At 53.8% G+C, this 57,671-nt stretch carries 41 protein-coding genes and 9 pseudogenes (2 of these 50 cut by a window edge); 20 read left to right on the top strand and 30 right to left on the bottom strand.

The window, feature by feature from the left end:
• Positions 1 to 24, top strand: the 3' end of a protein-coding gene (locus tag NDI89_RS20630) for a hypothetical protein (protein ID WP_277524462.1). It extends 147 nt beyond the left edge of the window; 24 of the gene's 171 nt are visible here — the last part of the coding sequence; the start codon falls outside the window, past its left edge; the stop codon is at positions 22 to 24.
• A gap of 539 nt (positions 25 to 563) precedes the next feature.
• Here the strand turns inward: NDI89_RS20630 and NDI89_RS20625 are convergent.
• The 4 genes from NDI89_RS20625 to NDI89_RS20610 form a co-directional block, all read right to left on the bottom strand.
• Entirely contained in the window at positions 564 to 893 is a 330-nt protein-coding gene (locus NDI89_RS20625) for a DUF7970 domain-containing protein (protein WP_277524461.1), read from the bottom strand.
• 341 nt (positions 894 to 1,234) lie between these two features.
• Entirely contained in the window at positions 1,235 to 1,471 is a 237-nt protein-coding gene (locus NDI89_RS20620; RefSeq protein ID WP_277524460.1) for a hypothetical protein, read from the bottom strand.
• A 234-nt stretch (positions 1,472 to 1,705) separates the two neighbouring features.
• Positions 1,706 to 2,158, bottom strand: a complete 453-nt coding sequence (locus NDI89_RS20615; protein WP_277524459.1) for a DUF7970 domain-containing protein — start codon at positions 2,156 to 2,158, stop codon at positions 1,706 to 1,708.
• A complete protein-coding gene (locus NDI89_RS20610; RefSeq protein WP_277524458.1) occupies positions 2,155 to 3,150 on the bottom strand; it encodes a ParA family protein in 996 nt (331 codons plus the stop codon). The genes NDI89_RS20615 and NDI89_RS20610 overlap by 4 nt, the downstream gene beginning before the upstream one ends.
• 424 nt (positions 3,151 to 3,574) lie before the next feature.
• Here NDI89_RS20610 and NDI89_RS20605 point away from each other — a divergent pair, with 424 nt between their 5' ends.
• Together NDI89_RS20605 and NDI89_RS20600 are read left to right on the top strand one after the other, a co-directional pair.
• Positions 3,575 to 5,302 (top strand): hypothetical protein, encoded by a 1,728-nt coding sequence (locus NDI89_RS20605; RefSeq protein ID WP_277524457.1) that lies wholly within the window; start codon positions 3,575 to 3,577, stop codon positions 5,300 to 5,302.
• Positions 5,299 to 8,283, top strand: a complete 2,985-nt coding sequence (locus NDI89_RS20600) for a hypothetical protein (RefSeq protein WP_277524456.1) — start codon at positions 5,299 to 5,301, stop codon at positions 8,281 to 8,283. The genes NDI89_RS20605 and NDI89_RS20600 overlap by 4 nt, the downstream gene beginning before the upstream one ends.
• Here NDI89_RS20600 and NDI89_RS20595 read toward each other — a convergent pair.
• Positions 8,180 to 8,457, bottom strand: a pseudogene (locus tag NDI89_RS20595) (hypothetical protein); the annotation flags it as partial. The gene NDI89_RS20600 and the pseudogene NDI89_RS20595 overlap by 104 nt on opposite strands.
• Positions 8,458 to 9,566: 1,109 nt before the next feature.
• Between NDI89_RS20595 and NDI89_RS23985 the strand changes: the two are divergent.
• Together NDI89_RS23985 and NDI89_RS20590 are read left to right on the top strand one after the other, a co-directional pair.
• A pseudogene (locus tag NDI89_RS23985) lies at positions 9,567 to 10,024 on the top strand (type B DNA-directed DNA polymerase); the annotation flags it as partial.
• 768 nt (positions 10,025 to 10,792) lie between these two features.
• Positions 10,793 to 12,139, top strand: a complete 1,347-nt coding sequence (locus NDI89_RS20590; RefSeq protein ID WP_277524453.1) for an orc1/cdc6 family replication initiation protein — start codon at positions 10,793 to 10,795, stop codon at positions 12,137 to 12,139.
• A gap of 286 nt (positions 12,140 to 12,425) precedes the next feature.
• Here NDI89_RS20590 and NDI89_RS20585 read toward each other — a convergent pair whose 3' ends face one another.
• A complete protein-coding gene (locus tag NDI89_RS20585) occupies positions 12,426 to 12,749 on the bottom strand; it encodes a DUF6788 family protein (RefSeq protein WP_277524451.1) in 324 nt (107 codons plus the stop codon).
• Between the two features lie 110 nt (positions 12,750 to 12,859).
• Here NDI89_RS20585 and NDI89_RS23955 point away from each other — a divergent pair.
• From NDI89_RS23955 to NDI89_RS20565, 5 genes and pseudogenes are all read left to right on the top strand, one after another.
• Positions 12,860 to 12,997 (top strand): annotated as a pseudogene (locus NDI89_RS23955) (transcriptional regulator TrmB); the annotation flags it as partial.
• Between the two features lie 83 nt (positions 12,998 to 13,080).
• The gene (locus tag NDI89_RS20575; protein ID WP_277524449.1) at positions 13,081 to 13,344 is read left to right on the top strand and encodes a hypothetical protein; all 264 of its coding nucleotides are present in this window, start codon (positions 13,081 to 13,083) and stop codon (positions 13,342 to 13,344) included.
• Between the two features lie 56 nt (positions 13,345 to 13,400).
• Complete coding sequence (locus NDI89_RS24100; RefSeq protein WP_425607771.1) at positions 13,401 to 13,619, top strand: DUF7386 family protein; 219 nt, start codon at positions 13,401 to 13,403, stop codon at positions 13,617 to 13,619.
• Between the two features lie 815 nt (positions 13,620 to 14,434).
• On the top strand, positions 14,435 to 16,198 hold the full coding sequence (locus NDI89_RS20570; protein ID WP_277524446.1) for a DUF262 domain-containing protein: 1,764 nt from the start codon (positions 14,435 to 14,437) through the stop codon (positions 16,196 to 16,198).
• A gap of 184 nt (positions 16,199 to 16,382) precedes the next feature.
• Complete coding sequence (locus tag NDI89_RS20565) at positions 16,383 to 16,562, top strand: hypothetical protein (RefSeq protein ID WP_277524468.1); 180 nt, start codon at positions 16,383 to 16,385, stop codon at positions 16,560 to 16,562.
• A 151-nt stretch (positions 16,563 to 16,713) separates the two neighbouring features.
• Here NDI89_RS20565 and NDI89_RS20560 read toward each other — a convergent pair whose 3' ends face one another.
• Positions 16,714 to 17,025: a hypothetical protein gene (locus NDI89_RS20560; RefSeq protein ID WP_277524444.1), complete on the bottom strand. Its 312-nt coding sequence runs from the start codon at positions 17,023 to 17,025 to the stop codon at positions 16,714 to 16,716.
• 206 nt (positions 17,026 to 17,231) lie between these two features.
• Here NDI89_RS20560 and NDI89_RS20555 point away from each other — a divergent pair, with 206 nt between their 5' ends.
• The 4 genes from NDI89_RS20555 to NDI89_RS20540 all read left to right on the top strand — a co-directional run bounded on the left by NDI89_RS20555 (position 17,232) and on the right by NDI89_RS20540 (position 26,018).
• Positions 17,232 to 19,241 carry a DUF5591 domain-containing protein gene (locus tag NDI89_RS20555; RefSeq protein WP_277524442.1) on the top strand — a complete coding sequence of 670 codons (2,010 nt, stop codon included), beginning with the start codon at positions 17,232 to 17,234 and terminating at the stop codon, positions 19,239 to 19,241.
• Positions 19,242 to 19,574: 333 nt separating this feature from the next.
• Positions 19,575 to 24,230 (top strand): DEAD/DEAH box helicase, encoded by a 4,656-nt coding sequence (locus NDI89_RS20550; protein ID WP_277524440.1) that lies wholly within the window; start codon positions 19,575 to 19,577, stop codon positions 24,228 to 24,230.
• Positions 24,231 to 24,258: 28 nt separating this feature from the next.
• Complete coding sequence (locus tag NDI89_RS20545; RefSeq protein WP_277524438.1) at positions 24,259 to 25,167, top strand: hypothetical protein; 909 nt, start codon at positions 24,259 to 24,261, stop codon at positions 25,165 to 25,167.
• A gap of 263 nt (positions 25,168 to 25,430) precedes the next feature.
• The gene (locus NDI89_RS20540) at positions 25,431 to 26,018 is read left to right on the top strand and encodes a hypothetical protein (protein WP_277524437.1); all 588 of its coding nucleotides are present in this window, start codon (positions 25,431 to 25,433) and stop codon (positions 26,016 to 26,018) included.
• Between the two features lie 83 nt (positions 26,019 to 26,101).
• Here the strand turns inward: NDI89_RS20540 and NDI89_RS20535 are convergent, their stop codons facing one another.
• Positions 26,102 to 26,482: a hypothetical protein gene (locus NDI89_RS20535; RefSeq protein WP_277524435.1), complete on the bottom strand. Its 381-nt coding sequence runs from the start codon at positions 26,480 to 26,482 to the stop codon at positions 26,102 to 26,104.
• Positions 26,483 to 26,689: 207 nt separating this feature from the next.
• Positions 26,690 to 27,010: a hypothetical protein gene (locus tag NDI89_RS20530; RefSeq protein WP_277524434.1), complete on the bottom strand. Its 321-nt coding sequence runs from the start codon at positions 27,008 to 27,010 to the stop codon at positions 26,690 to 26,692.
• Positions 27,011 to 27,295: 285 nt separating this feature from the next.
• On the opposite strand from NDI89_RS20530, the gene NDI89_RS20525 reads away from it, so the two are divergent.
• From NDI89_RS20525 to NDI89_RS20510, 4 genes and pseudogenes are all read left to right on the top strand, one after another.
• A complete protein-coding gene (locus tag NDI89_RS20525; RefSeq protein ID WP_277524432.1) occupies positions 27,296 to 28,936 on the top strand; it encodes a hypothetical protein in 1,641 nt (546 codons plus the stop codon).
• Positions 28,926 to 29,609 carry a hypothetical protein gene (locus tag NDI89_RS20520; RefSeq protein ID WP_277524430.1) on the top strand — a complete coding sequence of 228 codons (684 nt, stop codon included), beginning with the start codon at positions 28,926 to 28,928 and terminating at the stop codon, positions 29,607 to 29,609. The genes NDI89_RS20525 and NDI89_RS20520 overlap by 11 nt, the downstream gene beginning before the upstream one ends.
• A 13-nt stretch (positions 29,610 to 29,622) precedes the next feature.
• Positions 29,623 to 30,573, top strand: a pseudogene (locus NDI89_RS24160) (DUF7845 domain-containing protein).
• A 1,385-nt stretch (positions 30,574 to 31,958) separates the two neighbouring features.
• Positions 31,959 to 32,224, top strand: a pseudogene (locus NDI89_RS20510) (DUF7692 domain-containing protein).
• Positions 32,225 to 32,390: 166 nt separating this feature from the next.
• On the opposite strand, the gene NDI89_RS20505 reads toward NDI89_RS20510, so the two are convergent.
• The 6 genes and pseudogenes from NDI89_RS20505 to NDI89_RS20480 all read right to left on the bottom strand — a co-directional run bounded on the left by NDI89_RS20505 (position 32,391) and on the right by NDI89_RS20480 (position 37,856).
• Entirely contained in the window at positions 32,391 to 34,250 is a 1,860-nt protein-coding gene (locus tag NDI89_RS20505) for an ATP-dependent nuclease (RefSeq protein ID WP_277524426.1), read from the bottom strand.
• 360 nt (positions 34,251 to 34,610) lie between these two features.
• A complete protein-coding gene (locus NDI89_RS20500) occupies positions 34,611 to 34,799 on the bottom strand; it encodes a hypothetical protein (RefSeq protein WP_277524424.1) in 189 nt (62 codons plus the stop codon).
• A 281-nt stretch (positions 34,800 to 35,080) separates the two neighbouring features.
• Entirely contained in the window at positions 35,081 to 35,260 is a 180-nt protein-coding gene (locus NDI89_RS20495; protein ID WP_277524422.1) for a hypothetical protein, read from the bottom strand.
• A gap of 454 nt (positions 35,261 to 35,714) precedes the next feature.
• Positions 35,715 to 36,728, bottom strand: a complete 1,014-nt coding sequence (locus NDI89_RS20490; protein WP_277524466.1) for a homing endonuclease associated repeat-containing protein — start codon at positions 36,726 to 36,728, stop codon at positions 35,715 to 35,717.
• Between the two features lie 123 nt (positions 36,729 to 36,851).
• Positions 36,852 to 37,022, bottom strand: a pseudogene (locus NDI89_RS20485) (DUF5797 family protein); the annotation flags it as partial.
• Between the two features lie 357 nt (positions 37,023 to 37,379).
• Positions 37,380 to 37,856 (bottom strand): hypothetical protein, encoded by a 477-nt coding sequence (locus tag NDI89_RS20480; RefSeq protein WP_277524419.1) that lies wholly within the window; start codon positions 37,854 to 37,856, stop codon positions 37,380 to 37,382.
• A 135-nt stretch (positions 37,857 to 37,991) separates the two neighbouring features.
• Between NDI89_RS20480 and NDI89_RS20475 the strand changes: the two genes are divergently transcribed.
• Together NDI89_RS20475 and NDI89_RS20470 are read left to right on the top strand one after the other, a co-directional pair.
• Positions 37,992 to 42,080 carry a DEAD/DEAH box helicase gene (locus NDI89_RS20475; protein WP_277524417.1) on the top strand — a complete coding sequence of 1,363 codons (4,089 nt, stop codon included), beginning with the start codon at positions 37,992 to 37,994 and terminating at the stop codon, positions 42,078 to 42,080.
• Positions 42,052 to 42,504 (top strand): phospholipase D-like domain-containing protein, encoded by a 453-nt coding sequence (locus NDI89_RS20470; protein WP_277524415.1) that lies wholly within the window; start codon positions 42,052 to 42,054, stop codon positions 42,502 to 42,504. The genes NDI89_RS20475 and NDI89_RS20470 overlap by 29 nt, the downstream gene beginning before the upstream one ends.
• Positions 42,505 to 42,794: 290 nt before the next feature.
• Here NDI89_RS20470 and NDI89_RS20465 read toward each other — a convergent pair whose 3' ends face one another.
• From NDI89_RS20465 to NDI89_RS20400, 15 genes and pseudogenes are all read right to left on the bottom strand, one after another.
• Positions 42,795 to 44,360 (bottom strand): ATP-binding protein, encoded by a 1,566-nt coding sequence (locus tag NDI89_RS20465; protein WP_277524413.1) that lies wholly within the window; start codon positions 44,358 to 44,360, stop codon positions 42,795 to 42,797.
• The gene (locus tag NDI89_RS20460) at positions 44,360 to 45,598 is read right to left on the bottom strand and encodes a tRNA-guanine transglycosylase (RefSeq protein ID WP_277524411.1); all 1,239 of its coding nucleotides are present in this window, start codon (positions 45,596 to 45,598) and stop codon (positions 44,360 to 44,362) included. Before NDI89_RS20460 ends, NDI89_RS20465 begins: the two co-directional genes overlap by 1 nt.
• Positions 45,598 to 46,059 (bottom strand): DUF6884 domain-containing protein, encoded by a 462-nt coding sequence (locus NDI89_RS20455; RefSeq protein ID WP_345781983.1) that lies wholly within the window; start codon positions 46,057 to 46,059, stop codon positions 45,598 to 45,600. The genes NDI89_RS20460 and NDI89_RS20455 overlap by 1 nt, the downstream gene beginning before the upstream one ends.
• A gap of 489 nt (positions 46,060 to 46,548) precedes the next feature.
• On the bottom strand, positions 46,549 to 46,767 hold the full coding sequence (locus NDI89_RS20450; protein WP_277524407.1) for a HalOD1 output domain-containing protein: 219 nt from the start codon (positions 46,765 to 46,767) through the stop codon (positions 46,549 to 46,551).
• Entirely contained in the window at positions 46,760 to 47,698 is a 939-nt protein-coding gene (locus NDI89_RS20445) for an ImmA/IrrE family metallo-endopeptidase (protein ID WP_277524465.1), read from the bottom strand. Before NDI89_RS20445 ends, NDI89_RS20450 begins: the two co-directional genes overlap by 8 nt.
• Positions 47,699 to 47,815: 117 nt before the next feature.
• Entirely contained in the window at positions 47,816 to 48,742 is a 927-nt protein-coding gene (locus tag NDI89_RS20440) for a transcription initiation factor IIB (RefSeq protein WP_277524405.1), read from the bottom strand.
• Between the two features lie 510 nt (positions 48,743 to 49,252).
• Positions 49,253 to 49,519: pseudogene (locus NDI89_RS20435) on the bottom strand (DUF8160 family protein); the annotation flags it as partial.
• Positions 49,520 to 49,624: 105 nt separating this feature from the next.
• A complete protein-coding gene (locus tag NDI89_RS20430) occupies positions 49,625 to 51,946 on the bottom strand; it encodes a DUF262 domain-containing protein (protein ID WP_277524401.1) in 2,322 nt (773 codons plus the stop codon).
• A 183-nt stretch (positions 51,947 to 52,129) separates the two neighbouring features.
• Positions 52,130 to 52,381: a hypothetical protein gene (locus tag NDI89_RS20425; RefSeq protein ID WP_277524399.1), complete on the bottom strand. Its 252-nt coding sequence runs from the start codon at positions 52,379 to 52,381 to the stop codon at positions 52,130 to 52,132.
• Positions 52,382 to 52,681: 300 nt separating this feature from the next.
• Positions 52,682 to 52,786 (bottom strand): hypothetical protein, encoded by a 105-nt coding sequence (locus NDI89_RS24095; RefSeq protein ID WP_425607772.1) that lies wholly within the window; start codon positions 52,784 to 52,786, stop codon positions 52,682 to 52,684.
• Positions 52,749 to 53,048: pseudogene (locus NDI89_RS20420) on the bottom strand (DUF7567 family protein); the annotation flags it as partial. The gene NDI89_RS24095 and the pseudogene NDI89_RS20420, both read right to left, overlap by 38 nt.
• Positions 53,049 to 53,194: 146 nt before the next feature.
• Positions 53,195 to 53,429 (bottom strand): annotated as a pseudogene (locus NDI89_RS20415) (IS6 family transposase); the annotation flags it as partial.
• A gap of 84 nt (positions 53,430 to 53,513) precedes the next feature.
• On the bottom strand, positions 53,514 to 55,949 hold the full coding sequence (locus NDI89_RS20410; protein ID WP_277524397.1) for a DEAD/DEAH box helicase: 2,436 nt from the start codon (positions 55,947 to 55,949) through the stop codon (positions 53,514 to 53,516).
• Between the two features lie 3 nt (positions 55,950 to 55,952).
• Positions 55,953 to 57,392 carry a ribonuclease H-like domain-containing protein gene (locus NDI89_RS20405; protein WP_277524395.1) on the bottom strand — a complete coding sequence of 480 codons (1,440 nt, stop codon included), beginning with the start codon at positions 57,390 to 57,392 and terminating at the stop codon, positions 55,953 to 55,955.
• A gap of 98 nt (positions 57,393 to 57,490) precedes the next feature.
• A protein-coding gene (locus NDI89_RS20400) for a hypothetical protein (RefSeq protein ID WP_277524393.1) crosses the window boundary here: on the bottom strand, positions 57,491 to 57,671 show its 3' portion. 662 nt of this gene lie beyond the right edge of the window; 181 of the gene's 843 nt are visible here — the last part of the coding sequence; its start codon lies off the right edge, out of view; it ends in the stop codon at positions 57,491 to 57,493.

Genomic DNA, 57,671 nt, shown 5'->3' with positions numbered 1-57,671 from the left:
AATCTAGCCGGCGAGTACGAATAATCAGATAGTCGATTACGCGTATCGCATTCCTTCCTGAACTTGGCCGTTAATGTGGGTGAAAAGTCCTAACGCGAGTAGCATCGAAATTGCGACGAGATGGAGAGAAACGTTTGTCACACTAAATGTGCTGCCAAGAAGATGGGCAGACGCAATTGAAGCACCCGCGGCAGCAGGGATCGTGATAAGTTGGAATAGCGTGGTGAAGCTGATCGTAATGGCTGCAACGACCATTGCATGGAGAACACGGTCAATCCGAGTCGCCGAATTAGGAGTAGCGATTTTCCTACTTACAGGGGCCGTTATTTTGTCCATGAATTTTTGACCAATTTCTCTTAACAATCCCAAATCGAAGGGTTCAATCCCGAACGGCCTACAGAGCGCATTTATAACGACCATTATTGCGTAAAAAACATTGTAGTATAGAAGCACCCTTCCAGTAGGCTCCAAAACATCATCACTACCTGTCGATACATATCAATTTGTACCATACATTTACGTCAACGGGACAAACTAAAAAGCTGTTCTAGGGATCGTCGCGATTAGTCCGTGAGTCCGTAGCCTTCCTCGCGCATCAACTCGGCGACGCCCCCGGGATTCTCGAAGGCGTACTTCAGCGCAAACTCTCGAGCATCCGTTTTCGATACTTCGCCAGCCTCCAGCTCGTCCGCCAGATCGCTCCGCAACGCCGACTCCTGGTCACTGACTTCGGTTGGGAGTACGTGCTCACCATGACCCATACTGGCGAGTGGCGCTATCACGAGGCCGACCGGGCGGATTGCTTCTGGGATACCGGCTTGTATAACGATGAGCATCCGAAAGGCGTCATGGACGAGCGGATTCGAGCGGTCTGGGAGCGTGTTCGTGGCCAATAGTAGTCGATGTACACGACCAAATTTTGCAGTCCACTACAAAACGCGGAGTTGGTGCGTTCTCAGTCCCTCAGCATCGATAGTCGCGTTCCCTCGATGACCACTAAGTTTGACTAAGCGATTTCGGCTGTTCTCGGCCCGCCTCAGGCGGTGCGAAAGGCGTTCGAGCGACTGTCTACGGGCCGCCGCCACCCTTAAGATCGGTAGGGATCGGTTCGGCAGTATGGAAGGATTGATACACGGATTTAGTATTGGCTTCGGGAGCGTCGTTGCACAATTGTTGATTTGGAAGCTATGGCAGTGGCACTCCCGTAAAAACGGGTGAGAGTGCGGCTGTCCTTCTACGAGAGGAACTGCGAGCTCTGGAACAGCCACACCAGCACGCCGAGTGCGATCGTGTACGACGCGTATCTGTACGTTTCCTTGACGCGAGTCGTTCGGTACTTGTCGAAGTTGCCACCATCACGGGGTTGCCCGTACACAGTGTCCTTGGCCTTCGCGTAGACCAGGATCGAAGCGAGTACAGCAACCATCGCGAGGGCGGGATACGTCGACGCGAATTCGATGAGTTCGTACATTGTTTTGAATCTGATATGATGTCGTTTTTCCCGATCGTCCGGGCAAACGACACAGTCTACAGGTCTGGAAGGTCCATAATTATTGTCCCCGGTTGACCCCCCGGGGGTGTGCTGCTAATTATCCACGCGCGCCCGTACGTAGAGTCCGGCCCAGACCGATCGGCCCCGGTTTCCGAGAACCGTTATCTAATTCTGATAGGTTGGCGTGATCCGGCTAAAAGAGAACGGCGGTCGTTACTCGAGTTCGCCAAAACCTTCCTCCCGCATCAACTCCGCGACGCCCTCCGGGTTCTCGAACGCATACAGGAGCGCGAACTCGCGTGCGTCCGATTTCGAAATGTCACCGTTCGTCTCAAGTTCATCTGCGAGCTCACTCCGGAAGTCCGACTCCTGGTCCGTGACCACTTCCCGAAGATGGGCTTCGATCCGTTCATCTCGCTCGTCGAGGACCTTGCTCCGACGGACGAAATACGGGTACTTGTGCTCGTCCTGCTCTGACTCGTTAGTCGACGTCGACGATGTGCCGGGCTGGTCGGATATCGGTTCCGACCGAGTTGACGACGATCTCGATCGGCCACGATCCGGCTGGCTGTCATCGGGGGTCCCGACTGGCGGTTCGGACTTGGTTGACTCCTCCTCACTGCTATCACTGTCACCGAAATCGAGATTCCCAGATCCGTCTTTCATTGGGTCGCCACCTCGGTTTCAACGACGTCTCGGAAATCGAAGCGTTCCTCTCCGCGGCCCTGAATATCGAGGACGAGTTCGGGATCAATTTGAGCGTCGAACGTATCCGTTGCGACGAACACGCCGAGTTCGTGTATATCTCGGAGTGTCTCGAGTTCACGGTCACGGACGCTTCGTTCACCGGGACTGCTGACCATTTCGCCGTCTTCTTCGAAGGTTTTCCAGCGCTCTTCGAGGACCTTGTACGCCGAACCCCGCGCTTCCCACATCGTATCCATCAAACTCTCCCGATCGGGGATTGCAATCGGCGTCGCGAACTCGTCGGTGTTCTTGAACTGCTTGGAATACTGCTGGTGGGCGTTCGTTTGGCCGACACCGGAGGGAACGACACAGGAGAGACCGACCTCGATGTCCAGCTTGCGCTCCATGTTACCGACGAGTTCGTCGAGGCCGTCGAGACTCAGATTCCCTTTGCCGGCTGGTTTGACCGGCGCAACCAGCGTCCGCATGGCGTAGATCGAGTTGTACAGCAGGTCCTCCGCTCGAGCGTTCGGGTCGATGAGGACGGCATCGTAGTCCTCATGCAGTTCCTGCTCGTTCCAGAGGAGATCATAGAGGAGTTCAAACCGCGGGAACTCCTCTTTGCTCATGTTCTTCATGCCCGTTTCGTAGGCGATCTTCTGCTCGAGATTCGATGTGAAGTCACCGAGCATGTCGTGGCTCGGGATCACGTCGACGCCTTCGTCCGACGTTTCGACGAGGTCCTCGAAATCACCGTCCGGCATCTCGAGAATATGCTTGACGAGGTTATCAGCCTCCGGATCACTGCGGTGTTCCCCGACATCGAACAGGCTCGTCAGGTTGCCCTCCTGTGGGTCGAGATCGATAACGCAGACGTCTAGCCCCATCCGGACGAGACTGACTGCGAGATTCGCAGTTGTGGTGGTTTTGAAGGTGCCGCCCGATTCGGAGTACACGACTACAGTTATCATATACAGACCGTACAGTCATCTATTACATAAATCTGTTTCAGACACTCGTTACAGGAGTCTGTAACAATGATCTGTAACAGACGTCTGTAACAGACATCTGTAACGCTACAGTACTGCGTTTTATCTCAATCAGCAGTCTGAGAGAAGTACCAATAACACAGTTCTGTAACAACAATCTGTATCATATGTCTGTAACGATAATCTGTAACAGACGTCTGTCATAGAATACTGTTCCAGAGACGACACCGATTCGTGAAAACTATCTCTTAGACAAGACGATCCGGGACTGCATGGCGGTAATCGCGGCGGCGTGAGGTGAGAGGCAGCGCTCGGAAGCCGTCGTCGATAGGTACTGGCAGGAGACGACAATCGGGCAACCGTTGTTAGGACAGTTTAAGTACGCCTATTCTAAATCCTTCATCAGATGCCGGACGGCGAGAATATTCGCTCGGTCAACATGATTGCCGGGGGATTTGAGAGAAGTGCCTACTCTATTTTCGAGGACAGCCGCGAGAAAGACATCGTGCTGTGGCAGCCTGGGACAGTTATCGAAGACATTCAGTCGCTGCCCAGACCGAGAAAGGCGAGACAGAGGGCGGAGTCGTTCCTGAGTCTGGCGGGCGATTCCGACCTCGCGGTTGCCCCCGAGTGGAGCTACAAGGTCGAGTGGGTGTGCGATCACGACGAACTGTTCGCCGACGAGAGCCCGTTGTTCGTCCTCAGCTGTCGCCCGATGGAAATCGAGACGATGCGAGAGACCGTTGCGAACCTCCGCGAAGACTTCCGCGTGATCGGGGAGGACGTGCCTGACGAGCAAAACAAGGAGTTCGTTACCCCGACAATCGTCCCGCTGCGAGCGGACGCACTTGACAACATCGACAAGCCAACAGTTGTAATCCAGTACAAGACCCACCCGATGAGCGAGGGGGCGAACCCGAACGAGGCCGACAACCTCGCAATGGGCGACCGGATACACCACTTCGGGCCGTTAAGCGGAACCGGAATCGTCGTCTGGACTTGTTCAGACCTACTGAATGAAGACCTTCGAGATCAAGTAGCCACCTACGCGCAGAGAGGGAACGTCATCGTTCACCCACAGTGTAACCCGAAGCCGTTCCACTCGGAGTGGACCGACTTTCGCTCACGTATCTTCAATAACAGGAACGACGTAACGTACGTCTGTGCCAACTGGGGCACCGTCCCAGGCGCAGCCGGCGACGACGCACAGTGGGGGTACTCAGGCGTGTACACGAAGGCGCGAGAGTGGTCGTCACTCGAGAACTACAACACGACATACAACAACAGGGGTCTACAGGGCGTGAGCCCGTCCAACCGCGCCGAGTACGTCTGGACACTGGTCGACGACGGGGTGAGTAGACTGCGTGTGCGACGCGAGGGGAACGGCTCCGCTCCGGCACAGGGACTCCGGCCGGAGCCCCATATCCTGAATACACGGACCTGGAACGGATCGGCATACGACGAACAGCCGGAGGAGATTAATGAGTGTGGGTGTGAGGTTTGTGACGACTGTGACTGCCAGACGTGTTCTGACTGCAAACAGGCAGAACGGCAGAGACGACTGCCCGATCTGCCACGCGACGCAGAACTCATCGCGGCGGCCACACTCTGGCGACTCGAGATAGACGAAGTAGACAGTCTCGAGGATAGGTGGGACGTACCGCTGGCGGCACTCAAGAACCTCCGAGCGAACGGGCATGAGGAAGTGGGCCACTCGTTCGCGGTCCACGGACATCGGCGCGGCAACGGAGTGGCAAGGAACACGAGACGACTCCTTGGGACTTTCGACGCGGCCACCAGGAGGTACGGTCGTTCCATTGATCCCGCAGACCGATGTGGACCGCTGGATATTCCGATCAACGCGACGGACGGCGGTGAGAACGGCGTTGATATTTCGCTTTCGCGACTTGACGATCCAACGCCGGGAACACGTCGGAAACGTCTTGCCGAGATCGCCAAGTTGTGGGACTGCCAGGATGACAGGAGCTTCAAACCGCTTGTCTTGATGGTATCGCCCGACAACACAGGACTGAGGCGGATCGATGGACTGGAGGACGTGACGAACGGTAAATTTCAGCCTGAAGACGTAACTGCGAGCAGTTCGCCGGTCGAACTCGTCGAGGTGGACCGATGACCGATATCCCCGCGCTGCTGGAAGCGATCGGTGAGGTGACCGAGATTAACCCGTCGGAGAGCGCCGACTCGCTGTACCGGATCGAACGGAGTCGAGAACAGGGCTTCGATGACGAGGTACTGTTCGTCCGACTGCTGGCGGGTGGCGACCATGACTGGGAGGCGCTACTGGAGACGGACACCCGACAGCTCGAATTGGAGTTCTACGACGACGACACGCCGAACCAGTGGAACATCCAGCTGTTCTGGGCCTACGAGAGCGGCGAGAAGCCAGACGATGAGATTTGCCGCAAGCTTGAGAGCGAAACAAAGTTTGCCATCCGACGGTGTGTACCCCGTGAGTCGCTGGAGGAATTCCTCCGCCCGCTGAAGCACAGCCTTGAGTCGCTGTCGGAGGTGAACGCCGAGTTCGGGCGCGATGCGCTCGTCCAGCGGGTAACCGACAACGGTCTGGGGTTCCTGTTTGATCAGGGAACCAACCGTAATCGGAAGTTCGAACAACTGCTGGAGATTGACGTGGATGATGGCGGTGGCGCTCACCCCCAGTCGTCGTCACCGACGACCGACGACCGCCCGCCGACTGTCGACACTGTCGAACTGGGAGACTTCAGAGAGGACGCGTCCAGACGGCGACTGGACGCAGCGCAGTTCACCCTCCTGTACGGCCGTAACGGGAGCGGAAAGACGAGTCTCCTCGACGGAATCACGATGGGTCTGGTCGGCCAGACCCGGCGTGACGACGACCGTGTCGACACCTACGACGAGTTGAGTGTCACGATGGAGGGTGACGACGAACCGCTGCCTACGGACTCGGGTTCGGTCAACGACAGGATCGCTGACTGGTTCGGGTTCCGACCACAGGGGCCGGCGAGGCGATGTGTCGAGTTCTACCGCGTCAATTATCACGAGGCCGGCGAGACGACGCGACTGCTCGAGCCGTCGACCGACTTGGAGACCGAGCGAGTATTCAGGAACTTCCTCTACGGCGAAGACCTCGCATACGCTACGAAAGAGAAGGACGAACTTCTGAACCTACTCGATGGGAAAATCGACGATACAGAAGAGGAGATTGAGGAGATTGAATTGGAACGAGAGAAGCTCCAAGACAGACGAGACGAGGTGAAAGAGGCTCTCTCAACGCTAGGGAGTGCCCGACGTGACCTTTCGCCGGCAGCGTCTGCGCTCATCGAGAACGACGATTCAGGAGGCGGAGAAAAACGGACAGACGGGGGACAACGGAAAGACGAAGAGACGCCACGTGAACAAATATCACGATGGCGAGACTGGATGGGACGGTTCGAACGGCTTGAGACGGCACTCGACGCCACGATGTCCGACTTGACCTGGGAGACCGCCCGCGACCTGCGGTCGGAACTTGACGACGAAGTGGACCTTCTCAAGCAGAGAAGGAAGGACCTCAAGGATGTTCGGGAGCTGAAAGACGAGCGCCGCCGGGTCGTCGAGGTTGCGAAACACGTCAAGTCCGAGACGATTACAGATCTACCGTTCTCAACGTTCTTCACTGGACTCCTCTTCGTCGCCAACGGGACCGGCCGCGAGGACGCACGTCGACTCGTCCGGGGAATCGAGGAGGCGGATTTCAAAGTCGACGAGATTGTGTCGGGACAGTCCGCCGAGTCGTGGTATACGACCGTCGAGACGGCACTGCGCGAACGGCGCGAGGACTTGGAGGAGACCCGCAACCGACTGGCGGAACTCGGTGATCTGGAGGAACGTCGGCAAGAACTCCGTGAACAGATCCGTGCCGACACGGAGGAGTACCTCGAGATCACCGATGACGACGACGTTCAACACTGCCCAGCCTGTTACGTCGAACAGTCTGCCGAGGACATCCGGACACGCAAGGAGCCCGAGCACACACACAACGCGGGCGGTGTTCCAGAGAGTCTCACCGAGTCGCTGGAGAATGTCGAGCAGGCGCTGGAGATCGTCGAGGGTGCCGACCTAGCGGCTATCGATGACGACATCCGTCGGTACAGCGATCACCTGTGTAGCCTCGACGATGTTCCACACCTGTTCGGTCTCGTCGTGGACGGCAGGGAGGAGGTTCTGTCCCCCGAGGCGACTCCCGAGACGGTGGAGGCGGTCGCCAGGCTCGCACAGAACCAGACTGTCCACAAACGTTCGACCGATGCAGTGCTGTCAACGATGATAGAAAAGATCGAGGCTGACATCGCAGAGCAGACCTCGGAGATACGCGACTTCGATCCCAACACAGAGGTACGGCGACAGATCGACAACTGCGAGGACCGACTGTCGGCCGTTCGGCGGGGACTCGATGTACTCGAAGATCAGTGGCCGGAAGAACTGCTCGATGCCAGCCCCGCGGTCGAGTCCGACCGTCGGATGCTCGAGTTCACAGTCGAAGAGGCAGCGGACGCGGCCGTGTCGAAGCCAGCCACGGAGTTGTCGGATGAAATCGACACAAGGACGGACGAGATCGACCATCTGAAAGATAGTATTGAACGACTGGAAGAGACGCGCGATCATCTCAGGGAGACGTTCGCGGGTGTCGAAGAGAGTCTTGACGAGGTGCTTGAGGAGTATACCGATATCGTCACGACACTATTCAAAGCATTCCAGCGGCCCTACGAGTTCAAGCGTGTCGAACTCACCGGCGACAACGAGGAACTACAGGTCATCCGACGGAAAAACGGGGAAGTGGCGGGGATCGATGAGATGAGTTCCGGCCAGCGGACGGCGCTCGTGCTGGCGATTTTCGTCACGAACAACCTGGCACACGACTCCGCGCCGCCACTGATGCTGCTAGACGAGCCGTTCGCGCACCTGGACGAGCTCAATACGCTGTCGTTCTTTAATCTCGTGATCGAACTCGCGGTCCGGGGCGACCGACAGATCATGTTCGCCACCGCGAATGACAACCTCGCCTCGCTGCTGGAGCGCAAGGTGGGCGAGACCGAGGCATTCGAGCGGGCCAATCTGGATCTACCGTTGGATTGATTCGGTCGAGACGGTCGCGAGCGACTGCCGGATCGTCCGACTCCCACATGAACAGGTAGGGGATGCCGACCCACTGGTGTCGAGCCCGCAGTACCGGCCGATGACGTACGCGACGGCTTCGGCCTCAACTTCATGTTTCAACCGCCCAGTGTCGTCGTCGACATCGAAGGGAAGACAATGAAAAGGGTAATCGGAGAAACGGACCATGAAACAGCCAGAATTTGTGATTTTACGGTTTCTTCTCAGAGCATATATTGACGCCGTCGATGCTACTGATCTTGAAGATAATCTCAAAGATAAGAACCACCAACGAACATCTTCAGACATTGGCGTTCCGACGCGGTCCACCATTTCTGAGAACAATTCTTTTTAAAGTACCTATCCGAACAGGACATTGCCGGGCGTTAGTCACCGTCGCTAGGAACGATCGTGATGACGCGCTCGGCGGAGTCGAAAATGGAAAAGCCACGGAATCGAGCCGAGCGTGAAGCAGACCGGTTGGAGGTCGTCGAACGACGTCTCCGCGTCGCGACGCAGGTTGTTCGGCTCACACGAGAAGTAGCCACCCTGTTCGCGGTCATCGGGTTAACAGCCCTGTAGGAACAGGCACATCACGATCAATTACCCCTGACGGGGTCCCCCGAATAGGGGGTTAGAGTACAAATTAAGATCTCAACTGCACAGAGAAGTCTCTCGAGACAATTACGCTGTGGAAAAGCCGGAGCAGATTAGCATAAACGGGCTGACCGTCTAGAGGCTTCCTCTGCCCTAGCCACCTGTCGCTAGGAACTACTAGGACAGACGAGCTAGGAATATAAAATAATAACGGTCTAGATGGTTGCCCTAGATAGCGGACCCAACACAGACAAGTTAGAAGACAATCGTGTTCCCCGTAGTCGCAGTCAGAGATCCCGTGAGGATCCCCTTCGTAGCCGTGTTACGCGCCAGTTGTCTCCACGGTGGCCGACAACTGCGTGTTCGTACGTTCAGGGGGATTCGGTATCAGACACCTTCGGAACGTCTGGGCGCTCGAGAGTGCCCAAGAAGCCCATGTTGTCGTATAGATACTGCGTTCGTTTGTGACTGTACGTGCGGTCGACAGCGAGCGCAGTACTTTGAACTCCTTCCAGACGTGATCGCAATCGGGGATGGGATCCTGCCAGAGGAGATCGGTCTCGTCGACGTCCTCGAGGTCACCTTTGCTGAAGCGGGAGACAGAGTGAGCGAACGCCGTATCTGATTCGAATGCTGTCTCGAGTCGATCGAATATGAACTCCGTCTCCGTGAAATCACGAGGGAGGACACCACCGTTCAGCGAGGAAGGCCAGCAGTCGTGTCTCAAACAGTTCAATGTGACTCGGTCGCCGGAATCAATGCTCGACTGTCTCTAGGACGCTATCGACCGGCTACACGCTGGAACGGTGCCAGTCAAGCAACTCATCGAACGGAATCGCATCTCCTACTCGAAGTCTACAGCCAGAACACGCAGAACGTGGCGGCGCTGAAGCGAACTCACGATCAGGATCTCGCTGTCCATCCAGAATTGGAGATCAAGTACATGGTCGTCAACGACGAGAAGACCTCGCAAGAGCGGGTTGCGTCGGCCCACGAGGAGATCGAGTCGTACGATCCGTCGTTCTGCTGTCGCCGTTCAGGGTAGGCTCGGTTCAGGATTTGTCGGGAACTCGCGGAGACGCGGGGGCCGGAATTGGCGACATTCCCGAATGCGGAGTTATGTTAACCAACACAATGGTCGTTTGGAGATAGTATGTTGGTTAATTACGGCCCTTGCGAAGACGAACCCCCACACCCCGTGTGCGAAATGAAATCGGGAAGACAACGGGCATGAGCAATCAAGGGAAGGGACCATGAAACAGCCAGAATATGCGATTTTATGGGAGAGAAGGCTCGAGAAGACGAAAATAGAGTAGGGTATGTAGCAGGGAAATCTTTATGTGGTTACTCTGTTAATCAAACCCGCACTAGAACTAGAGTCGATCGAAACGGAAGATCCGTTTCTCGATACGACCGTACTCTTTTGTGGTTTGTTTCTTTCGTGAGTTGGGATACTTTCTTGTTTCTATGCCTTCTCATGGCTTCTCTAGCCCAATTACGGGTTCCTCTCCTGTCTCGTTCCTACCTTCCCTCTCATTAAATTCATTTCGCACACGGGGTGTGGGGGTAACTCACCGCCGAGATCTTATCCCACTCGAGATTGTCGAGGGATATCATCAGCACCATCCAGATCGATATCACGTTTAGCGTTTCATCTTGCACACGGAGGGTATCTTCATTGCTCTCCCTGGACTCGTCATCCAAGGCCGTTCCCTGATCTATCCGGAATTTCATATCGCACACGGGGGGTCGGTTCAACCAATTGATTTCGCCCGCGGTTGTTCTACTGCACCGGCTCCCCTTCGCTAAACGTCTTCTATCGGCTGAATTCGGCGAATTTAACCACGCACACGGCACCCATATTTATTTATAGTTTCAGTCTCACTACGCATACATGGCTGACGGCGACGATCAACAATCCCTCTCTCAATCTATCAAAGGCCGTCTTCAAGAGGGCGTTCAGAATTCTGTTTTTCGAGATAAGGGGCTTCTCGACCCAGATGCCGTCATTGACGAGGACCGGATCGTAGGTCGTGATGACCAGTTGGACGATATCATTACCTATCTTCGACCAGCACTGCAGGGGAACCGACCTCCCAACATGCTCCTTTACGGGCCGTCGGGAACCGGAAAATCGCTCATTATCAACGCGGTCTGTCAGCAGGTTCTCGAACTCGCGACCTCCCAGAGAGACCGATTCGGTGTTATCAAGATCAACTGCCAGACGATCAAATCGCACGACCGCGCTGTCTATCGCTTAGCGAAGAATGCAGCTGACGAAGCCGGTGTCGACGTCGGCATTCCTCAAAGTGGTATCTCGACGGACCAGAAACTCAATCGGTTCTACGAGATACTGAGCAACAACTTCGACTCAGTTATTATCATTTTGGACGAGGTTGATCTTTTAGTAGGCCGGCAGCGAGACCCAAACGACGAGCCGGCCTATTCGAAGCTCCTCTATCAGCTCTCTCGAGCTTCACAGCTCGGACGGATTGAGGGGCACGTGTCTGTTGCTGCTCTCACGAACGATCCCCGGTTTATGGAGGATCTCGACGGACGAGCCGAGAGCTCGTTCAATCCTCAGGATGTCGTTTTCCCGGATTATGATGCGAACCAATTGCAGTCGATTCTCGAGCGCCGTCGTGACGCATACCAAGACGATGTTCTAGAGGACGGTATTATTCCGCTTAGTGCCGCATTCGCTGCCCAGGATCACGGCGATGCTCGAAAGGCAATTGATCTATTCAGGAAAGCCGGTGAGATCGCGGATCGAGCCGGTGAAGATATTATTCGTGAAGAGCACGTTCGCGACGCCCAGAAAGAAGCCGAACGCGACCGAACGCTAACCCAGATGCAAGGGCTATCGACGCAAAAGAAGCTCTCACTTTACGCGACCGCGATCGTTCCTGTCCACTCCAAGCGCAATTTGAACGCTGTTCCCAGCACGGTTGCATACCGTGTATATCAGTATCTCACTGATCTGCTAGATGCCGACGAGAAGTCACGAGACTCCTATCTACGGTACATGAGTGAGGCCGAAACCTACAACTTCGTTACGTCGGCGAAACGAGGGCGTGGTTACGGGAGTGGCGTCCATAAGGAATATACCTTCGTTGATGATCCAGAAGTGGTCGCTGAGACGCTTCAAGCCGACATCCGACTCGAAGAGGTAGAACACGACGAGGACTTGATCCGGTCTGTTGTCAACGCGCAGATAGACGATTTCTTCGAGGGTGACTAATTAGAAGAACCCTTGACGGCGGCGACGGATTCATTTCGCACACGGGGTGTGGCATCGATGGAAGAGCAGTCAATCTTATTAGAAATGTCTGACAAGGGTGCGCAAGATTTCACTTCGCACACGGGGTGTTAGTCTCCTCAATCTCTTATTCGATTCATCTCTCACACGGGGTCTCGACGATGAGAACGAATTCATTTCGCACACGGAGGGTGCTGACTTGACGACCCTCGGCCAATTCACTTCGCACACGGGAACAGTTCCTCCGAAACCACGCCAGCTATCCTCCCTACTCGCCGGGGTTGACTGGCCCCTTATACTTGGACTTGACTTTGTCCCCCTCCCTCCATTGCCAGTAATAGTAGCGATTATCGTTGATTTCCTTAGTCGTGATCGTTGCCTTCGCTGGGATGTCGTCCGGGAAGTCATTAGGTCGCTCCTCAACGTCGGCGTTGTCTGACTCTTCCTCGAGACGAGCCTCGCGTTCCTTGTGTTCGGCTAGCTTTTCGGCGTACGTGGCAACATCGCGGAGGCGTTCCGGAGTGGACTTGTTGAGCGTGTTGACGACTTCCGTCGGGAGGTTCGCCGGTGGGGTCGGTGACTCGTAGGACATCGGCTGTTCTCGTGTTAACCAACACGGGACGCCAATCCATAGTTTTGTTGGTTAAGACGGTGGTGTGGATTCTCCACCCTCTGTCTGTAACACTACTTGAACCTTACACCGTGTTCCGGCACATCAAACTTGAGCTCCTCGCTACCATCAAATGCGTCGACAACATCTCCGAACTCGCGATGAAGCTCGACCACAGCGAGAGCCACCTCTCTCGTGCTGTCGGAGACCTCGTCGAGAACGAAGTGATTTGACACTCACGGCGTCAATCCTGTACCTCGCTGAGGAATACTCTTAACCAAGTCGATAGCAAAGAGTAGCGTACACAGTCGAGATGAACGATCTCTCTGATCCACGGCCACCACTTCCAGAGTGGATTTTAGACGCATACGATATCCTTTGCACTCACAATTTCAATTCAACTGAAGAGGAAGACGTGCAGTCGATCCCTCGAGAGCAAGCACTCGAGATTCTTTGCAGTACTGATAACGTAGCTCTCGAATCCGAGGATGCGGCCCATGCACTCTCCCGGTTGATCGAGCGAGGCTACTTTTATGAGGTCGACGGTGAACTTCGAGTGACGATGCTGGAAGACTAACTCCTGAATGCGGTTCAAAATCGCGTTATCACGCCGCTCCAAAATATGTAGCATCGGTGGTCGCAATCGCATCGCCGGCTGAGTATTCCTCAGAGGTCCCGCCGATATCAATTGTGATCGACGCCGCTCTTACGCACTTGCTCAAATCCGAGCAGAACATCGAGGATGCTCGCGGAGAGTACAACCTCAAAATGATTCAAGCAATAGCAAATACATCCGTGATTGGTGGATTGATCTCGTTAGGGCTCTCTGGAAGTGGGGAGTTAAGGCGTTAAGGACCATTACAAAAGAAGCCTGTCTATTTCTGCTTTCATTTTATCTTTTCAGAGTTGTTCCCTGGCTTAAGCCAATCTTGTCACACATTTGGATTGAAGAAACAGGGAACGGCATGGACGACACACAATACGTTCCACATTTACATTACTGATAATTATACAGTAAACTATCTAACATATGGGTGTTTTCAATGGATTACATCGATTCTATGTGGGGGAAATTAACCCTCTATGCCTTACTACTAGATGCGCATGGAATCATCTGATCTGTTTGATTTCCCAGAGAGAGTCAGTAATAGAGGTAAATTAGTCAAAATTGACTCGAGATGATTGTCGATACCATTAGGGACAAAATTTCCAACTTCGGCTACCAACCAACATCTGTGAAATAAAACGGGAAAACACTTTCATCAAATAACACTCATTACAGCCTGATAATAACTATATGTATATTTACCTTTTAGGAGTCTGCCTCCTGATGGTTCAAAACGCCGTATTTAGAGCTTTCACCCTTATTTGATTGTCAACATCTCAGCAGATCCGAGAGTTTATTTGCCTATCGCCCGTCGAATTAGTTGACAGTCGGCCTGGCCGGACATGGAAGTCAGGGACTCTGTCTCGGGACGGAGAAGTTCCGCCCCTTGCTCGCAACCCACCGGGCCAACGAAACCGTGCAAAAGTTCTCTTGGCTCGGCGGGAGACCCCAGAACCGTTTCATAGGTTGGAGTCTATAGATGGCTCTTACACAACGCGCGAACATCAAGTTTGCGTCGTTGATGGTTCTGGGCGAATCGAACCCCAGTTAACCATATCATATGGCACAAGCAACACCGGGACGGCTTACAAACATCGTTCCGGAAACGACGACACTCGCAGAACAGTTCCAGCGAAGCGAACAGTTGGAGGTTCCGGACCTCCAGCGTCGCGTCGCCTGGATGGCAGACAACTTCGACCAGCTGATGGACGATATCGATGCGTACGCGAACGACCCTACCTCGCCCGACGTGCGTTACATCGGGTCGTTCCTTGTCCAGCCTGACAACAGCGGGCCTGTCTCTCGGCAGATCCTCGTGGACGGTCAACAGCGTACTCTGGTCACTCAGCTCATGGTCGCCAACATGGCAGACATGTACGAGAATGACTTCTCGGACCCGGCAGCGGCCAAATTCCTCCGCGAGGAGTACATGACCATCGCGACGCGCGGGGGGCGCAAGCCCAAAGTCGTCCTGACGGAACTTGACGATCCCGCGTTCCAGCAGCTGATACAGAATCCGACAGCCACTACGAACCACGAGGCGATGAACAAGCTCGCGAACCAGATTCGTGAATCCTTCGACGAGCGCGTCAACAACGTCGGCGACCTTCGGTCCCTCGAGAAGCTCATCCTTGAGCGTCAGGCTGTGGTCGTCATCAACATTGGTAACCAGTTCAGCCCCTACCGTATTTTCGAGGAGCGCAACGGCCGCGGGGCTCAGCTGACTCCGGTCGACCGGGTGAAAAACCGTATCCTCGAGGTTGCTGACGCCGACCCATCGGTCGACTTCGAACTCGTCAAGGACGAGTGGCTCGAGTTCCGTCGAGCCCTCGAAGGACACAACGAGACGCGCGCGCTCCGTTATATCACTATGGCCGGTGACTTGGTTCCGGTCAACAAGAAGATCTCGGGTGGTGACCTCTACCCGACGATCAAGCACATCGTTGACGAGCGACTCGACAACCTCGGAATTGACCTCCTCGAGTACGTCGAGTGGCTCACCATGGCCGCCGAGACGTACAGCGACATCGCCTCGGTGAACTACCGGCACACCAAGGCGTCGAAAACCCAGGCTGACGAAATCAACCGTCACCTCGAGGCGCTCGACACTATCGGTGCGAAGCCCGGACGCATCCTCCTGATGGGTGGGGAGTTCCGTGGCGTCTCACCGAGTGAGTTCAAGGACATCGCCGTCCTGGTCGAGAAGTTCTCGTTCGTCCGCCGGACAGTCGAGCGCCGCGTCCCTCAGGAGATTCAGGCCTACCTGCGCCTCATCCACGGCTCGTCGAGCAAGGGAATTTCGCCCGCGTTCAGCCAACCGAATCCAGTTAAGGCGGTAAAGAAGGGGCTCGAACCAGAGATGCCCTCGAAAGAAGAGTTTCGTCGCGAGTTCGCTCGCAAAGACTGGAACAAGGGCGCGAAGACGGCCTACGCCTTGACGGTGCTCGAGCACGAGCACTACCTGCCGAAGGCTAAGCGCCACAGCGGTTTCGGTGGCCCGATGGGCCGGGCGGATGTCGAGCACGTCATTCCCCAGCGCTATAACGCGAAGAAGTACGCGAAGTGGCACAACTACCTCACGGCCACTAAGGAGGAACTCGAACTCGATGTGAGTCGGGTCGGGAACCTCACGCTGCTGGAGGACCGCAAAAATATCAAAGCCTCTGACGATCCGTTCGAGCAGAAGCGCGACCCGCACTACCTCACCTCGAACTATGCGATGGCGACGGAGCTCGCCAACTGCTACTCGAGCTGGGACCTAGACAAGGTCGACAAGCGTTCAGAGGAGATGGCAGAGATCTCTGCCGACATCTGGGTCCTATAACCCGGTCGCGGCGCTTCGGCCGTCCACACATCCCCACGATTTATTTTTCTGTCGCGTTAAATAACGATCAAAGTACCGGATACCCGGGTTAGAAGGATGAAGCCGAGGAAATCGGTTTTGATCTATGGAACTCGATCTCCTCGACTTCGTTGAGCAGTGTCGGCACCTAGCCAAACAAGCGGCGATGTCGCTGACCAATCGTCGAGAGGACCTCCTGATCGCCGTTGCACTGACCGAGTTTTTAGTCCACTACGAACAGGCTGATCCTAAGCTCGCCGAGCAGGCCTGGCAGCTGGCCACCGATCGTCTCCTTGAGTACGATGTCGAACCATGCGAGGCCGTCGATACACTCGAGATTGGGTAGATGTCACTCAATACGAAATCTCGAGACGTCTCGAGAGGATTTCATACTTGCCCAGATGGGTAAGGAGTAGCCGCCGGCCAGGGCGGGACAATCACCACGTCGGCTTCATCCCCCACGTGAACGTGGTGGCATTCGCTTTGGTACTCTGTAATCACATTTCGATCACAGCGTTATTCTCACCATCTGGATCGAAGAGCAGGTCAAAAGCTGGGTGCTTGAAGAGTATTTCATTACAGGACTTGCACCGGGTGAATAGGGTCTGTTCTACGCTCCAGTAGTCTGTCCGCATAATTACAGAGCTGCCTTGCTTTCCGTAGTGCCCTCCAGTCACCCTAAAATGATCGAATTCACAACTCCTGCATTCTGGACATGGGTCTGTCAGGCCCTGCCAGTCGTCCCGCTTGCTACCGCTAATATGAGTGGTTTCTCCATTTTGCAATGTAATTTCAAGTTGGACATTCATCTAGATTCGCCTCCGCCCCTTCGTGGCGTAATAAACATAATTTTTCTTTTAGACTTATATGATTTTATTGCGATACCTCCATCACTCAAATCCTGCTTGCTGGAACTTGGAACCGGTATCCATGCCGGATTCCTGTGAAAGATTACATCTATTGAAAGCGAACAAAGAAGATATTTCAGCATATGTCCTTCATAGGGCAGTAACCAATGGCGGAGTTCCGAGTTGAGGAGAAAGGTGAAGATGGATATGGTCGCCTCGGTGAGCTCTGCGTTCCACATGGACCCGTTTCTACACCAGCTCTCTTTCCTGTCATAAATTTCATCGGAGGTACCACAGAGAAGTCCGGTGGAATCTGGCGTCGCATACGAGATAACCTCATTGATGGAGCGCATTTAGACGGGATTATGTTCCAGGCAATGAGCTTCACGGACTATGGTGTTTCTCCGGAAAATCTAAATGACTTTTGGCGATCTGAAACTTTCCACGAGCGTTTTGACGATCTCGACGCCCCTGTCTTCATCGATTCGGGCGGATTCAAACTGATGAATTCGAATACGTTTGGCCAAGCACCAGTCGAGGGTGGGGCCAAAAATGAGTGGGGGCTATACACTACCCCAAAGAGTATTCTTGGGCTTCAGATTGACTTTGGAGCTGACATCATCGCAACGCTCGACTACCCTATTCCTCCAAAGCTGAACGAAGACGAGAAAGTCGAACGGATGGAGCGTAGTATCGATAGTGCAGTTGAGTGTCTCAAGATTATCGAGGAGCCTGATACGCTTAGTGAGGGATTCCCGAAAAATGAGGCTGCAGCTGAGCGGCTGAAGCAACAAAAGCGAGACGGTGACGAACCGGGTGTTTACGTAGCGCTCCATGGACACGATTATGAAACAGTAAACTGGTACGTCGGTACGTTCCTTGAACGAATTGAAGAGGCAAATGTAGAGCAATCCTTTGAAGGATTCGCCATCGGTTCACTCGTTCCACTTCGAAGTAGCATCGACGTTCTCATTGATATCGTACAGGGAGCAACCGATGCGATACCGTCCTCTCGAGCAGACGAAATCGGAATTCACGTTTTTGGTGTTGGCGGGAAACAAGTGTCACTCCTATCCTTACTCGGTGTCGACACCTTCGACTGCTCAACCCACGTTCAGACTGCAACCTATGCAAAGTATACTCTCCCAGACACGTGGGAGACAGTTCATATCAACGATCTCGAGCCGTATCTGAATGACGGTGACTTCCCATGTATGCTCGATCACTGTACGCTATGTGGTCCAGAGAGTGGAGTTGACTACAACACACTCGTCGAGGAGCTTAACATGGATCTCAGCTATGACGAGCGCCAAGAGCGTAAGAGCAACGGCGACCCAATTAAGAGCGACTACTATGCGGCGCTCGCGAGACACAACTTCGAGGTCTATAACTCCGAACTTCAGCGAGTGCGTGATCAGATCCAACAGGGTACACTTCTCGAGTACGTTATCGACTTTGCCCGGGACAACCCGGATATCAAGAAGGGGCTGAAGCAGGCACAGCTTCGGGATAAGAAACTTCGTCGCGATCTTGAACAGAAGGAAGCATATGATTTGGTTGCAGGACCAGAGCTGACGAGTGATCAGACGAAACTTTCGAAATGGGGCGGTGGCGTCGATGAAAGCACCGAAACGCGGAGTATTTCGTTGAAGTATAATCCGAGCAGTTTCAATATCCTCACCCAGCGGTATGAGCCACCTGCTGATAAGCGGGTGCTGCTGCTCGTTCCGTGTAGCCAAAAAAAGCCCTACTCGGAGTCCCGAACCCACTCGGTTCTCGAGACAAAACTCGAAGACAAACGCGACCAGATTCACAAAGTGACTCTTTCGGGGATGTACGGCCCCGTGCCTGAAGAGAAAGAGCAGGAGGATTCAGTTCTCGGCTACGAGTATATGCTTACCAGTGAAGACACTGAGCAAATAAATTTGGTCACAGAACGACTACAGACGTACTTGGAAACCTACGGTGAGCACTACGACGAGATCGTGGCATATGTCGCTAGTGCAGAATACCGTGATGTTATCAAAACAGCCCTTGAAAAATCTAATATTGGGGCGAGCGATGAAATCGTCTTTCCTCGAAACCCGAAGTCACTCCAGCTTACTGAACACTTCCGCAATACTAATATCCAGGAGTTGCTCGATTATTTGGACTCAATCAATTGTGAAGACAGATAATCGAATTTCCCCTATTAATGACAATCTGTAACCCTTCGGATATAACATACTAATTGACGAGAGAACAATATGTAGACTTAACCATTGAATTTTCCCACCATCACCAGGAATAGTATTCTTGTCCATCGATTTGTCTTTCCGTGAGTGTCGCCCGCCTAGGAGCGCCGTTTCGGGGAAGGACAAATAACATCTAAGCGAAACATCTTATAAGAGCCGACACACAAGGACGAGGCAACTGAGTATAAGTTAATATTTCACACGATGCACACACCACACGATACCCTCGAGAGCGCGAAAGACCGTGCCGCAGAGATTACCTGGTGGAACCGTGCGATGACCAAGATCAACGAAGTGGACGGCGTCGATAACGCAACGTCGTTCGTCACGGACGACCTGATCGAGCAGAAGGGGCCCTTTGTGGAGTTCGTCGACGCACCCCAGTTCCACGACCAACCTGCTATGGACTTTCTCTCTGATCTGGGGTATGACGAGGCGATCACCAACGCAATCGTAGAGGAGCTGTTCGGCGGAGACACCGCAGGGTCGCTATACCAACACCAGGCCGAAACGATCGAGGCTATCGAGACAACTGATCAGGACTCCATCCTGGCGGTTCCGACGGCCTCCGGGAAGACCGAGTCGTTCTTTCTACCTGTCCTCAACGACTGCCTATCGACGGACGAAGAGGGATTGAAGTCGATCATCGTCTATCCGATGAAAACCCTCGGTGTTGACCAACTCAACCGATTTCTCACGTATCTCGACCACATCAACCAGTATCGAGATCCGGAAGACCGAATAACAATCGGCATCTGGGATTCCGATACGCCGACGCGCGTGGGTACTCGAGACCACGAAATCGAGGCAGGATCCTACGTTCGCGGTCTCGTCGACCCGCGTGATGAATCGGAAAAGCTGCGAATCTTCGACGAGACGTCCGTCGGAACTGACGACCACTCGTACTCGTGGGTGCGGGTCACTCGAGACGGGATCCGTCGCGGCGTCGATATTCTGCTGACGGTTCCAGAGGCACTTGATTACATGTTCGTCTCGAACAACCCGGAGACCCGTGCAATTCTCGGGACCGAGCCGAACGACCAGCCGGTCAAGCACATCGTCTTCGATGAGGCACACGTCTGGAGTGGGATCCAAGGATCGGCCGTCTCGCTTCTCTCCCGACGACTCAAATCGTTTTATGCCGACCGGAATCCACAAGTTACGATGGTTTCGGCGACGGTCGAGGACCCGCGCTCGCTGGCCAGCGATCTAACCGGAACTCCGAAAGGGGACATCAACGACATCTCATTCACTGCTCGTGAGTTCCCCGTTCAGGATACGCCAAACTTCAACCGGTTCGAACCAGCCACACTCGAGGAAATCGTCCATACACTGGCGCTGGCACAGGTAGAAGGACCCGTTGAAACACAGATTGGACAGTTCGAACTCGAGGGCGCACTCGAGACACTTCGATCCATCGGGCTCATCGCAGCCGATGACCTTCAGCCCGGACCTCGAGCCGAGGAGTGGATGCTCGAGCCGATTGTCGACGCCCTCGATGGACTGTTACTTGAGCACGGGGGAAAGGACGAGCTCGAGATTCTCGCGTCGGTGGAGGGTCGAAACGCCGTCGTCGAAGCCGTTATCGAGGATAGTGGGTTCTTCAGCGGCTGGTACGAGTTCGTCATCAGTGCCGTCCCCGAAGTTCCTGCGTTCGCCTCGTGGTTCGATTCGGGAACGACGGGCGAAGTCGAATTCAAAGCCTACGACGACTTAATCGCCGAAGCGGCCGAGCTCGGACTCGATGATCCGGAGGGAGTTCTCGCGACCGTGATGGCGTTCGGTCAGCTCGCCGGGATCGTCACCGAAAAGTATCACGTCTTCCTGAAGCCGCCGCATAAGGTCTACTGGTGTCAAGAGTGTAAGCTCGTGACCCGTGACAGCAAGTGCCCGGAGTGTACCAGTGCGCTTCCGGAAATGCAGTTCTGTCGACGATGTCACGAACCGTATCTCGAGTGGGACGACAGCGGCGATGAAACGGTGTTTGCGCCGATTAGTGCCGATAGCCCCGTCGACGAGTGTCCGGGTTGTGAGGGCTGGATCAACACCACTGACGCTGGCGTTCCGACGTCCTCGCTGCTGTCGTACATGCTGACCGAAATCTGTCGGGTGACACCATCGAAGAAGACCCTCGTTTTCTCCGATTCTCGAAGCGCTGCCGAAAGCGTCGGTGACCGGATCATCGAAACCGAATACGGGCTGATGGCGGAGACGCTCTACGTCCAGGAACTCATCGAAGCCGGCGGGGAGATGGACAACTACGAGCTGTTCCGGACCGTGTCAGACCGACTACGCGAGGAGTACTGGCAGCCGCTCATCCAGAACGAGATCGACGAAGACGGGACGGCCTACAACTTCCTGCGGACGCTCCTCGACGATATCGAGGCACACGCGATGTTGAGCCGGTGTGAAAATCTCATCGAGAGTGCGATGATAACCGCAAAACCGGTGACGTCCTTCGAGGATCCGGAAGCGCTCGTCGTTGCCCACCAACTGTACACGATGTTCGTGCTGGGCCAAAGCGATACCTTCCGATACAACAAGGTCGCTTTCGACGGCCTGACGAGAGAGAAAATGGTCGACCGTCTCGACAGTCGAATGGAAATCTCGAGACAGCGGATCGACGACATTCTCGACGACATCCTCAAAGCGTTCCTCGAGGAGGGGATCATTTCGCTCCAGTCCTGGGAAGAAGTGCAAAACGCCGTGCAGATGGCTGGAATTGACGAGTCTGCACGCGAGGAAGTACACGAGTATCTCGAGGACGCTCGCGAGAAAGTCAACGAAGCAGCCCTCCAGGACGAGCCAGCGGATAGCGGGGTCTTCATCAGATCGCCTCGTCGCGACGAGTCGACGATCGTGTTACTCCCGCGCGCTGCATTCTGTTCTTCCTGTTACTCGTCTTATCCCGTCCCTGACGACGGAGACGGGGTCCACGAGTGTCAGAACTGCGGTGACACACTCGAGACGTATCAGCGGTTCACCCGCGGAGGTGATACGCTCAGAGCCGATCCCGGCTACGCAACGGTGGATTCCGATTGGCCGTACGCGATCGACCACTGGGCCCACGACGTCACGCGACCGTTGCACGACGGCAAGGAGCCTGAATTCATAACCGTCGGAATACACAAGGGAGATATCCCACACACGCTCCGTGGTGCAATCGAGGAAGGATTCCGAAAAGACGACCCGGACGTCAACGTCGTCAGTGCCACGCCGACGATGGAACTCGGAGTCGATATCGGGACTCTCGACACGGTAGCCCAGGTGGGGATCCCACCGACGTTGACGAACTACGTGCAGCGGTCGGGACGAACGGGGCGTACCCGCGGTAGTTCGTCGCTCGTGATGACCGTCGCTCGAGGGACCCACCCGGTCGACGGGCACTACTATGGGAACCTCGAGCAATACCTCGCAGGGTTCGAACCGATCCGAGTACCGGACCCGTACGACTTCGACGAACTACTCGCCGGCCACGTCGTGACGGAGGTGTTCGCCTACCTGGCCCGGAACCCACACGAATCGAACGTCTTCGAGCGCGTCTTCACCCTTTCGGAGCCCCAGCGAGAGAACTTGAACAGCTACGTTTCCGCGGTCGAGAAGCATCTCTCGATTCTCGATGATTTCATCCGCGAGGAGATGGACGACCTGCTTCGTGAACACGTCGAGTCGGTGTTCGGCTCACGTGGTGTCGAAGTCTACGAGGAGGTCTTCTTCGATGAAGGGCCGCTCTCGCTGTCAACGCGGACGGAACAGACGTTCTCACGGCTTACGTCAATGTCGAGCGGGGCTGATGCGAACAAGAACCTCACGGAGACGAATAGCCGGCTTGATCAGTGGCTCTCACGGCTGGGATACCTAGCGAACTACCGCAACTTCGGTCAGACGTTCCCAGTAAAATTCAGCGGCCGCAGGGACCACATCAGCTTCGAGTCGTCAGGGCGTCTGTACGACATGTACCCCGGTGAGGAGAACGATTTGGGTGCGGTGCTCACACTTCACGGAACGGATTACATTGTCGACGACGTTCGAGCGACTTCCTCTTCTATCGTGGAACTCGCCGTGTGTACGAACGAAGACTGTGACCGTCCGTTCGAGAGTTACGAGAAAGATCAGAAGTTCTGTCCACATTGCGATGACCCTCTCGAAATAACGGACATCCACGGCGTCAGTAGCGTCGAATGCAAGTCAGCAGTTGGAGGTCAACGCGGCTACAGTACTCGTGGGCTCATGACGACACACGTTCGTCGTGCGACGGAGGATTTCCACGAATCGGAAGAGATTCCGCTGTTCGGCCTGCCAGCAACCGTCAGCTATGGCCAGTTTGAACTGACCAATTTCATCTACGCGTTCGAGCGCCGTCACTCGAGTAGCCCGAAAAAGAAGGTCTTGCGGTCGGAAGCCCTCGTCGAGCGTGATGAGAACGAGTCAGGTTCAACTGGAGACTCGTGGCTCGATCAGTTAGAAGACGTGGAGGAAGAGACGTACCGTCCCGTTGGGCAGCAGTACCATACACAGGGCCTTCACTTCCGTGTCGACCTCGCGAGCGTTCAGGATCGATACGATAGTGTGGCTCACGACGAGAAGTCCTGGCCACAGGCACTGGTTAGCCTCGAGCAATCGCTTGAGAAGGCGGTCGCAATCGTCGCCAATTGTGACCGGTCCGACTTCAACGTGAAGACGAGTACCACTGACGAAACGTTAGACATCTATATCGTCGACGGCCGACAGGGAGGTAATGGAATCACCTGGCAAGTGTTCGAAGAGGCAGACACACTCGAAGAGCACATCATAGATATCGCGAGCTGTGAGCGGTGCCACAGCTACTGTGATGAGTGTCTGTTACTCTCACGAACGCCTGCGTACTATCTCGAGAACGATCTCTTGGACCGACGGACGCTTGCTGGAATCGTTGGAATCGGGGGAGACTAACGTGAGCGTTCAAAAGGGGGCGATCTAGATGAGTCTCGAGATGATCCAACACCGATTGACGCGATCGGGTGTTGCGGTTATCTACGATGACGTACCTGACTCCAGATGGTGGTTACTACGGACGTTGCCAGCGATCGCGTATCTGGGGGTCGATCAATTTACGTTCCCCACGTCGTGGCGACAACTCGACGGTGGTCAACAGTACCAGTTCCCCGGATACGACTACCACGTTCTCGGGGGTATCGAACTTGAAGAGGGATCTGATCTCTGCGTTCTGACGAACGAGTACTACGAGTTGCAGACCCAGTACTCGATTCAACCGTTGGTCACGGAGTTCTCGACAGAGGAGAGCACGCTCGTCGTTCTCACTGAGAACGAACGGTTCACACCCGACGGTGGACAGCGCCCACTTTCACAGGAGCAGTTTGCGACTCGAGTCGGCCCTGCAGATCGCATCTACAAGGCCTTCAGTGAGTATTACGATCAGGAGGGCTGGGAGCTACCGCTAACCGACACGCAGAACCTGTTCATCCAAGACAACGCGTCACTCTACTCACTTGTGACCGGTGAAGACCTCTCGAATACGACCGAGTTATTCGATCGGCTTCCTGAAGCTCCGTATCTTCCGCTATACTGGGTGTTCTGTGACGTGTTCGCTCGTCCGAATGAATACGGGAGCGTTCCGCTTGATTCGGATGATCAAGTACCCGCCCTGGGAAACTGGCTACGTCGACGCATCGAGTGGGAGCGGAAAACCGCGATCGACGTGGCCAAAACGTTGAATCGTACGGTCTCTGACGATGGAAGTACGTTCGACCCCTCCTATGCCAGACGGAGCCCAAAACTTCGCGACGCACGAACCGCCCGACAACGACTAGCGCCCGAAGAGAGCCGGATCGATGCACGTTATCACGATTGGCTCTCTGACATCAACTAACGAAACTGACCAAGATGAGTGAAAATCAAGGCTACATACTCAACACGGTACAGACTCCCGGTCCACTACGGACCGTGTTCGAATCGATTCACAGAGGTCATACGACATCTGAGGAGCTACGCGACGATACGGACCTGCCTGCCGATCTGCTCAAGCAAGGCCTTAATGGTCTTCAACAGCTCGGCATGATTGGTCGCGAAGAACCTGACTACTATACGATCGGGTACTCCTGGGAGACCGGCGATCGCGAGCTGGACTTTCGTATGACTGCGCTCAACCAGCTGGCGGAACGAGCGGAACCCGGTGACTGGGGCAAACAGTCAGTCGTTCTTCTGAACTACCAGTACCTCCTCCAGCACGATATCCAGTATTTCGAGAGTAACGATGAGGTTCTGTTCAACGAAATCAACGACTGGCAACAGAGTGACCGTGGATATCGTCCTCGCTCGAGTCAGGGACCGATCGTCCTCAACGAGCCAAAGTTCGTCAACTGGACGCGGCTCGTCGACTCACTCGGACTCATCTACAAAATGAGCGGCCGGTCGCACACGGTCTACCCTGACTTAGACATGATCGAGCACTCGATTCGATTTGCCGTCGAAGACGTCGGTGAAGACGGTCGAGTATCGATCGAAGATTATCTCGACTGGCTCAACCAGAACCTCCTGTTGATCGAGTTGACGTCCGACGGGACCGTCCCTGCACCGTTCGCTCGTGTGCTGTTCACACTCGTTCGTAACGGTGAGATACGAATCGTCGAACACGGAGATTCTGGGGCGATCAGCCTCGATCGCGTACCGAGCCACAGCGACATCGACCGAGAAGCGAACACACTCGAGGTGGTTGGATGACGACGAACGAACTTCAGACTCCGGCAGTAGCGGATGCTCGATGTCCACACTTCAACCAGATCGATGAACAGACCCTTCGGCGGTTATTTAGTAAAGTCGCGGCGGTTCGATCCGAAGACCGTCGGTTGTTCGACTTCACCCATCGTCGAATGGAGGTGTTCCGAGGCACAAATGCATCTGATGCGGAAAAATGGGGCGAAGAACGTGTTTACCGACTGTTCTCGGAAGACCGAGTCGGTAACTTCGCAGTCGTAATCGAGGGGGAGGTCGGGACAGGGAAGTCCGAACTCTGTGCGTATCTCTCTCACCGCCTGCGTGACGACGGTCGACCACTCCTCCACATCGACAAGGACGACGACCTGATGTCGATCCTGTCCGAGCGGATTCCCCAGTTTTACGAGGAACACTTCGGCGAAGAACTTCCGGGTGCATCGGAGTTCAAACAGCTCCGAGACGACATCCAAAACATCCCCCAGGCTGTCGCGAACAACGCGACTTCAGGGGCGATTCTCAATCTTCGAAGCCGCGGTTACGAGGTTAGTCCTACGGGCGATCAGGAAGACGACATCCGCGATTTCATCCGGGGAAAACTCCAGCTACTCGTGGAAAAGGGCGAGTACGCCCGCGAGATCAAGTTCATCACCGAGGGCGAGTACAAGCAACGAGATGAGCTACAAATCTTCCAGCAGTCTGTCGGTATAGAGGAAGCGGTCGATGCGTTCAACCAGGAACTGTGGCGGGAAGTCCGTGACCGATACAACACTGCGTCGCTCGACGATGTCCTCGAGCACGTCGGCAGCCAGTTTACGGATACGCGGCCAGTCATCATCTTCGAGGACTTCTCTATCACGGCGATGGAAGCCGAGAAACTCCGGAACTACATGGAGCGAGACAAGGGGAGTGATAACTGGGACTTCATCGCTGCCGGTACTCGCGATTCGACTGGCGTCTTGCACACGCAGACTGCCGAAGATCGCTTCGAGTTCTTCCAAACGAACGAGCGTAATTCAAACTGCGTGCTCTTCCTGGACGAAGACACCGCCGTCGACTTCGTTCGGCCGTATCTCGGCTATATCAAGTCGTTCGACGACAGCGTCAGATACGAAGAGAACGACTCCGGTGATCTGACACTCAAAGAAGCGCCGTCCGGGTCGATCTGTGCTCGGTGTAACTTCTGTGACGAGTCGTTCCGCGACTTGTTCCCCTTCAACCAGACCTTCCTCTACCGACTATACACTGGTCTGGATGAGAGCCAGCAATCACCCCGAGAGTTCATTATGACCGTCTTCGAGGTGCTCGAGGAGTACCACGAGGGATTCGTCGATGCTCCCTCGAGTGCGAGCGCTCTCCGAAGTCTGACGAACAAAGTCTCCGCCGCGGACGAAGTCTACGAAGATGCAGAGGAGTTCGCCGACTTCGCGAAGTGGTACGGCACCATCGACCGGAGCGGCGAGAATCCAGCGATCGTCATCGACAAGCGGTTCGCCGATGCGTTCGGTCTCATTCCTGAAGATCCGGATGAGCTTCCAGAGCAGATAACGGTCGATCAGCAATCTCAACAGGTACTCGTCGCAGAATCCGGTGCCAGTGGTGAAGTCACGACTACGACGAAAACAGGAACGACGAAAACGAAAGAAACCCAGGTCGAAGAGAAGTCCGTTCTCGAGCAGACGATCGATGATCAAAAGGCGACGATCGACTCTTGGCTTGACAGTCCGACTGATCACCCGGAGACTGATCGATACATCAAAACCGCTCTCCGTGACTTGCTCGAAGAGCTGACGGACGAATATCGTCTCTACGAGGGACAACCGTTGGAATACAACCTCAGTAGCCAGAAGTACCCGTTCGTTTACCCAGACGGTACTGAATCCCCGGATCCAGACCAGATCGTCATCGATCGACACGAGTTCCGGAGATCGGATCTTCGAACGCTCGTCGAGTTCGGTGTCAGGCGAGTCGAGAAGAAAAATACCGCTGACCTCGAGGAGACGCTAGAAAAGCTGGGTACGCAGCTGACCGATTACGCCCACCAGTGGCGGCAGAAAATCATCGACACGTACCTCGAGGACGACAGCGTATTCTATAAGCAACACGCCAAGTACGACTTCACCGATTTCGTTCTCGCGTCGTACACCCACCTGTGCCTATTAGATTCGCCGTGGACGGATCCCACCCCAGAAAACCTCAATGATCGATTTGAGAGTGACGAAGAGTTCTCCGTGGACTCACAACTTCGGGAACAACTGAAGGCAGCACTACCGCCAGAAGAGTACGAACATATTGAATCTGCGATGGAGTACGCAGACGACATCGAGCGGATGATGGGTGAGTTACTTGCAATCTCGTCCGGGAGCCTTGACGTCCCTGCTGTCCGCCAACGGATGGAGCGCTCCGAGCCATACGACGTCCTGACGATGCTTGGACGCGGGTACATCAACAACATCGAGAGCCGAGTGCGGTTCGACACGAGAAAATCGCTAAAGGACTTCGCCCACGCGATGTACGATGTCCGACGTGAACTTGACGAGATCAGCGAACGTGAGTTCGACGACGAGGCCGTCGAAACGGTCTCCACAGAGTTCGCCGGCGTCGACCTCGACAGGATCACGGATCTCTATGAGAGCCTCGAAACGTACGATGATGTGAACCCCGATTTCATCGAAGAACTTGGAAAATTCTGTCGGCACTCTCAGGAGGATATCGATGAATCCGTAGATGCAGCGATCCGTGCGATGGAACTTCGAGATGGCGACCGAGCGGAACGGATCCGCGCGGCGCTGATCAGTCAGAAGTTAACGGTGATGCCGGTCGTCAACCAGTATCAGAACGTTCCCCTCGAGATTAACGAGGGTGATGCAGGGAAAGAGCGTCTTGGTGGCCGGTTTGTGGAGGTGAGTGACCACTATGTCAACTGAATCGAAGTCGTTCGAAGAACAAATCGAGGATATCTATCAGCAGTATCGTCACAAGAAACTCGAAAGCCGCCTCGATGAAATTGCGGAAACAATGGAGGAAACCGTTCTCCAGCAAGTTCTTGCTGGGGAGTTTCTCCAAACCACGATTGAGATCGATCAGGAGGCAAAGGAAGCAGTCCAAAACGCTCGTCGCCACCTCGAGAATAACGAGTACGAAGAGCTGAACTCGATAATTGATAATGTAGAAGAGTTGGTCGAGGATCAGGAACGGCAGGTTAGCAACAAGATCCACGAAGAACGGATCAACATGAACAGTATGGTCAACGGTATGCAGCGACTCAACAGTCGTGTCGAACGAGTTAGTGAGGAAAAGATCACTGCTATCGACGAACTCTTAGACAACTGGGACTGGAAAGGTCATGTGTACCGAGGTGAAGACGACAGCCTTGAGGCTCACAAATCGAACGCTGCAGAATTCGGACGAGATATGCGACGGTTTTTCGAAGAGGCTCGAGACGATATCTTCGGCCCATATGAGGGAACTCCGATTGAACCGATCGTTGACGACCTCTTATCGGACGATCCATTATACCTCGACTCGTTGACTGACGATCAAATTGAAGAACTTCGCGAGTCTGATCTAGAAAGCTACGTCAAGCTATCTCTCTCCTAACTACACAAAGGTTATTCGAAGTACCTTTCAACAGATCGTAACTAAACTGCTTTGCCGAGCTGCGGAGTCGGTCGGAATCCACCGTCGGTACTTCGATCGCCCCCACTCGTTCAGCAACGAACAGGACGCCGAGCGGTACGTTCGATTGGACAGCGACCGATCCGGTCCGGTCCACGCTCGAGACGGGTGTCGGAAACTCGTCCAGAACGAACGCGACGAGAAGGGGCGCCACTTGCCCGGCTACTATCACACGGTCACACTCGGACCGAGACACGTCGCTGAGGGGTTCCCGAGCCATACGTTTCCCCGTGGGTGAAACACTACTATAGCCGCGAGGCTGCCGGAATGGACGATGATGAGACACTGGAGAACCCGAAGCTTGGAGCCGTCGTATCAGGTGAGTCGGTGGGACGAGACGATCGGCGTCACCGACGACGGCCTCGAGGAGCTGATAACGCAGCTGGACGAGACGGTGTGTTCGGTGATGGCCGACGCTGGCCTTCCGGTTCACCCTGCGGACGACGATCGCGGCGATGGGCATGGTCCGTTCGTCGCGGATGCCTACTTCGATCCAACCGAAGAACAGGAGGTAAACGTCGTCTCACTCGATCTCACTCGGATACGCGAAACGCAAGAGAGCGTCGTCGTGAAACACCTCTCGGATGGGCTTTCCCCAGTCGAATGGGAAGCCCTCGAGACGCTGGTGACCGATGGAGGTCAGGTGTCTCCCCAAGATATTGCCGAGGAACACGGTCGCCACGTCGATAGCGTGCGACGAGCGTTGAAACGGATTCCCGAGCTGGTCGAGTCCGAGTATGGTTCGGTCTCGCTTCGATCGAACCACGTCGCCGAGATGGTCCACGACGCTGTTGAGCAAGCGCGTGATGCGACTCGGCGAGCCGTCGAAGCCGGACCGACGAGGCAGCCGAGCGTGGGATCGACGAGACGACGAGCGCGCTGGTAGCCTGGTGTGCGAAGTGCGGCGTCGACGTTGACGACCGGCAGGAAGCGCGGGTACTGTTTCGACTCCAGAGCGTTGAGAACGTCCAGGCTCGTCTGAAAGAGGCCTACCGACTGTGGACGGAAGCCGGAAAAGATCCCGCTCGGTTCCGCTCTGCACAGGTCGACCTCGGCGAGCGCGGTAAGAGCGCGGCCTGGCGCTGGCTGTAGCGCCGGGCCGACCAGTGGCAACACTATTCTACACCCGTTATTTCGCCGTTTTTCGCGCGTAGTAGCCCGGTCTGGGTGCCGATCGGCGCGCAGCGGGAGGGTGGCCGGGGACGAGCCCCGGCCACTCCTGACGGGGAACCACGACGGGGGCCGTCGGGTTCCCCGTTAGGGGTGTGGCTAAGGCCACATCATCAAAATACACCGCACCGCTCCGCGGCAGCAGAGCAGAAATAAAATCTCTCGAAATCATGCGTCTCTGTACTTGCAACTTTAATAAAACCATATTTTGGTAGGTAAAAGTTAATGATTCCAAATAGTTTTTTGAAAGCGCACCTATGCTACCTGTTGTGTGATACGCTTTCACCTTCCCTTCGAACAGGAAGTTGAACCATCCTCTAGTCTAATATTTGGTCTTAATCCACGACCCAGGATCATACCAAAAGGTCTGGATGGACAAGATATGGCTGCAATCAACTTGCCCCCTAAACGGAGAGTACAGGAATGGAGGAAAAATTCCTTTCAGTGTGTGGTTAAACCCAAATACATCCCTAACCATTTTTATTCAACCCCACTCTATATAAACTCTCTACCTTCTATCATAGACTCAATTTTTATGCGGTCTACCCGGTCACATCAACACGTAAGGCGGATCTCGCGTATTGGTTGGTTGTCTGTCTCTGAACACATTCTTGCTGCTGTACTAAATTCAGGAGATTTTTCGGACAGTCTTACTGAAGAGAAGAAAAAGATGGTTCGGCTAGGATTGGCAATATGTTTTGGATTTATTTGTAGTATATCAGTTAGCACTACCATTATTTGGTATCTGGGTCTGCTAGAAGGGATTGCAACAGGAGCACCGCTTTGGTTTGCATCATCAAGTTTCGCATCGAACCAGTTAGAAGATATGTATGATATCAGGAAGCGCCAAGAATTGGCAGAACCAGCTTAGTCCAACTGATCTATCTAATTCTTTCTTGATGTCCACCGGTTATACGTCGATAAATCCGGTTTCCCGAATATGTACACGAGTCGCGAAACCTCGTGTGCATATTGAGTAACGATGGCCCCGATCGGGCCCGCAACGAGTCTGATAAAGTGACAAAATACCCCCGTTTCGTGGGCTATGGGCCGCTCCAGATAGACGAAAAAACTAGGATTGTGGGTTTCGTGTGTACGAGTATACGAATCCGAACCGACGGCGACTACGCATACCGGAACGACGCGATAGACCGAACAGCGGACTTCTACGACTGCACAAAACGAAATCCGTCGTCTCAGCATGTGGCGACGTGCCGAAACTGGTTACCGCCGCATGTCAAGTCCTCGAAAGGGAAGATCTCACCCCTGATCAACGCTGGGAGATCGCCGAAACACTCTCTACCCGACCCGCGGGCTTCAAAATAAAACAATTAGTGGATGTCCACAGACATTATAATATGTATTGAAAATACCAATAAATTATTAACTCCAGCAGCTACGCTGAATACACAACGCATATTTTGCACACTCGGCGCGATGAAAGGGTTCTCAAACATTAAATGTGGACTGAACATTTCTCCGTTCGGAAACTGATTTAAATCAGCTAGAATGGCAAGAGATTCGGTAATATAGCTATCTTTCGAGGTTAATAGAGGCTGGACTATCCGTTTCTGAAAAATTCCAAGTGCGCTCTTCTGGGTCTAGTGCAGGGTCAAGGCGGATTCGGCAATTAAAACCAGTTTCGCTAATCTCCAAGTTCTCTACTTCAAATAGACGGCCATACTGTTCTTCGCCAACTTCATCATGAGAACGCAATTCATCTATGGAATTTATCTGCTCTTCACGAATTGCCCATTGTACGTCATGCACCCAATTAGAAATTGGCTCTTCTAGATATTTGACTAGATTTATCTCAGACTCTCCGAATATGTCCAGAAGAACACACTCAAGTTCACCGATTATGTCTCCCACTTCATCGCCATTTTGGGTATCCAATAGATCTGTCCTTGCCCCCTCAAATAGTTGACTCTTTCTTTTTTGACTTAGACTAACAAACGATTGGTCGTTCCGTAAGTAATCTTCTAATTCTCCTTTTCTCAATATATAATAACCGCACTCATCAAGGAGATCGAGAATCTGGTCGACTCTACCCTGTACAAATCTCACCGCTCCTGAGTCCAATAAAGGGGTGAATGCATCTTGTTTAATGTATAGCGCTCGAAGCATCATGTACTGCTGTTTAGCTGACTCCTCAGTAGCATCGAGTTCCTCTTTCAACTCCTGCACTATTTCGTCACGGGTAGATATTTCATCATCTTCTTGTATACTATCTACAAAATTGTTTAATTTTTGTTTGACAGTTCCAATCGCGTTCATTAGATCGGAATCAAGTCCGGAATTTTGGGCCTTCTCCCTAACCCTGTCAAATTGAGCCGTGGTCTGGATGAGGTTTCCACTGAACAAGGTATCCAAATCAGCAATAAATCGGGGCTGAAGCCCTAAGTTGCAACAGAAACGTAGGAAGGCATCAATATCGTTTTTTCCACCCACACCTATTAACGCCGATTCAGGATCATCAGCGATCTCATGATGCTTTTCGATCGCGTGAATGTATATTTGCTCATCTGTATATCCTTCGACCAAAATAGGTCTACGTGAAAATAGCACCTCTTTATGACGTGTATTCAACCTAGGGAGAAGTCGCTGGATATGATACTCATCTTCGTCATCAAATTCGTCAATAGAAAAGGGTGGCTGGGACCGACTTCTGAATGAATACACGTTGGTCAAGTCCCTTATACTCCGGAATTCCACCATAGAGGGCGAATGCGTAATAATAAAGAATGCCTTAGAACGCCCTTCCCCTGGGGGACCAGCGAGTTTCCGCATCTCCTGAAGGAGGAATCGTTGATATTGAGGATGGAGATGGAGTTCTGGTTCATCAATAATCAAAATATCATTCGAATCATCATGAATGATGGTTAGTAGAGAGATCAATTCCTTTAGACCATGGGATTCGTCTTGCCTTAGATCATAGGTATCGGAACTTTTTGAATCCCGCATTTTGGGTTGTAGATAACCACCTTCAACCACTAAATTAATTTCTCGGTCAAAGAACTCGGTTAAGATTGCTTGTATTCGGGTCCGAAGGTCTGGCTTATCACGTAATAGAATGTAAGCATCTGATGAGAGTCCTTGATTCTGGGCTTGGTTCAGATATGCCTGTTCGCTATTCAGGCTGAATCCCCGTTGAAGATTAGTTCGGCTATATTGACCATATGCTTGTCTCTCCATGCCACTAAGACGTTCGGCATTGAGGTACCGAACATAAAATTTCCCCCACGAGCTAATGTAATCTTCTAATTCTTCCGCAAAAAGGGATTTGCCAGTTCCGTTAGGACCAATTAGGAAGTTTAGATGTCCCCATTCATCCTGTTCAAACGTTGTATCGCCCCACAGTGATGGAAGTGATATACTAACATCCAATTCCATAGGTTGGAACAGGTCCGTCGGTACTTCAAAGTTCATAACAAAACCTCCTCGTCTCTCGACGAGGCCCATCGGTCGCTTTGCTCCCTGTGGGAGCGAGCGATGGGGCTGAGGGTCCACTAAACGGGGGTGCGTAACCATAACCAGCCGACCACCTCGTCGCGGTCATCCGATTACTTCCTCCACTTTGCCAAGCGTCTCAGCGTGCTTTCCCTCTTTGCGATATTCGTTCCACCGTGAATTCACCCATCCGTGGCTGTACGGCACGAACTGAGCGGTTTCACGATCCGTCATCCCGTTCTCTTTGCAGCGGATAGCGGTCCAGATCGCTGTCATCTTGGCCGCCTCGTCCGGCCCTATCTCCTACGTTTCCTCTCCGTACTCCGACCAGCTCCAATCCCTCGCCTCTTTCGTGTTGTATCGGAGATCCGTTGGTGGGACTCCCTCAACCTTACCCTGAATATCGGCGAGTCGTCCACCCTTGATCGAGTCGGCGATATCAGCCTTCTTTTGCGAGACCTTCTTGACGACCGTGCCGACGCGCCAGAGCATCGGACGGATCGACCGTTCGCCGCGTGCAATGTTGATGAGCTCGCCACCGTACTTGCGGATCTTGTTGACGAGGGGGCCATCTTCTGGCGGGTCTGGTAGCCCTGTTTTCCGGTTCCGCTCGCTGCACTCGAGAACTCGTCGCCAATGAAGAGCTTGTCGCGCTGGCTGTGCTCGAGGGGATCGCCGTCCTGCTCGACCCATTCCATGAGCGTCCCGTAGTCGGGAATCCAACCGTCCTGTGCATCGCCATCATCGTCTACCCAGCGGTTTTTCTCTTCGAGCTAGCGGATGTTCGTTCCGGGTAGCGAGTTCTCCTGATGGAGCGTTCGCCACCGCTGTGCGAGTAGGCACGCGAAGTCGGTCTTCCCCGCGCCCATCTCTCCCAGCACGACGATCACCGGGGCCGGGCCGTTGATCAGCTCGTCTATCTTCCCGATCGCCTTCAGTCCGGATTCCGACACGCCCTTGAGAAACGGTGAGGAGGGCGAGCAGTGGGTCTAGCTCGGTCTGATCACCTACCAAGTGCTCGAGGATTACATAAACACGAACCATCACGACAAGGTGGACGATCACGTCCGGGAGCTACTGATAACGACTATTCAGGGCCGCCCGCACGTGACGACGATCACCGACGCGGTGAACCGGATCACACAGCCCTGCCACCAACGACGACCCGTACGTGCAGAAGCGCGACCCGTACTACATCACGTCAACATATGCGATGGCGAACGATGTCGCTGACAACTACTTGAAGTAGTGACTCGCCGAGGTCGACTAGCGGTCAGAAGAGATGGCGGCGCTGCCGTCAATATCTGGTCGCTGTAGTTCCTATCCCGCCAACCGGCAGCGGATACATTTCCCCCAAAATGCCGCTATGAGTGATGATTTTCTTGATAACTGTATAGACAATACTGACTATTCCTCAACGTCGGCTTTGATTCGCAACGCGAGCTGAAGGTTGATCTTCTCTACCTTCTGGAGATCGTCAGCAGAGGCCTCTTTTAGTGCTTTTCTTGACGCATACCCCGCTTCAGCGAGAGCAATTGCATCTGATTTGAGTACGCCACTGACGCTTGTTAGTTCCTCGAAACTCGACTCCTCAGCATTAGCGTCCGTGGGCTCTGAGGTACCAGTAATCTCTTCAGCAGAACCCTCGCTATCAGCTGTAGAACTACCAGATTGACCATCGCTGGCAGCCGTAGCTTTTTGGATTGACGATCGCTCGTCAGAATCGAGTCCAGCGAGACTGATCGCATTGGCCCACGATCCGAATCGAAGAGACCCAATTCCACCAGTGACATCACCGTACTTATTCATTTCAGTTGTCGTCGGTGGGTGGCCGAGTTCCTCCGCTAAGTCCGAAATCTCACCAAGGATTTCCGCATTCGTGTACTTTCGATCACTCCAATCCGGGACGTCTGCAGGATTGAATCCAGCTTCCTCGAGTGTTTGATCCCACGACTCGAAAACCGTTTCATAGGCTGTCGATTCGTACTCGCCGTAGGAAATGACCAATTCTTCAGTCGGAGGCTCATCAATTATCTCCGCAAAACGCTGTATCTCTTTGACAAGCGCGTCCTCGGTCACCTCTACTTGTCCAATACGGTCTTTCGTCTGTTCCTGTGTTGCGGGCTTCTCAAGCTTGCTTGACACACCGGAGTGAGCTGTCACTTCTTCTGTATTCGCGCCTTCCTGACCAGAAGACGCAGAACTAGGTGGGGAAGTATCCGACGTTGACTTCGCCTCACTCCCGTTCTTGTCTGACGATTTCCCTGTTGCATAGGTCGTGAGTTCTGCCTCTGAAACGTCTTCGGGGACGATACCAGCCTGCTTGTACGCGGTAACCAGCGATCCGAACACCTCGCGGTATTCCTGGTGGGTGTAGCGACACTGATCATTAACCTCGCTTGCCGTGGGAAGCCGCGCCATCTCTTGGGTGAGAGAAACTAATTCGATGACGAGATCGCGTTCTTGCAGGTCAATAGATCCATCAGACGTGGAATCTGTACTGGAGGGTTCGTCTTCAGACGTCCCTTTCTTAGTCGAACTTTCTGGTTCATCGTTCAGAAGCTGCTCTGCACTATCAGTGGCTCGGATGAGGCTATTTTCATCACGGTAGTAATACGATTTCAGCTCTGACTCGAGGTACTGATGAACCTCACTTCCAGAATCTAGGTTCCAACGCTCCTGCAGTTCGTTGTTCTTCGTTGGTTGGAGATTGATTAGGTCTGCTAATCGCGCCTGTGCTTCCGAAGAGAGAACCGTAGCATCTCTTCTCTCTCTTTCACTGTGGGTTGATGAATTCGAATCAGTTCGCTCCTCTACCTGTCCGAAAACAAAGCCACCGACCTCTTCAGTACTGTCTTCAGATTCATCCACTTCCTTTCCCCCATCTGCAATGAGTTGTGCCGAAGCTGCCGTTGATTGCCAGCCTTGGCTGCGCTGACCGCCGTTGAGAGAAGAAACAATCGAAGCCAAGATTTCCATCATGACACTCGTTCGTGGTTTATACCTAGCATTTTGGCAAGGCGGTATTAAAACGCTACCTACTACGGCCCAAACTGTCGTCCTACGAAGGGGTCAATGATGTGTCTCGAACTGATTTTGTATTTCATTCACTGCTGCATCTCCAGCTACCTGACAACTATCTGGCCATTCTTCACCACGCTTTGGCGGCTCAAAATCAAAATCGACTGGATAGTAGGAAAGATAGTCAATTGCGTCGCTTGCGACGCGACCAACGAATTCGGCGTTTTTCCGCTTCGATGAAATGCCACCTCGAGTAAGATCGTAGTATCCCGTGAAGACTTGGAAAACAACGACCTCTGAAGCTTCTATCGTACCCGTGCTCAAATGACGGAACAACTTCGCAGAATTATCCGCTGGATCAGCTCGGCGCCACTCTAGCTCGATGAGAATCAGTGTCTCATCATCAAGTCCAGCAACGTCGACAGGGGTTCCAGCTATGTTGTGTTCTGTCTTCCATTCAAACCCTGTATATGACGTAGCAAGCTGCTCGTGAAGATGGTTCTGTACTGCTGTAGCGAATTCTCCCATACCTAATAGTATCTCTAAACTAGACGAATAAGAAACACCGCCATCAGTCTATTGATCGGGTCTATTCCTTTACTGATGAGGGAAACGTTCATACAGTCGCATTGAACACAACGAAGTAACTCGGATCTCTATCACATGAAACATATCGATCGGAACACTGATCCAGGTCGTCTAAATCCAGAGGTCAGGCCCCTCATCCAGTCTTTCCTCCATAATCGCCAGCTGTTCGACACTGAACAGGATGATGCAGCGTTCCTCACAGGTGCATTGAAATACGCCTCGCAGCAACAGAAGCGTCGTCAAACGACACCGTACGACGGCAACAACCAGTTCGTCAACGATATCATCGATATTTTCGGCTTCGATCCACTAGACTTCCAGATCAACAGCTGGCAAACGGTCGACACTCTTGAGCGTGCCCAACGAGAGGATGGTCGGACCAAAGCCGCAATTTTTTCAGCACCCACTGGATTCGGGAAGACAGAAGCGTTCCTCGGACCACTCTATCAACTTCTTCGCGAAGGACGTCAGGAGTCCGTTGCAATCGTCTATCCGAGCCGAGCACTGCTCCAGGATCAACTTGGACGAATCCTCGAACACATCTACACTATCCGTGAGAAGACTGGGGACGAACTATCGGCAGGTGTCTACGTCGGTCAGCAGCCATACGAGCTCGGTGACGTTTCCGGCAATGAGCGCTTTTTCGATCAATCGCAGGTTCCCCCGCGATTCAGACTAACGAACTGCTGGTGTGGAGATGAATCAAACGCACTGGAATTCCACGGTTCGTCCAGATCCTACGAACTGCGGTGTGAGCAACACCCTGAAGAACACACATTCACTGACCGTGATCTGGTTCTCGCTCGAAAGGAACTCGTCTCGAACAACCAGCCAGATATTATCCTCACGACCCTCGAGTCTCTCGAGGGCTTCGCTCTCAAACCGAATTACCCGCTGGTCGACCTGATCGACACGATCGTCCTTGACGAGGTTCACCTCTACACCCAGCTACGGGGATCGCATGCAGCCAACGTAATCAAGAACGTAAACGACGCATCTGATGATCCGATCCTGTGGTTAGGATCGAGTGCAACAATCGATAATGCGAACCGGTTCGGAAAGCGTCTTTTTGACGTTTCATCTGACAACATCGAAACGGAAGAACCGCCCGCGTCTGACTTCGATGAGGATCACGACGACTACGAGCACTACTACTTCCTGCTCGCGGATAGCGATGGCCCCGGTGCGGCTCCGATGTCCATCCAGCAGCACATGATGCTGGGTCACAGCCTTCTCGAGGACGAAAACGGTGATCGCAGCAAGCTCCTGGGGTTCATCGACAGTATCTCGCAGGTGAATCAAAAACGGATTCAGCTCGAAGATGCCGATAGAGACCGCGAACTCTGGCGGTATCACACTGATCGTGATGCGACCGACGACTGGCCGTGGCTTGCCGATCAGATGGATCACGCGTTCATCGACGAACCATTGTCGCTCATGCCAGTCTACTCGGATGCAGGATTTGACTCTGAGTCGGCATCGAAGAGCGATGTCCTCCTGTCAACATCGTTCCTCGAGGTTGGAATCGACGTCGGAGAGATCAAAATCGTTACCCAGTATCGAACGCCATGGAACCTTTCGTCGTTCCTCCAGCGAGCGGGTCGAGCAGCGAGAGAACCGGGAATGGATGCACACATCGTCGTCTTCCTCTCGAATCTCACCGGAGACGCCAACATGTTCTATCGGGCCGATCGGTTCCTCGGATCAGAGATTCGAACTCCTTTGAAAACGGACAACAGCGTCGTCGAGTGGATCCATGAATGTCTCCGAAAGTACTACAACCGAGCCTCAGAGGTCAGGGAAAACCGCCATCAGTACATCACATCGCGTGAGAGCCATCTCGCGTTTCTCGATGGGTATCTCGTCGACGACCTCGGCTTCGATCACGTTTACCACATGATCGATGAGCCGAGCGCTTTCTTCGAAGAAGAGTTCGACATTGAGGTCACGAGTGAATCACTGTTATCGAAAGAGATCGTTCAAGAGGTCCGTGCGGATCTCGCGAGACACGTTCGAGAGCTCGAGGACGAGTTTGAAGACATCGAAGGCTACTTCGACGTCGACGGTGGTGAAATCGTCCGAGGATCGAACGCCATCGACTCACACCTCGATGACGTTCAGGAGGAAATTCTGACGCTGGTAAAGGCCTTCTTGGGTCAGACCGGGGGGTATGAATCGGTGCTTCGCGAAGCGGGAGAATCCAACTACGAAGAGAACGCTCGCGAACTACGAGACACACTCGAGAACATCCGTCAGAGAGCTTCGTCGGCCGAAGGATCCCCTTCAGAGCGGGTAGAGCACTTCTCCGTCCTTCTTGCGGACGTCTTCCGTTGTACTGGCGATCTCATCCACCTCCGGACCGCTGCTAACGCTGCGGCTGACCGGTCGGTGCCAACGGTGAACATGGATGAGCTCCAGGCGGTTCAGCAAGCGGTCGATCAACTCGACGCACTCTCCTCCGATGACAGGCTGGCTAAATTCTATCGCACTCAGCGACGGGTATATTACCTGCAATCCGCTCTAAGCGAACTCGAGGAATACGTTGACTACTACACACCCTATCTCAGCGTGTTCGCGGTCAAACATCTGCTGAGGGCAGCGTACTACGTCGACCGTTATCTGCGAGTCGACGGCGATTGTCTCGCCAGAGAAGTCTGGTACGTCCCACCCAACTATTACGGAGATACTGGACGATACGTTACCGTCTTCCGTGGAGAGAACGACCATGAAGGAACTGAAGAGTCAATCGACCAGCTTGTAAGCACGTACGCTCCGTACAGAAGCGAGTACCAGTCAGACTCGGGTGTAATGCAAGCGTTCTTGCCACACACGAGGGTGACTGAAGACGGCGTGGAATTCGAGTTCAAGAAAGACATCTCGGGAGAAGAACGGGATGGAATGCTCGTTCCGGATACGATACGCACGAGCGAAATCACTGATCTCACGGGCGATCGGGCGCTCAACATCGTCCGGTACTGCCCCGAGTGTCTCCAGATCCTCACTGATCTCGATGTGTGTCTCCGCCACGACGACCGCGAATACGGCAAAATCCACTCGACCGCTAACGTCCACACTCGAGTCACAGAACAGGTTACAGAGGACGCTACGGGTACTCTAACGCTTTCAGATTTCACAGCCGCTGTCGAACTTGCTGGAGTCACACTCGACATCAAACCTGCGAAGCCAATGGGTCCAGACATCGGCTATCATTTTGATAGTTCGAAAGAGCGCTTCCAGCGCGAAATCTCGAGTCCAGATACACCACTGGGTTTCCAGCTCGAAACGAGAGGTCTCATCTTCGATATCGAACCATTCCTCGAGAGTGTCGAAGACGGTCTTCGGGCTGAAGTGGCCCAGTACAAGGACCTCGACGAAGTAGACTACCAGCACTTGCTCTATCACACGGCAGCTCACTTCTTCTTACAGCTGACTGCAGATGTGAGCAGCGTCAATCCCACGATGTTGCTCTATGGCTTCGACGAGGAGAAAGGCGAGGTCTACGTCTTCGAACGCTCTGAAGGTGGACAGGGGATCGTGGACCTGGTATACGAAGAACTACGGACTGATCCCGGTTCCGTCCTCGAGGCGATTACGCGGCTCATGTACAACGAGCAGGTGATCGCCGAACGGCTATGGGCTGATGAAGATTTCGTCGACGAGGTTATCGCTGAAAGCGCCGCAGACGATCAGATACGGGGCCTCATCGAATCACATCTCGAGGTACTCTACGACGATGTCGTCGACCGGGTCGAGGAGGAAATCATTTCGACCATCGATCGCTGTCGGCAGTTCGAAGCTGATGAAGGAGTGACTCTAGCCGAAGCAATCCGAACCAAACACGTCGTCGCTCGTGAGCAGGTTGGCGGTGCAGACGAATTCCCAGAAGACGAAGTATCGGCACTCGAGGTCGATATCGATGACCTCGACCGCGTCGAGACGATGTTCTATTCGCCGGACATCGACGGCTGCGTCGAGAACCTCCATCTCTCGGAATGTATATCCGGGCACGATCAGAAGGATTCGTTAAGCTATGTGGTGCTCGAGGCACTCCGTGATTTTGTCCTTACTACAGTTCCCTCTGAAAACGCTACCAGTGCCATGTTCGACCGAGAACTTCCGCCCGCAGGTGAGATAGATGGTACAAGCGTTTTCATTGACTTCTAACAGCCTCGCGTATTTCATCGGGTACACGCTGGTTCATGCCCGACGGGTCGCGATTGTTTCGCCGTGGATGAGTGACGTGGAACTCAAGTTCCCGGTCACGAACGCTTTCGAAGCGCGTACGCTTCGTCTATCCAAGGCACTCCAGCAGCTGCCAGAAACGGAAGTGATGATCATCGTCAAGAAAGGCGAATCACACAACGACTATCTTCGTCGCAGACTACCAGATCACGTTACCCTCATCGAACTTGACGATCTCCATGCGAAAGCCGTGATCTGTGACGAATACGTGTACCTAGGATCTGCAAACATCACTCGAGGTGGCTTCTCTCTCAACCGCGAACTTTGTGAAGTCATCGAGAACGAATACGAGGGTATCGAAGCCTATCTTGAAGCAGAGCTCGATATCTACAGTTCTGATTTCTAAACAGAAAGCAGCGCGGTTCCTCGTCCTACCGTGGGGTGAAACGTATCTCCTCCGCTGCGTCCCCGTAAGAGTGTGTGACACAGGGAGAACACCACACGAGATTTGCTCGTGATCGGGGATTTGGGATGTAAATGGTGGTGCGACCGCCAGGGTTGCCCTATAGTTGAACAAGTATCTTCGATTTTCGAACGACTCCGAGCCTGTGTTGGACCTCGGTCGTTCCTCTGGCCTCGTACCAGAGACCAGACGAAGCCACGGGCCACTACACCCGTAGTACTGCTCCTGTAGAATCAGTCGCTGATGACAGCTTGTTGGGTCACTTTATCCGACTCTTGATTTAGGCAGAGAATTTCGATGAAAGACTGTCCATCATCTCCGTAGACGAGTCCATTATTCTCGAGTTGGAATTCAACCTCGTCACCGAGATAGCCCATTCGTTCGTACTCACGTAGCGTCGTGGGATCACCATACTCCCAGCAGATGATGAGATCAACTTCCTCGAATGTGAGATCATCTTCGAAGTGATCCGTCAGCGAACGATGTACAGCTGCGTTTCTGAGTTTACCACCTTGTCTCACTATTGCGTGAACGTCTGCGTTGGGGTCGAAATCCTCGACAGTGATCGTTGAAGCACCCGATTTACCGTCGGCACGCTCGAGTGCGAGCAACACCTCCGTCCGGTTGGTTGGTTCGAGCGCTTTTCCTGATTCGATGCGCTCTCGTCGGTCTTTCAACGAGCTTCGACGGTTTCGAGCACGACGTTTAATTTCGGCATCTCTTCGAGTCTCGAGGTACTCCTTGAACCATGGATCCTGAGCGACTTTGGAGAGATAATATTCGGCCTCCTCTGTAAGCCGCTGGTACACAGGACTGGATTTGTTCCGGATAGACTCCCGGTTCGCTGAGAGCTCGATGTCCTGGCAGTTGACGACGAAAAAGAAGTGAAGGAACTCGTTGTCGTGCGAGATGGCCTCGTTCACCCGCTCGACTTTGATATGATCTTTCGCCAGCCAGACGCCGAACTGTGCGGAGTGTTTCCCGTAGGTTGGTAGCTCGTTTCGAGCGGCCTTTCCACCGACCATGCCGACGATTTGTAGCGTCGTCGTCCCGCCTTCGTATTCTATCTCGATTTCGGTCGGGTTGTAGTGCTTGCACATCCGTTCGGCTGGGAACTCGGACGAGTGATCCGGCTCGAGTCGTTCATCAGGGAATTCGAACCGGGTCGTCGTTTCGAGCTTTGGTCTGGAGTCGTCGATTTCGTCGCCCAGCTTTACGGTGATGTTCATCTCCCGATCCTCGTCGTCGAACAGGTATGCTGTTGAGCCGGCAATCGTCTTCCACTTCAGATAGTGTTCAATCTTTTTATACGTGAGTGATTCCGGATCGAACCCCTGCCCGGATCGGAAGTTTCGGATTCGAATTCTCGTGCCTGAGTTCCCCCCTCTAACGGGAGTTTCGGTCACCTCATACTGTGGGAGCTCTCTTTGATTGAGCTTCTTCCAAGGTTCGTCCATCTCTGCACGGAGATTCGCATCATCAGAAGCAGTATTGACGACGATGCGATCACTCTTATAGAAGATTTTCGTACCGTGGCCCTTGTACCCGATCGAATCCGTCTTTCGTGAGTTCCCCAAGTCGAAAAATGACTCCAGGTCGCGCTGATTCATCCCGTCGCCGTCGTCATCGATAATGATATCAGACCCCATCTCACGGCTTCTGATTTCAATTTCGACGTTCGAAGCGTTTGCGTCGTATGCGTTCGATAGTGATTCTCGGATTACCTCGAGTGGATCTTCAAAATCGCTGGCAATCTCAAGAAATTCATTTACTTCGTTGACTTTTGGATTCTTTCTCATTAGAAGTACCCTCCGAGCGAATGGTTGACAACTCGATGCGCGTGTTCTCTTGTTGGCTTATCTTGTGCCACGGTTGATTCGATGTACTCAATTAGTGGTTCCGTCTCACCGCATCTGACTCGGTCACGTATTTCGAAGATTGAACGTTTCTGAATTATTAAGTTATGCATCGCAACTGCTCCCAGCATATCTTTTTGGTATGGTGCATCTCCTAGCATCCACTCTTTCAAGTATTCTGACGAACAGACTGTACAGTCACATTGTTCAGGATCCGCTTCGGAGACGTCTACTGTCTCCATCAGCGACGTACAATACCCACCGTTTATCGCAGTTTGAAGATATGTTGATGAGTCGAAGGTATCTACTCCGAGTGCGACGAGAAGTGGAATTGCTCGGCTCGAGATTCCAAGAACATGAAGCGGTAATTCCTCAAATCCCCAATCTTCGAGAACGGCACGACAGTCAATAACGGCATCAATCAGCGCGTTCCGATCATCTTTCTTCGGAACAAGACTTCCAAGGGCGATTCCATCAAAAGCCGATCGAAGCGTTTCAGCGCTAGTATAGCGAGTGATTTCAGTAAGGAACTCATCCATCATCGAATAGTTATATCCGTGAAGTGTCAAGTATCGGGCCCCACGAAAATCAGATGAAAGTTCAAGGAACTTCGCGATGTTCTTTCCAGTTTGTTGGGCTTTTTCGATACGTTGGTTATGCGTATCGTCAGGCGAAATCGGTCGGTCAAGATTGACAATTATATCTGCACCCATCTTCTGCTGGATCTCATAGACTTTCTCTTGGTCTATTTCAATTTGGAAGTTGCTTCCATCAAGCTCATCACTACTGAGGAATTTGAACCCCCCAGAATCAATAAATAATATGCCAGAAAAGGGAGAGAACACATCACGCTCTTTGATTGGCTGCGACACATAATCGTCATACCTTTCTCTGGTAATATTGTAGTCGGTCAGTGACGAAACGGACGTCATTACTCCATCAAAGAACTTGGAATAATCACCTCCGTTAATCCGCTCATGGCCGATCATGAATTCCTTGACAGTCCGATGAATTCCACCCCCGTAGTTGCTATTTATTGTTCCCCCTCCGTAGAAATTCAGCACAGGGAAGAGGTTAGGGGTTTCAATTACTGTATCTCTGATTGATAATGACCCTGCTCGAGCATCTCCAGCCGTCGAAGTCACCTCGAAATCGATGGATGGTATAACTGATTCGGACATTAGTTCACCTTCATAATACCGGATTCATCTCCTCTCAAGAATTTTTTCAGCGATTGGCCTTTTAACCCAAGCCCATCACCAATAATCTCGTATATGTCAACAGACAGACCATCATCGAATCCATTTATCGCCTTCCGGTATTCCTTTCCAGCATTGATGATAATTCGGTTATAGCCTTCGTGTGATATGTAATTTCGAAGTTCTTCTCTCATTGTTGATCCAATTTCCATTGCTCGTTCAGAGTTCATCTTGCGATCATAAGCGGTTATCTTTTCATCAGACTTGATAAATCCATATTTTGCAGACAGAATACCCACATCAATGTTTGAATTTACCGTCTCTTCTCTTCTCGACTTTTTTATGATTTTGAAGAAGTATCCCGAGTACAATTCCATAGCAGAAATGGGCTCATCTGTCTGTTTTTTAGACTTTGAGCAAGATTGAATAAGTAGCGTCGACATGCTCTTATCCCTGATCGTTGGTGCACTTGTATATAGTTGATGGTGAGTCATGGACTTCGAACTGCTATTTGGGTTGATGATGAGTACTCCGTCTAGCTCTGATACTGATATCCCACTCGAGTTCTGATGATTTCAGTTCCTGACCTACTATGTGAATTTACTTTATCACCTCACTCTTATGGGGTGAATAAAAACGATATACTAGTCTAGTAAGAATCCACACAATCTAATGATAGAAATATTCAAGCTGGCAAAAAGTGGACGATAATAGCTTTCACTTGAGAGATTGCAATCCGCCTGTCAGCTGTCATCGTCACGATCTCAGCGGTCAATAGCTGACTGGCTGGCATCGAGTCAGTCGTCTGGTTCGTAGCGAACTCCGAGAACGTCGCATGTTCTGTCGTAGTCGACCGGTCTGGCACCACACAAACTGCACCGAGCGGTTACTGGGAATTGGACTGACTGTTAGTCTGACTCGGCGAACTCCCGTTACGACACCTTGATTACGGCGACATCGGATCGTGTTACTATTACACGGAGCTCACCAATCGAGAACCAAATCTCGAGATCAGTGTGTGGGCCCGTTGAGTCTACAAGTCGCTCGAGGGCTTCGACATCAATCACCTGTTGGAGTTGGTACTCGTCCCGGTCAAGGCCTTGTTCTTCGAGTGCATTGATGATCTCGACCAGGAGCGGTCGATCACTCATCGTCGGTCACCATGTTGACGACGTCGATGATCTCTTGGGCAGTCGAACTGATCCGCTCAAGCCGGTCGAAGATCACCTCTGGCTCGTCACCTTCCCATGCAGCCAGATAGAACGCCGACCCGCTCGTATCTATCCCGAAGTACCGTCCGACGATGTAGCTGACTGCCTCTGCCTCGAGTTCGCGTTTCGAGCGCTCGGTCTTGTCGTCGGTCTCATTGTGTAAGAGTGCATGCGCGTATTCGTGGACGAGTGTCACAGCGATATCGGCACTGTTCTCACGATCGCGAATCTCGATTAGTGGTTGCTCTGCAGGAGACCGATACTGACAGACGCCCTTGGCATCGCCGTGAGTCCACTCCGGTTGGGAGACGACCGCCACATCCACAGTGAGTGACGGGGCTGCCTCGAGAAGCGCTGGAAGTAGTTCATCGGCATCTCCAGTCGCTTCGGTCTCGAGCTCGGGCAGTGGTTCTCCCTCAGTCTGGGAAATATCGAACACTGGTGCTGGGCGAAACCCGACAAGACCTTTCGACCACTCTTCAGGTGGCGTCTCATCGTATTCACAGTCGCTTCGCTCGTGGTATGATGGAGAGTTCTCACAGTCGGGACACTGCTTCGCGATGATCGGTGCCCAGATCCAGATTGCGCTCTCGCCTTCCGACACATGTCGATTGAACTCGTTTTGCCACGTCCGATAGCCGGCAACGCGAGTCGCATGCGGACACTGCCGGTTGATCAGGAGCGTATTTCGGTAGGAATAATCGTGGAAACGACTCTGCACATCGAGCCACTTCTTGAACTGCTCACTCGAGGCTGCGTCGTCGACTTCGTCGACGAGGTCTTTGGCCCACGCTTCCATCGTGCTATGCATCTCATCGCGTCTGGTGTCCGAGTCTTCGAAGGACACCTGCGAACAGTCGCTCGTAGTCATTGGTTTCGATGACGGACGCTCAATTTTGAGAACGCCCCTCACCCCTCAGGGGGTGAAAAAACCTACACGAGTCACCGTTCGAGCGGAGTCTCGCTGCCTTCATCCCGTCCTTCTTTCTTAGCAGGCGTCGAGCTCGAGTAGCTCGTCCCGTCGGTTTCGAAGTGTATTCGGCGATGTTCCTGCAGTATCGGCGATCTGGTGCTGTGTGAGACACAATCCAGCTCGCTCGGCAGCAAGATACAAACACCCCGCTGCGACGCCACTCGGCCGACGGCCAATCGTGAGTCCAGCTTCACTCGCCTGCTGTGCGAGCTCAACTGCCCGTCGACGGACTCGGTCCGGAACCTTGAGCTCCGTCGCTAGTTTTGGAATCCGATCGATCACCGATATCGGTTGTGTCGGTAACTCGAGGTCGATGTTCATCGCGTCGTAGGCGTTGGTGAGTCTCCCCTGATCACAGCGAGCACTGGCAGTGATTTCTGCCCGTGATCGCCCGAGCCCGTTACATCGAGTTGCTGCATAGACACTGGCTGCGGCTACCGCCTCGAGCGATCGACCGTGACAGAGCCCCTCGGATTGGGCCTGTCGGAAGAGCGCGCATGCCTGATCACGGATACTCTTCGCTAGACCGAGATGAGCGACGATCCGCCTGGCCTCACCGAGCCCATACGCGAGGTTTCGTTCCGCTTTCGACTGCCACTGTGCACGGGACTGTTCGCGACGCAGCCGATTCAGCTGCCGTCGTTTCTGACTCGAGAGCGTGGTTCCGTTCCCATCACAGTGATAGCCGATTTCGGTGGACAGACCCCGATCGTGACGCGTCGGCGTCAGTGGTGCGCCAGTTCGTTTCTTCGATTCCTGTCCGTCGCTCCGCCCCCAATCGGGCCTTCGATCGAGTTGGTTCTCCTCGAGGATGAGTCCACAGTCCTCACAGGTCATTTCACGGCCGGTTTGTCGGATACTACCACCACAATCTGGACACTCAGTTGTAGTCGTCTGGACGTCTTCGTCGAACGCCGTCGTATAGATGTTACTCGTTGCCATCGTTGACTCCGAAGGGACAGCGGAACAGCCCCTTCACCCCTTCTGGGGCGATAAACATCGCTGAGCATCGGGATAGATCCATGTCGTGACTGTCGCTGGTCTCGAGAGAGAGAGAGCACTTTGTTAACCAACGAGGCTTACTCATACCCGCCGTTGTTGGTTAATCTGCGGCCGTCTCTACGCTACTCGAGAAATATGCGATTGAAGCCTGAGTGACACCAGCCAGTCGCTTTACAGTCTTCCAAGACGAGCAGAAACGACTGCGCTTCGTCGACGATCGTATTGAGAGGGAGATCTTGTGTGATGCCGCCAATATGCGTGAAATGAATCAGAATAGTCGGGTGGTGACGACGGATAACAACCACATGTACTCCAACCGTGAACGAATAGACGCGATACTCGGATTGATCATCGTGTTCATCAAGGATGAGTTCAGCGAGGCGACGCTTCCCTCATCGCCTGACACGGAGTGATGTATAGAATTGTGCTTGCGCTTTGTTTTGCGCGGCGTCACTTCTCGCCGAGTTCCGAAAGCCGAGCCTGAATTTTCTCAGCATCCACATCAGAGAGCCCCTCAACACCGAACTGGACGAGTAGCGGGTAGAAGTGGCGGTTCTTCTTGAATTCGTCTTGGCCCGCCTTTCGGAGCTTTAGCTGCGACTTGAGGTAGGTATCCTCCATTTCGTTGAAGACATCGTCGGGAATCTAGATCGTCCGCTCGTTCCACTCGTCCTTGATGTTTGTCTTCGTTTTGCTCGTTTCGCTCGTTTCTATCGTTTCAGCAAAGGTGGTCGCCACCTTCTGTGAGGATGGCAGAGCTGAATAGGATAGTCAGTTGAGTAGGCTTCTACAGGTGCTCGCAAAGCCGACTTCTCAAAGGGGTCAAAGCGACCGGACGGACAGACGTTTCTCGAACTCTTGGTCAGTCTTCTCTCGAATTTCTTGGCGTACCTCATCTTGGTCGAATTCAATCCCGAATTCGTTTTCAAACGAATCGAACCCTAGCGTCGTCAGAATATCCAGCAGGAGCTCGATTCGTCGATCCTGCAGGGTCTCATAAGTCCAGAAGGAATTGAAATACGCCACTACATCGGCGTCCATATTCGAAACATCACCGCCATCGTGCTGCTCACGGAGTTTGTCGAGGAATTCGCGATCGACGTTGCCATATTCGGCCGTGAAATACCGATTGGGGTAGATACTCGCGAACCCGTCGATCTCGGAGTAGTACTGCGTCATCTTCTCGGCGAGTGGTCGGTTGCTCGCTCCGATATTATCGGTATCGCGGAGCAAGAGGAAGTTCCCGATATCGTCGATGAACCCCTGCGTGATGAACTCCGAGATGTTGTCTTTCAGTCGCTCCTCCTCTTCATCGAGATCCGAGCGCTGCACCAGCTCGATATAGCGCTCGATCTCTGACGCAATCTCGATATCCGGCTCCGAATCGAGTTTGAAAAACTCGCGAAGCCACGTAGGGTCTTCTGGGTCGCTGACGGGAGTCTGCGGTAGGACGTGTTCGAGATGGATGTTCCCCATATTCAGGTCTCGCTCGACGGCACGACTACCGTCGTCGAAGTAATCCTGGGCGATCTTTCCGAAGAGCAGTCGCGCCGTTCCAGTACTCCAGGACTGCGTCTGAACGACCGTATCGATGAACCGGTCGCCGAACAGCGTCGGCGTAGAGGAACGCATCTCGGTGATGAGATACTCTCGAGAGGCCTCGTACACACTGTCTGGAGTCCCATCCGCGGTTGGTGCGAGGTTGAACTCTTCGACGGCCTCGATGAACACCTCGCGGAAAATACTCGGTCGTTCAGAAATGAGGAGGCGGCGCAGGTTGAGTTTCTCGATGGTCTCTAATACGCGATAGAACTGTGCTGCATCACGTTCCGATTCAGGATTGGTGTGATAGTAGAGCGCCAAGACGAACGGCCGCCACTGGTCCATCTGTTGGTTATTGAGGCGAACAAGGATTTCCCGACACTGCTCTCGGTGACTGGCTAACTCAAGGTCCTCAGCGGCGAGCTCCGTGGTTGTGATATCTTGATAGTAGTCGACGAGGTCGTGCGCGTAGTCGAGGAAGGCCTTCGCTTCATCGAGATTCCGGAGGCGCGGGACGACATCCGAGTCGATGTTCCGCGTGTCGAAGGCGTTGGTCAGTTCAGCGCTCGCATCACCAATCCTGTCGATGCCATCGTCGACGATACTCAGATAGATCGAGAGGTAGTCGTCGATGGCATTACCATCGGTTGCAAACGCTACTACGATGTCTTCCCACTTGTCGACGTACTCGTCTTTCACGTCGGTATCGAAGAAGGCGTTCACGACTGCGGCCCTGATACGGTCGATTTTCGTCAGATCGACGCCACGGTCATTTAAAATCTCGAAAATCTGCATCCGGAAGTCCGATTCCGCCTCTCGAATCAGGTACTCCCCGACATGGTAGGAGTTGTAGACGTAATTGAGGATGTTCACAAGCGCTCGCACCGTCTCGTCCGGCGTCTCGGCGTCGGCGATGACGTCGCTGATCTTCTTGTCGTAGAACTCGTAAGCGTTCAACAACCGCCGATGTGACCGGTATAGTTTGAAGAACGCCCCCATTGAGAGAGAGTCCGTATCTAAGTCTGCGAGTTCATCGTCCGTGATGCCGAACCGGTCCAGACATTCCGAGACTTGCACCGCGTCGCTGTTGTTCCCGTGAATGCTGAAGTCCGCTTCATTTTTGAGGTAGTCCACCTGGGCGGACGGCCCCATCATGAGGGCTTTGAAAAATTCAGCGTCGTGTTTGTTCAGCGTGAGTCGGGGCTCACGTTTCCCGAATGATTCCTCCACATAGAGGATATCGGTGATTCGCCCGATCCCATAGTCCCGGAACTCCGCGAGGGTATCGTCCTCGATAGAAGCTGGATCAACGTCCTCGAGGTGCTCCATAAGGACGCGCAACAGCAGGTGTGTCGTCGTCAGCCGCTGTTGGCCGTCGATGACCTCGTACACCTGTTTGTCGTCGTTGACCGCGAAGTACATCGAGCTGAAGAACACGTCAGACACCTCGCGTCGGTCAGCGACCAGGTCGGCAGTAACGAACTGCTCGATGTCCGACCAATACTGTTCGTGGTGGATGTTCTTCCACGAGTACAGTCGCTGGTACTCTGGTACGTTGAACTTCTGATCGGTGAGAACTTCCCCTAGAGTCCGTTTCTCCATCTCGAAGTTCTCGGCCGTAATCGGCCGAACTACTTTCCCATCACCGACATTCCTGGTATCGAGATCTCTGCCATCGTAGTCGATGTATTTATCATACAAATCGTCAGCCTCGTCCGACATTATTGACTGCTGTTTGTAGTCCTTCCATTTACCGTTGTGGGCGGGTTTCCGGGCCGAGTCAGGTCAACCCAGAAGGTTAGCGAGTTCGTGGAGGTTCTCTTTGAGATTACGCTCGAACTCGGTAGAGCCGGTAATAAACTCGCCGGCGTCGCGGTTTTCCTTATACTTTTCCAACGAAAGAGCGAGCTCCCCGCTCGGGGTTGGAACGAGCTTGAAGATAACTGAAGTGCTCTGTAATCCGGTTTCCAGCCATGCCTTTTCGATATTTGCCCATTCGCCAGCGGAGGTATCTGCTGAATCCACCTCGTAAGCCAAGCTGTGAACCTTCCCCCGACTCCGAGAGTGTCCAGTCTGAACCGGAGCGAGAACATGTTCAGTACCGCCAATTGCGACGGTCGCTGACCCCCACTTGGAGTGCGAGCAGATCCGAATGGGGCCACGGGTCGTCGGCGAGGACTTCGAAACGCTCGTCTATCCAGTCGACGACGGCGCTTACTACCAGACGACGTTCGCCTACTGGCGGCAGCTGCTCGCAGCTCGCGAGTCGGTCGACGTACTCGAGCTACGGCCGCGTCGGCCACTCCCCGGCTCGGTACAACGTGCCCGGTCGGGCAATCATCGACGAGTCGAACTCTCCACGCTCCACAGGTTCCCAGCCCCATCCGACTCCGGACTCCACCAGTCGACCTCGTAGGCGCCCGGTGCGCCCAGGATCTTCACGCGCGCAGACCCATTCAGGCAGGTCGCGGCGCAGTTTCTCGTCGACGTGGAGGTTCCGGGTCGTGTCGGTATCGAAGCAGGCGAGCACAGCCACCTCGTAGCCGCGTGTCTCTCGGGACTTTTGGAGTTCGACCTGGGTGTTGCAGTTCTTGCAGAACACCCCCTCGAAGGGAATGTGGGTGAACACCTCCTGTCCGCAGACGGGGCAGCAGAGGAGCTCGAACAGTGCCTCACTGTGTCGGTCAAGTACTTCGAGACCCATTGGTTGACTAACCCGGCCGTACCGGGCCACCACCTCGTGCCCGGCCGAAGAACAGCGCCCAGCACTCACCCACTCACCGCTCGGCGCCGTAGACGATGCGTGAGGGGCATCATACCCACAGTCAGTCGTACCAACGCTGGGCTTTCTCTCGTCTGCTGACTCTCGCCAACGTTATCAGAGACGGGATGAACCCACTGACAGATTGCTTGGGTGAGCGTTTTACGCCGAATAATCGGAGAATTTCTTTCATTTTTCGAAGCGAACAGCCGGTCGCGTGGAGCCAGACGGCAACGCTCGTCAGGGCGCTGCCGTCCGATCACGTCCCCAAAATTCAACATTCGCCGTGCTCAACGTTTCTTTGAGAAGTTCTGGATCGAGCAAGACACTAAATCTACGAACTGCTCGCTTCTCAAACTGGCTTAATTAGACAGTGCCGCCGGAGAAATCCAGTCGGGGGTGGTAAACTCAGTCAGATGTGGTTGTCTCGACTTGATTGATCGCTTTTCCGAGAAGACTCACCGCGGCTGGACGGTGGAGTGGTTCGTTTTGATTCCCGCATTGACTGCTCATCAGGCATGCGGGGCAGCCAACGTCACGCCCGCAGTCACAGTCATCGATCCGTTCAAGAGTGCGCTGGGCTACTGCTTCAAAATTCTCGTAGATACTGTGGGCGAATCCAATTCCACCTTCGACGGCATCGTGGATGAACCAGACCGCGCTACCGACTTCTGAATGGTATAGGGTGGATAACCCGCCCATGTCGCTGTTGTCCAACCGGAGCTCTAGCGGAGCCATTTTGATCATGCCGTGCTCGCCGCCGTGAAGACCACCGGTGATCGTGTATTCTTCTTCTCCCATCGATGCGAACTCGGACCCCTCGTCTGGCTGCAGGTATGAAATCGATGGGATCTCTTGGAGCGTCTGATTGATTGCTTGGTCTGGGAAGGCGATCCACATGAGTTGTGTTCGGAGGTAGATGGGATCCAAGTCGATGGGGACGAGCGGTTCAACGACTTCGCCGGTGTGGATGTTGAGGACGTTATAGGCGCTGTAATTGATGTGAACGGTCCCCATGCCGGCACAGAGCTGGTACCCGTTGCCGAGGTCGTACGAGCGGTCGATCTCTAAGTCAGTGATTTGCTTGTCGTGAATTGCTTGCGTATAGTTTGAAGAGTGTGATTCTTCAACGGTGACGTACGGGTGGATACGGTCTTCTACCACCTCTTGAACCTCGTACTGGTCGCCATCGTGGAGGACCAACGCTCCAGGGTAGAACTCCCGGTAGACGCGTTCTTTATCGAGGGGTTCCATGTCGATGTCGCCGTCTTCCTGCCGGACTTTGTACTGTTCGTCTGTAGTGGCGTACATCGAGATGTCGCTTTGCGGGCGGGCGGACCCGTTGTACTGCGCCCCACGGTCCAGATCACCCACCATCTGTCCTGCTGCCTGCCACATGTCGATGGCGCGTGCGAGTCGGTCTTCTAACCCGAACCATTCCGCGTCGGCCTCCGTGAGCGGGCGTTCAGACGCAGCGCAGAGGACATGCTTGGCATAGACTGGATTGTTTGAGAGATCGACGACGGCGTCCTCCACGTTTTCTTCGAGGACGTACTCTGGGTTGTCCAGGATATACTGGTCGATGGCGTCGGATTGCGGGACGTATACAGACAGGGAGTCTGTGGTTCCGCGGCCGGCGCGGCCGATCCGTTGCCAGAAGGATTGCCGGGTGCCGGGGTAGCCTGCGAGTACAGTGGCGTCCATCGATCCGATGTCGATCCCAAGTTCTAAGGCGCTCGTCGAGATGACGCCGTCGAGATCGCTGCTGCTCAGCTTGTTCTCGACGGCACGGCGTTTCCGTTTACTGAGCCCTGCGTGGTACGGGTCGATGTCGACGTAGCTGCTTTCTGGATGGTTTCGGGCGGCTTCGATCGCGCGTTTGACGCCGATTTCTGTGCCTTGCCGTGAGTCGGTGAACATCAGCGTCTGGACGTCGTTTTTTGCGAGGTGAACGAGGGCACCTGCGGCTTCATCGTCGGCGTTCCGTCGCATCGATGGGAGGATTTCGTCTTCGCCAAGTTCGTCGACGGGCCCGTCTGTTTCTTGAAGTGGTGGTTCCCAGAACGCGATTTCGCGGCGGCCATGCGGACTGCCGTCATCGTCGATGACTTGGAAGTCAGTCCCGGTCAGGAGTTCAGAGTGCTCGCGGGGGTTCCCGATGGTGGCTGTTGAGCAGACGAACTGCGGGTCGGAGCCGTAGTGGTCGAGTAGCCGTCGGAGTCGACGGATGACCCACGCAACGTGCATTCCGTGAACGCCAGTGTACGTGTGGCACTCATCAACGGCGACGAGTTCGCAGTTCTGGAAGACATCTCGCCATTTCATATGGGACTCCAGATACTGGTTCATCCCGGCAAAGTTCGAGATGACGACATCGACGCGGTCCCTGATGAGTTTCTTCCGGTCGTCTTTAGTGTCGCCGTCGTACGTTTCGGCGAAGGCATCAATGCCGAGTTTGTTGAATAGGTCGTTGATCGCGCGTTCTTGATCTGCGCTCAGTGCTTTCGTCGGGTATAGGAAGAGTGCACGGGCGTCCGGGTTCTGCAGTTTCCGAAGGCAGAAGTACAGCGTGTAAATCCATGTCTTCCCGGAAGACGTCGACGTCGAGACGGTGACGTTGTTTCCGGCCTGTAACTCCTGAATTGCTGCCGCCTGATGGCTGTAGAGGTCGTGTTCGAGTGGCTCGGCGAGTGTATCGGGGAGTACGTCGGTGGCCGAGACCCTGTCTGCCTCCCTCGGTGGGTCTGTAATCGTGTCGACCAGCTGGCCTTCATACTCGGGGAACGTGTCTTCGAGTGTGTCAGTGTTCAGGACCGTGTCGAGTGATGGGGTGGTGTTGCTCATTGGTTAGAAATCGTTGAGTGTTCCTTGTGACGTGGTGTCTTCGGTCGCCGAAGTCGATCTGCGGTTGGTTGTCGTCATGCGTCGTGTCGCTGTTGCGACCCGGTCATAGATGTGTGCGAGTGCGCGAACGTCGTCCTCGCAGTACCGTTTGTGCCGCTCCCAGTCCAGCTCAGTAGCAGGGCAAGGGTTCGCAGCGTATCGTTGGAATAGCCGGCCAACCTCAGCGCCCGTTAGGCCAGTGTCAAGTGGTTCCCATCCCAGTGCCGGCGCGACGTCGTCCAGTTTGTTCGTTAATCCGGGGAGGAGGGCGTTGTTCTTTCTGACCGCCCAGTCGTAGAGGTCGAATCGGTGAGTGCTCTCCCAGAAGTCGAGGTATTGTGGGCAGTGCTCGTCGATGTGTTCGTGGATGACCGGGAAATCGAAGTTCCACCCATTGTAGGCGACGATCGGCCGGTTGTTCCCGTGTTCGGATAGCCACGAGAGGAACTCCTCAAGAGCCGTTGCTGGCTGCGTCGGGTCCGTCTCAATAAACGGCATATACCGGTCGTCCTGTGACGGGATGTAGACGCCGATGAGCCAGATAATCGTTGGGTTGAGGCCATCAGTCTCGATGTCAATGAAGATCGGGTCTTTCTCTGGAAGGCTTGCTCCAGGTGCTTTCCGGATCTCGCCGTGTTCGATTACTTGCGCGGATTCAATTGCGGTTCTTGCCGTTTGCTGCCCGAGATTTGCTAGCTTGGAGATTTCGTGGACAGAGGCCGATTCGAGGTCCTGACGGGATTGAATACCGGCCTCGTTGAGCGTGGCTGCTCGTGACCGGCCGACTTGGTCAACGGCTTGAAGTCCGAATGCACTCAGCTTGCGTGTCTTTTCCCCGACGACACCGCCCGCCTGCAGTTCGAAGTGTGCGACGCCGGCGCCGCTGGCCCCTTGCTGTTTGTTTGCGCCGGGCATTACACCTTGAACATCAATACCTTCCCACTCTGCGCGGTACTTCGGGTTCGCTTCAACCGTGAGGTGCGTAAACGCGTCGACGGCATCGTGCTTGTCGAACGGTGCTCGATACTCCGCAAGGCCATCGAGATGGGCTTCCAAGTCGATCAGGTCGACGGAGACACGCAACTGGTCGGAGAGAATAAAGCACTCCGGGCGGTCCTCTAGTACTCCGGTCTGTGTTAATTGGATGGCTTCCTCAAGTTCGGCCGGAGTCGAGGCCCAGACCAACCGTGTATCGTCATCGCACGCGATCTGCGTGGCCCGCCCACGGGCCAGCGGTTGAGTCATTACCTCTACGGAATCTTCGAGAGTAGCATTGAGAAACGGTTCGTGGACCTGATCCGGGGTAAAGACGACCTCAGAGTCAAAGTAGTGGACAATGTCTTTGAGTTGGGTCCTCTCACACTGTTCTATCGTCGGCTCAGGAAGGACAGTGAGGCCGATCATGGACGTCCTCCGATTGCTGTCGCCCGAAGTGGCCATTTCCGTGGTCGCCTTCGGCTGTGCATCATTTGGACTATCAGCGTCTGGATATTCATCAGTGATCACCCGCGGTGGTCCCCTTCGGCGAGTGCTAAGTCGCACTGTGGCTGGAAGCGACAACTCGCACATTGCTTCCAGTGATTCGCACCGTCAGGGTCGTCGCCGTCGTCTCGCCAGAATGCGGCGTACGCCCGGAGTTGCTTCCCTCGTTCACTGTCCCGTTCGTACGTGATCGGATGGCGC

Origin of the sequence: Natrinema salsiterrestre, assembly GCF_029502005.1 — an archaeon.
GTDB lineage: Archaea > Halobacteriota > Halobacteria > Halobacteriales > Natrialbaceae > Natrinema > Natrinema salsiterrestre.
The sequence above is the reverse complement of the archived record's forward strand: the minus strand, read 5'-3'. Positions and strand labels throughout refer to the sequence as shown.

What these genes read in the sequence shown, in the direction of transcription:
- NDI89_RS20565 (WP_277524468.1), top strand. Translation starts at nt 16,383, where the DNA reads ATGTCGCTGACCAATCGTCGAGAGGACCTCCTGATCGCCGTTGCACTG.
- NDI89_RS20600 (WP_277524456.1), top strand. Translation starts at nt 5,299, where the DNA reads ATGACCGATATCCCCGCGCTGCTGGAAGCGATCGGTGAGGTGACCGAG.
- NDI89_RS20585 (WP_277524451.1), bottom strand. Translation starts at nt 12,749, where the DNA reads ATGTCCTACGAGTCACCGACCCCACCGGCGAACCTCCCGACGGAAGTC.
- NDI89_RS20560 (WP_277524444.1), bottom strand. Translation starts at nt 17,025, where the DNA reads ATGAATGTCCAACTTGAAATTACATTGCAAAATGGAGAAACCACTCAT.
- NDI89_RS20620 (WP_277524460.1), bottom strand. Translation starts at nt 1,471, where the DNA reads ATGTACGAACTCATCGAATTCGCGTCGACGTATCCCGCCCTCGCGATG.
- NDI89_RS20445 (WP_277524465.1), bottom strand. Translation starts at nt 47,698, where the DNA reads ATGACTACGAGCGACTGTTCGCAGGTGTCCTTCGAAGACTCGGACACC.
- NDI89_RS20410 (WP_277524397.1), bottom strand. Translation starts at nt 55,949, where the DNA reads ATGAGCAACACCACCCCATCACTCGACACGGTCCTGAACACTGACACA.
- NDI89_RS20545 (WP_277524438.1), top strand. Translation starts at nt 24,259, where the DNA reads ATGAGTCTCGAGATGATCCAACACCGATTGACGCGATCGGGTGTTGCG.
- NDI89_RS20550 (WP_277524440.1), top strand. Translation starts at nt 19,575, where the DNA reads ATGACCAAGATCAACGAAGTGGACGGCGTCGATAACGCAACGTCGTTC.
- NDI89_RS20500 (WP_277524424.1), bottom strand. Translation starts at nt 34,799, where the DNA reads ATGCTCTGGCGCGTCGGCACGGTCGTCAAGAAGGTCTCGCAAAAGAAG.
- NDI89_RS20460 (WP_277524411.1), bottom strand. Translation starts at nt 45,598, where the DNA reads ATGTCCGAATCAGTTATACCATCCATCGATTTCGAGGTGACTTCGACG.
- NDI89_RS20505 (WP_277524426.1), bottom strand. Translation starts at nt 34,250, where the DNA reads ATGGAATTGGATGTTAGTATATCACTTCCATCACTGTGGGGCGATACA.
- NDI89_RS20470 (WP_277524415.1), top strand. Translation starts at nt 42,052, where the DNA reads ATGGTACAAGCGTTTTCATTGACTTCTAACAGCCTCGCGTATTTCATC.
- NDI89_RS20605 (WP_277524457.1), top strand. Translation starts at nt 3,575, where the DNA reads ATGCCGGACGGCGAGAATATTCGCTCGGTCAACATGATTGCCGGGGGA.
- NDI89_RS20440 (WP_277524405.1), bottom strand. Translation starts at nt 48,742, where the DNA reads ATGGCAACGAGTAACATCTATACGACGGCGTTCGACGAAGACGTCCAG.
- NDI89_RS20490 (WP_277524466.1), bottom strand. Translation starts at nt 36,728, where the DNA reads ATGGCGCGGCTTCCCACGGCAAGCGAGGTTAATGATCAGTGTCGCTAC.
- NDI89_RS20450 (WP_277524407.1), bottom strand. Translation starts at nt 46,767, where the DNA reads ATGAGTGATCGACCGCTCCTGGTCGAGATCATCAATGCACTCGAAGAA.
- NDI89_RS20520 (WP_277524430.1), top strand. Translation starts at nt 28,926, where the DNA reads ATGTCAACTGAATCGAAGTCGTTCGAAGAACAAATCGAGGATATCTAT.
- NDI89_RS20475 (WP_277524417.1), top strand. Translation starts at nt 37,992, where the DNA reads ATGAAACATATCGATCGGAACACTGATCCAGGTCGTCTAAATCCAGAG.
- NDI89_RS20590 (WP_277524453.1), top strand. Translation starts at nt 10,793, where the DNA reads ATGGCTGACGGCGACGATCAACAATCCCTCTCTCAATCTATCAAAGGC.
- NDI89_RS20455 (WP_345781983.1), bottom strand. Translation starts at nt 46,059, where the DNA reads ATGTCGACGCTACTTATTCAATCTTGCTCAAAGTCTAAAAAACAGACA.
- NDI89_RS20540 (WP_277524437.1), top strand. Translation starts at nt 25,431, where the DNA reads ATGACTGCGCTCAACCAGCTGGCGGAACGAGCGGAACCCGGTGACTGG.
- NDI89_RS20480 (WP_277524419.1), bottom strand. Translation starts at nt 37,856, where the DNA reads ATGGGAGAATTCGCTACAGCAGTACAGAACCATCTTCACGAGCAGCTT.
- NDI89_RS20615 (WP_277524459.1), bottom strand. Translation starts at nt 2,158, where the DNA reads ATGAAAGACGGATCTGGGAATCTCGATTTCGGTGACAGTGATAGCAGT.
- NDI89_RS20610 (WP_277524458.1), bottom strand. Translation starts at nt 3,150, where the DNA reads ATGATAACTGTAGTCGTGTACTCCGAATCGGGCGGCACCTTCAAAACC.
- NDI89_RS20570 (WP_277524446.1), top strand. Translation starts at nt 14,435, where the DNA reads ATGGCACAAGCAACACCGGGACGGCTTACAAACATCGTTCCGGAAACG.
- NDI89_RS20405 (WP_277524395.1), bottom strand. Translation starts at nt 57,392, where the DNA reads ATGATCGGCCTCACTGTCCTTCCTGAGCCGACGATAGAACAGTGTGAG.
- NDI89_RS20525 (WP_277524432.1), top strand. Translation starts at nt 27,296, where the DNA reads ATGACCGTCTTCGAGGTGCTCGAGGAGTACCACGAGGGATTCGTCGAT.
- NDI89_RS20575 (WP_277524449.1), top strand. Translation starts at nt 13,081, where the DNA reads ATGAACGATCTCTCTGATCCACGGCCACCACTTCCAGAGTGGATTTTA.
- NDI89_RS20430 (WP_277524401.1), bottom strand. Translation starts at nt 51,946, where the DNA reads ATGGAGAAACGGACTCTAGGGGAAGTTCTCACCGATCAGAAGTTCAAC.
- NDI89_RS20555 (WP_277524442.1), top strand. Translation starts at nt 17,232, where the DNA reads ATGGCGGAGTTCCGAGTTGAGGAGAAAGGTGAAGATGGATATGGTCGC.
- NDI89_RS20465 (WP_277524413.1), bottom strand. Translation starts at nt 44,360, where the DNA reads ATGAGAAAGAATCCAAAAGTCAACGAAGTAAATGAATTTCTTGAGATT.